Annotated in this window: 58 protein-coding genes and 1 tRNA gene (2 of these 59 only partly in view); 28 read left to right on the forward strand and 31 right to left on the reverse strand. The window is 68.5% G+C overall.

Annotated elements, in window-relative coordinates; all coding sequences use genetic code 11:
* Window positions 1–28, forward strand: the final stretch of a protein-coding gene (gene coaA, locus EP26_RS00245) for a type I pantothenate kinase (protein ID WP_043334677.1). It extends 926 nt beyond the left edge of the window; the window shows 28 of its 954 coding nt (coding positions 927–954); the start codon falls outside the window, past its left edge; its stop codon occupies window positions 26–28.
* Here the strand turns inward: coaA and EP26_RS37215 are convergent.
* Together EP26_RS37215 and EP26_RS37220 are read right to left on the reverse strand one after the other, a co-directional pair.
* Window positions 14–484, reverse strand: a complete 471-nt coding sequence (locus EP26_RS37215) for an ABC transporter permease (RefSeq protein WP_245624247.1) — start codon at window positions 482–484, stop codon at window positions 14–16. The genes coaA and EP26_RS37215 overlap by 15 nt on opposite strands.
* Window positions 485–486: 2 nt before the next feature.
* The gene (locus tag EP26_RS37220) at window positions 487–654 is read right to left on the reverse strand and encodes a hypothetical protein (protein WP_245624248.1); all 168 of its coding nucleotides are present in this window, start codon (window positions 652–654) and stop codon (window positions 487–489) included.
* Between the two features lie 242 nt (window positions 655–896).
* On the opposite strand from EP26_RS37220, the gene EP26_RS00255 reads away from it, so the two are divergent.
* Genes EP26_RS00255 through EP26_RS34565 form a run of 3 tightly spaced genes read left to right on the forward strand, consistent with a single transcriptional unit; the run spans window position 897 to window position 3,199 of the window.
* Complete coding sequence (locus EP26_RS00255; protein WP_169747346.1) at window positions 897–1,613, forward strand: family 16 glycosylhydrolase; 717 nt, start codon at window positions 897–899, stop codon at window positions 1,611–1,613.
* A gap of 7 nt (window positions 1,614–1,620) precedes the next feature.
* A complete protein-coding gene (locus tag EP26_RS00260; protein WP_211259336.1) occupies window positions 1,621–2,718 on the forward strand; it encodes a DUF4336 domain-containing protein in 1,098 nt (365 codons plus the stop codon).
* Complete coding sequence (locus EP26_RS34565) at window positions 2,651–3,199, forward strand: DUF6640 family protein (protein ID WP_342669072.1); 549 nt, start codon at window positions 2,651–2,653, stop codon at window positions 3,197–3,199. The genes EP26_RS00260 and EP26_RS34565 overlap by 68 nt, the downstream gene beginning before the upstream one ends.
* On the opposite strand, the gene panC is transcribed toward EP26_RS34565, so the two are convergent.
* Entirely contained in the window at window positions 3,085–3,909 is an 825-nt protein-coding gene (gene panC, locus EP26_RS00265) for a pantoate--beta-alanine ligase (protein ID WP_043334395.1), read from the reverse strand. The genes EP26_RS34565 and panC overlap by 115 nt on opposite strands.
* 78 nt (window positions 3,910–3,987) lie before the next feature.
* Window positions 3,988–4,869, reverse strand: coding sequence for a hypothetical protein (locus EP26_RS00270; protein ID WP_043334397.1), 882 nt, complete (start codon window positions 4,867–4,869; stop codon window positions 3,988–3,990).
* Between the two features lie 207 nt (window positions 4,870–5,076).
* On the opposite strand from EP26_RS00270, the gene EP26_RS00275 reads away from it, so the two are divergent.
* Window positions 5,077–6,273: a class I SAM-dependent rRNA methyltransferase gene (locus tag EP26_RS00275; RefSeq protein ID WP_043334398.1), complete on the forward strand. Its 1,197-nt coding sequence runs from the start codon at window positions 5,077–5,079 to the stop codon at window positions 6,271–6,273.
* On the forward strand, window positions 6,270–6,662 hold the full coding sequence (locus EP26_RS00280; RefSeq protein WP_052388614.1) for a DUF3293 domain-containing protein: 393 nt from the start codon (window positions 6,270–6,272) through the stop codon (window positions 6,660–6,662). Before EP26_RS00275 ends, EP26_RS00280 begins: the two co-directional genes overlap by 4 nt.
* On the opposite strand, the gene EP26_RS00285 is transcribed toward EP26_RS00280, so the two are convergent.
* The 3 genes from EP26_RS00285 to EP26_RS00295 are packed head-to-tail and all read right to left on the reverse strand — an operon-like array spanning window position 6,653 to window position 10,010.
* Entirely contained in the window at window positions 6,653–7,723 is a 1,071-nt protein-coding gene (locus tag EP26_RS00285; protein ID WP_043334400.1) for a patatin-like phospholipase family protein, read from the reverse strand. The genes EP26_RS00280 and EP26_RS00285 overlap by 10 nt on opposite strands.
* Entirely contained in the window at window positions 7,723–8,517 is a 795-nt protein-coding gene (locus EP26_RS00290) for a 3-hydroxybutyrate dehydrogenase (RefSeq protein WP_043334402.1), read from the reverse strand. The genes EP26_RS00285 and EP26_RS00290 overlap by 1 nt, the downstream gene beginning before the upstream one ends.
* Window positions 8,518–8,555: 38 nt before the next feature.
* Complete coding sequence (locus EP26_RS00295) at window positions 8,556–10,010, reverse strand: dihydrolipoyl dehydrogenase family protein (protein WP_043334404.1); 1,455 nt, start codon at window positions 10,008–10,010, stop codon at window positions 8,556–8,558.
* Window positions 10,011–10,206: 196 nt separating this feature from the next.
* Here EP26_RS00295 and rpmH point away from each other — a divergent pair, with 196 nt between their 5' ends.
* The 6 genes from rpmH to argB are packed head-to-tail and all read left to right on the forward strand — an operon-like array spanning window position 10,207 to window position 14,380.
* Window positions 10,207–10,341 (forward strand): 50S ribosomal protein L34, encoded by a 135-nt coding sequence (gene rpmH, locus EP26_RS00300; RefSeq protein WP_043334407.1) that lies wholly within the window; start codon window positions 10,207–10,209, stop codon window positions 10,339–10,341.
* Between the two features lie 22 nt (window positions 10,342–10,363).
* Window positions 10,364–10,708 carry a ribonuclease P protein component gene (rnpA, locus tag EP26_RS00305; RefSeq protein WP_043334410.1) on the forward strand — a complete coding sequence of 115 codons (345 nt, stop codon included), beginning with the start codon at window positions 10,364–10,366 and terminating at the stop codon, window positions 10,706–10,708.
* A complete protein-coding gene (yidD, locus tag EP26_RS00310) occupies window positions 10,705–10,944 on the forward strand; it encodes a membrane protein insertion efficiency factor YidD (RefSeq protein WP_043334412.1) in 240 nt (79 codons plus the stop codon). The genes rnpA and yidD overlap by 4 nt, the downstream gene beginning before the upstream one ends.
* Window positions 10,945–10,953: 9 nt before the next feature.
* Complete coding sequence (gene yidC / locus EP26_RS00315) at window positions 10,954–12,741, forward strand: membrane protein insertase YidC (protein ID WP_052388615.1); 1,788 nt, start codon at window positions 10,954–10,956, stop codon at window positions 12,739–12,741.
* Window positions 12,741–13,442 carry a ribosome biogenesis GTP-binding protein YihA/YsxC gene (gene yihA / locus EP26_RS00320; protein WP_084112218.1) on the forward strand — a complete coding sequence of 234 codons (702 nt, stop codon included), beginning with the start codon at window positions 12,741–12,743 and terminating at the stop codon, window positions 13,440–13,442. Before yidC ends, yihA begins: the two co-directional genes overlap by 1 nt.
* 53 nt (window positions 13,443–13,495) lie before the next feature.
* Window positions 13,496–14,380 (forward strand): acetylglutamate kinase, encoded by an 885-nt coding sequence (argB, locus tag EP26_RS00325; RefSeq protein WP_043334415.1) that lies wholly within the window; start codon window positions 13,496–13,498, stop codon window positions 14,378–14,380.
* Here the strand turns inward: argB and EP26_RS00330 are convergent.
* Entirely contained in the window at window positions 14,367–15,479 is a 1,113-nt protein-coding gene (locus tag EP26_RS00330) for a DUF2336 domain-containing protein (protein ID WP_043334417.1), read from the reverse strand. The two genes, argB and EP26_RS00330, sit on opposite strands and share 14 nt — an antisense overlap.
* Before the next feature lie 65 nt (window positions 15,480–15,544).
* The gene (locus EP26_RS00335; protein ID WP_043334419.1) at window positions 15,545–16,918 is read right to left on the reverse strand and encodes a sensor domain-containing diguanylate cyclase; all 1,374 of its coding nucleotides are present in this window, start codon (window positions 16,916–16,918) and stop codon (window positions 15,545–15,547) included.
* A 112-nt stretch (window positions 16,919–17,030) separates the two neighbouring features.
* Between EP26_RS00335 and dapD the strand changes: the two genes are divergently transcribed.
* Genes dapD through EP26_RS31530 form a run of 3 tightly spaced genes read left to right on the forward strand, consistent with a single transcriptional unit; the run spans window position 17,031 to window position 19,595 of the window.
* Entirely contained in the window at window positions 17,031–17,867 is an 837-nt protein-coding gene (gene dapD / locus EP26_RS00340) for a 2,3,4,5-tetrahydropyridine-2,6-dicarboxylate N-succinyltransferase (protein WP_043334422.1), read from the forward strand.
* A gap of 4 nt (window positions 17,868–17,871) precedes the next feature.
* Window positions 17,872–19,005, forward strand: coding sequence for a succinyl-diaminopimelate desuccinylase (gene dapE / locus EP26_RS00345; RefSeq protein WP_043334424.1), 1,134 nt, complete (start codon window positions 17,872–17,874; stop codon window positions 19,003–19,005).
* A gap of 29 nt (window positions 19,006–19,034) precedes the next feature.
* Window positions 19,035–19,595 (forward strand): hypothetical protein, encoded by a 561-nt coding sequence (locus tag EP26_RS31530; RefSeq protein WP_052388616.1) that lies wholly within the window; start codon window positions 19,035–19,037, stop codon window positions 19,593–19,595.
* Here EP26_RS31530 and truA read toward each other — a convergent pair.
* Genes truA through def form a run of 3 tightly spaced genes read right to left on the reverse strand, consistent with a single transcriptional unit; the run spans window position 19,592 to window position 21,785 of the window.
* Window positions 19,592–20,353: a tRNA pseudouridine(38-40) synthase TruA gene (gene truA, locus EP26_RS00355; protein ID WP_043334426.1), complete on the reverse strand. Its 762-nt coding sequence runs from the start codon at window positions 20,351–20,353 to the stop codon at window positions 19,592–19,594. The two genes, EP26_RS31530 and truA, sit on opposite strands and share 4 nt — an antisense overlap.
* A complete protein-coding gene (fmt, locus tag EP26_RS00360) occupies window positions 20,353–21,258 on the reverse strand; it encodes a methionyl-tRNA formyltransferase (RefSeq protein WP_043334428.1) in 906 nt (301 codons plus the stop codon). Before fmt ends, truA begins: the two co-directional genes overlap by 1 nt.
* Entirely contained in the window at window positions 21,255–21,785 is a 531-nt protein-coding gene (gene def, locus EP26_RS00365) for a peptide deformylase (RefSeq protein WP_043334430.1), read from the reverse strand. Before def ends, fmt begins: the two co-directional genes overlap by 4 nt.
* A gap of 187 nt (window positions 21,786–21,972) precedes the next feature.
* Here def and EP26_RS00370 point away from each other — a divergent pair, with 187 nt between their 5' ends.
* Together EP26_RS00370 and EP26_RS00375 are read left to right on the forward strand one after the other, a co-directional pair.
* Window positions 21,973–22,443, forward strand: a complete 471-nt coding sequence (locus EP26_RS00370) for an Hsp20 family protein (protein WP_052388649.1) — start codon at window positions 21,973–21,975, stop codon at window positions 22,441–22,443.
* A 65-nt stretch (window positions 22,444–22,508) separates the two neighbouring features.
* Window positions 22,509–22,763 (forward strand): DUF1150 family protein, encoded by a 255-nt coding sequence (locus tag EP26_RS00375; protein WP_052388617.1) that lies wholly within the window; start codon window positions 22,509–22,511, stop codon window positions 22,761–22,763.
* A gap of 42 nt (window positions 22,764–22,805) precedes the next feature.
* Here EP26_RS00375 and hpf read toward each other — a convergent pair whose 3' ends face one another.
* From hpf to EP26_RS00410, 7 genes are all read right to left on the reverse strand, one after another.
* Entirely contained in the window at window positions 22,806–23,399 is a 594-nt protein-coding gene (gene hpf, locus EP26_RS00380) for a ribosome hibernation-promoting factor, HPF/YfiA family (protein WP_043334434.1), read from the reverse strand.
* 79 nt (window positions 23,400–23,478) lie between these two features.
* Complete coding sequence (gene rpoN / locus EP26_RS00385) at window positions 23,479–24,963, reverse strand: RNA polymerase factor sigma-54 (RefSeq protein ID WP_043334436.1); 1,485 nt, start codon at window positions 24,961–24,963, stop codon at window positions 23,479–23,481.
* A 53-nt stretch (window positions 24,964–25,016) separates the two neighbouring features.
* A complete protein-coding gene (lptB, locus tag EP26_RS00390; protein ID WP_043334439.1) occupies window positions 25,017–25,799 on the reverse strand; it encodes an LPS export ABC transporter ATP-binding protein in 783 nt (260 codons plus the stop codon).
* Entirely contained in the window at window positions 25,796–26,794 is a 999-nt protein-coding gene (locus EP26_RS00395; protein ID WP_084112222.1) for an LptA/OstA family protein, read from the reverse strand. Before EP26_RS00395 ends, lptB begins: the two co-directional genes overlap by 4 nt.
* On the reverse strand, window positions 26,791–27,420 hold the full coding sequence (gene lptC, locus EP26_RS00400) for an LPS export ABC transporter periplasmic protein LptC (RefSeq protein WP_043334441.1): 630 nt from the start codon (window positions 27,418–27,420) through the stop codon (window positions 26,791–26,793). The genes EP26_RS00395 and lptC overlap by 4 nt, the downstream gene beginning before the upstream one ends.
* Window positions 27,421–27,668: 248 nt before the next feature.
* Window positions 27,669–28,241 (reverse strand): ribonuclease D, encoded by a 573-nt coding sequence (locus tag EP26_RS00405; RefSeq protein ID WP_084112246.1) that lies wholly within the window; start codon window positions 28,239–28,241, stop codon window positions 27,669–27,671.
* Between the two features lie 141 nt (window positions 28,242–28,382).
* Window positions 28,383–28,469 (reverse strand) — tRNA-Leu (locus tag EP26_RS00410).
* A 146-nt stretch (window positions 28,470–28,615) separates the two neighbouring features.
* On the opposite strand from EP26_RS00410, the gene EP26_RS00415 reads away from it, so the two are divergent.
* The 3 genes from EP26_RS00415 (at window position 28,616) to gltB (ending at window position 35,768) form a co-directional block, all read left to right on the forward strand.
* Entirely contained in the window at window positions 28,616–29,575 is a 960-nt protein-coding gene (locus EP26_RS00415) for a complex I NDUFA9 subunit family protein (protein ID WP_043334445.1), read from the forward strand.
* A 215-nt stretch (window positions 29,576–29,790) separates the two neighbouring features.
* Window positions 29,791–31,230, forward strand: coding sequence for an NAD(P)-dependent oxidoreductase (locus EP26_RS00420; RefSeq protein ID WP_043334447.1), 1,440 nt, complete (start codon window positions 29,791–29,793; stop codon window positions 31,228–31,230).
* Between the two features lie 5 nt (window positions 31,231–31,235).
* A complete protein-coding gene (gltB, locus tag EP26_RS00425; RefSeq protein WP_043334448.1) occupies window positions 31,236–35,768 on the forward strand; it encodes a glutamate synthase large subunit in 4,533 nt (1,510 codons plus the stop codon).
* Window positions 35,769–35,782: 14 nt separating this feature from the next.
* On the opposite strand, the gene EP26_RS00430 is transcribed toward gltB, so the two are convergent.
* Window positions 35,783–36,466, reverse strand: a complete 684-nt coding sequence (locus EP26_RS00430; RefSeq protein WP_043334449.1) for a hypothetical protein — start codon at window positions 36,464–36,466, stop codon at window positions 35,783–35,785.
* Between the two features lie 108 nt (window positions 36,467–36,574).
* Between EP26_RS00430 and fzlA the strand changes: the two genes are divergently transcribed.
* Both fzlA and EP26_RS34570 read left to right on the forward strand, forming a co-directional pair.
* On the forward strand, window positions 36,575–37,243 hold the full coding sequence (gene fzlA / locus EP26_RS00435; protein WP_043334452.1) for an FtsZ-binding protein FzlA: 669 nt from the start codon (window positions 36,575–36,577) through the stop codon (window positions 37,241–37,243).
* A gap of 435 nt (window positions 37,244–37,678) precedes the next feature.
* Window positions 37,679–37,834 (forward strand): hypothetical protein, encoded by a 156-nt coding sequence (locus EP26_RS34570; RefSeq protein ID WP_157033355.1) that lies wholly within the window; start codon window positions 37,679–37,681, stop codon window positions 37,832–37,834.
* Here the strand turns inward: EP26_RS34570 and EP26_RS00440 are convergent, their stop codons facing one another.
* A complete protein-coding gene (locus EP26_RS00440) occupies window positions 37,835–38,413 on the reverse strand; it encodes a tyrosine phosphatase family protein (RefSeq protein ID WP_043334455.1) in 579 nt (192 codons plus the stop codon).
* A gap of 99 nt (window positions 38,414–38,512) precedes the next feature.
* Here EP26_RS00440 and radA point away from each other — a divergent pair, with 99 nt between their 5' ends.
* The 6 genes from radA to EP26_RS00470 are packed head-to-tail and all read left to right on the forward strand — an operon-like array spanning window position 38,513 to window position 44,585.
* On the forward strand, window positions 38,513–39,925 hold the full coding sequence (gene radA, locus EP26_RS00445; protein ID WP_043334457.1) for a DNA repair protein RadA: 1,413 nt from the start codon (window positions 38,513–38,515) through the stop codon (window positions 39,923–39,925).
* A 48-nt stretch (window positions 39,926–39,973) separates the two neighbouring features.
* On the forward strand, window positions 39,974–40,573 hold the full coding sequence (locus tag EP26_RS00450; RefSeq protein WP_245624249.1) for a CvpA family protein: 600 nt from the start codon (window positions 39,974–39,976) through the stop codon (window positions 40,571–40,573).
* 10 nt (window positions 40,574–40,583) lie between these two features.
* Window positions 40,584–42,065 carry an amidophosphoribosyltransferase gene (purF, locus tag EP26_RS00455; protein ID WP_043334461.1) on the forward strand — a complete coding sequence of 494 codons (1,482 nt, stop codon included), beginning with the start codon at window positions 40,584–40,586 and terminating at the stop codon, window positions 42,063–42,065.
* Window positions 42,065–42,778, forward strand: coding sequence for an SDR family NAD(P)-dependent oxidoreductase (locus EP26_RS00460; protein WP_043334463.1), 714 nt, complete (start codon window positions 42,065–42,067; stop codon window positions 42,776–42,778). Before purF ends, EP26_RS00460 begins: the two co-directional genes overlap by 1 nt.
* Window positions 42,775–43,602 (forward strand): 23S rRNA (adenine(2030)-N(6))-methyltransferase RlmJ, encoded by an 828-nt coding sequence (locus EP26_RS00465; protein WP_043334466.1) that lies wholly within the window; start codon window positions 42,775–42,777, stop codon window positions 43,600–43,602. The genes EP26_RS00460 and EP26_RS00465 overlap by 4 nt, the downstream gene beginning before the upstream one ends.
* 5 nt (window positions 43,603–43,607) lie before the next feature.
* On the forward strand, window positions 43,608–44,585 hold the full coding sequence (locus EP26_RS00470; RefSeq protein ID WP_043334468.1) for an NAD(P)H-dependent glycerol-3-phosphate dehydrogenase: 978 nt from the start codon (window positions 43,608–43,610) through the stop codon (window positions 44,583–44,585).
* Here the strand turns inward: EP26_RS00470 and EP26_RS00475 are convergent.
* The 10 genes from EP26_RS00475 to EP26_RS00520 form a co-directional block, all read right to left on the reverse strand.
* Window positions 44,506–45,246: an endonuclease III domain-containing protein gene (locus EP26_RS00475; RefSeq protein ID WP_084112223.1), complete on the reverse strand. Its 741-nt coding sequence runs from the start codon at window positions 45,244–45,246 to the stop codon at window positions 44,506–44,508. The genes EP26_RS00470 and EP26_RS00475 overlap by 80 nt on opposite strands.
* 29 nt (window positions 45,247–45,275) lie before the next feature.
* Complete coding sequence (locus EP26_RS00480) at window positions 45,276–46,859, reverse strand: ATP-binding protein (protein WP_211259337.1); 1,584 nt, start codon at window positions 46,857–46,859, stop codon at window positions 45,276–45,278.
* 88 nt (window positions 46,860–46,947) lie between these two features.
* Window positions 46,948–48,459 carry an ATPase domain-containing protein gene (locus tag EP26_RS00485; RefSeq protein ID WP_043334473.1) on the reverse strand — a complete coding sequence of 504 codons (1,512 nt, stop codon included), beginning with the start codon at window positions 48,457–48,459 and terminating at the stop codon, window positions 46,948–46,950.
* Window positions 48,460–48,584: 125 nt separating this feature from the next.
* Window positions 48,585–49,025: a hypothetical protein gene (locus EP26_RS00490; RefSeq protein WP_157033356.1), complete on the reverse strand. Its 441-nt coding sequence runs from the start codon at window positions 49,023–49,025 to the stop codon at window positions 48,585–48,587.
* A gap of 18 nt (window positions 49,026–49,043) precedes the next feature.
* The gene (locus tag EP26_RS00495) at window positions 49,044–49,955 is read right to left on the reverse strand and encodes a hemolysin family protein (protein ID WP_043334478.1); all 912 of its coding nucleotides are present in this window, start codon (window positions 49,953–49,955) and stop codon (window positions 49,044–49,046) included.
* Window positions 49,952–50,467, reverse strand: coding sequence for an rRNA maturation RNase YbeY (ybeY, locus tag EP26_RS00500; RefSeq protein ID WP_084112224.1), 516 nt, complete (start codon window positions 50,465–50,467; stop codon window positions 49,952–49,954). The genes EP26_RS00495 and ybeY overlap by 4 nt, the downstream gene beginning before the upstream one ends.
* Window positions 50,442–51,536, reverse strand: coding sequence for a PhoH family protein (locus tag EP26_RS00505; protein WP_408735085.1), 1,095 nt, complete (start codon window positions 51,534–51,536; stop codon window positions 50,442–50,444). Before EP26_RS00505 ends, ybeY begins: the two co-directional genes overlap by 26 nt.
* Window positions 51,533–52,936, reverse strand: a complete 1,404-nt coding sequence (gene miaB / locus EP26_RS00510; RefSeq protein WP_052388619.1) for a tRNA (N6-isopentenyl adenosine(37)-C2)-methylthiotransferase MiaB — start codon at window positions 52,934–52,936, stop codon at window positions 51,533–51,535. The genes EP26_RS00505 and miaB overlap by 4 nt, the downstream gene beginning before the upstream one ends.
* Window positions 52,937–53,113: 177 nt before the next feature.
* A complete protein-coding gene (locus EP26_RS00515; RefSeq protein ID WP_043334704.1) occupies window positions 53,114–54,025 on the reverse strand; it encodes a lysophospholipid acyltransferase family protein in 912 nt (303 codons plus the stop codon).
* A 157-nt stretch (window positions 54,026–54,182) separates the two neighbouring features.
* Window positions 54,183–54,566, reverse strand: partial view of an MBL fold metallo-hydrolase gene (locus EP26_RS00520; protein WP_043334481.1) — the final stretch only. 609 nt of this gene lie beyond the right edge of the window; the window shows 384 of its 993 coding nt (coding positions 610–993); the start codon falls outside the window, past its right edge; it ends in the stop codon at window positions 54,183–54,185.

A 54,566-nucleotide genomic window follows, 5' to 3' on the forward strand; every position in this document is an offset into this window, starting at 1 on the left:
CGAGCAGGTCTGGCTACGGCGCATGTAGCCGCTCGCCCCGCCGCTTCAGCCAGTGCGCGACACCCATCAGCAGGGCGGTCAGCACGACGGTGAGGGTGGAGACGGCGGCGATGGTCGGGTCGATGGCGTAGCGCAGGTCGTCCCACATCCGCCGCGGCAAGGTGACGGCGCCAGAGCCGGAGAGGAAGAGCGGGACGATCAGCTCATCGAAGGAGGTGATGAAGGCGAAGAGCGCGCCGACCAGCACCCCGGGGCGGATCAGCGGCAGGGTCACTTGGCGCAAGGTGCCGAGCGGCGTCGCGCCGAGGCTCGCCGCGGCCTGCGCCAGCCGTGGGTCGAGCCCGGCGAGGCTGGCGCTGACGCTGGTGACGACGAAGGGCACGGCCAGGCAGCTATGCGCGAGCACCAGACCGAGGGGCGAGCCGACCCGCCCATAGCGTGAATAGGCATAGTAGACGCCGATGGCGACGACGATGCCCGGCACGATCAGACTACGGAAGGATCCTGCCGCGGCACCGAAAGCCCATGCTTCAGATAGACCTCGGCGGAGCCATTGAAGCTCTCCCCGACATAGGAGCTGTCCTCCAACAGGATGTAGTCGAAGCAGGCCCGCTCGAGACTGCGCGCCATGTCGAGGAAGAGAGTTGGCTGCATCCAAGTGGTGCCGATATGGCCGGTTCAGCTCTCGCCCCAGGCCTGGACGCTCGATCCTTACAGGAGCCAGGCAAGGTGGTACGGCTTCGGCATTGCGGTGCTCCGCCAAGTGTCACGTCAAAGCTCTGCAATCCGCATTCCAGATGTCGTTCCGCGTGCTGTGCCGGCACCCTTCCGGTTGCCGTGCGTTGGAGGCGAAAGCCGCCAGCCAGGACGGCAGCGGCCAGACCGGGACAATGATGATGGCAACGACTGATATCGAAACCGATGTGCCCTTCCATGAGAGCTTCGACAACCGCAACGGGGCACTGACGGACAACTGGGGCGCCGATTACTCCGTCCCCGGCCAGGTGACGCTCACCGGCAATGCCGGGATGATGGAGCCGGCGGAAGCGATCACCTCGGGCCATGGCTACGGCACCTATACGGTGACTGCGAAATTCGATGGCACCATGCCTGGGTCCGCCATCATCCTCTGGCCCGGCGACAACAACTGGCCTGGGCAGGAGATCAACCTCGCCGAGGTCGCCAATGATGGAAGCGGGCGGCAATACGCCACGCTGCACTGGAACAACAATGGCGAGGACGCCATCCGCGTGCATTTCCACGAGGGCGTCAAAGGCGGCGTGTTCCACACCTACCAGCTCGTCTGGGAACCGGGGCAACTGACTTGGCTGGTCGATGGCCAGGTGACCGCGATCGACCGCGAATATGTGCCGCGCGACTACGACCATGGCGGAATGAACAATGTCATCGGCGTGCTCAACAACAGCCCGGACACGACGCTGACGGTGACGGATGTGGATTACGTGCCGCTCGGCGGCACGCCGCCCGTTGCCTCTCCGCCGCCCGCGGCCGAGCCTGTCCCGGCGCCCGTCGCCGAGGAACCGATCGATTGGTACGCGCTCGCGGCCCAGGTGCAGGCCAATTACGAGGCAACCGGCGAGTGGTTCTTATGACCGCGCCATGCTGATCCCGAGCCGGCTGCACGGCCTGATTGACTACGGCGTGGCGGCGATGCTGGGCGGGCTCGCCGCCTCGCGCAGCCTGCCGCCGCCGGTGCGGGGTCTGCTCGGCGCGGCCGGCGCCTATCACACCGCCTATTCGGCGGTGACGGATTACGAGATGGGGCTGCAACCGCGCCTCAGCCTGCGGCAGCATTTGGGGCTGGACGCCTTAGGCGGTGCGGCGCTTGTCGGCGCCGGGCTCGCCATGCGGCAACAGCCGGGCGCGGCGCGGGCGCTGCTTATCGGCCTCGGCCTCACCGAGCTGGCCGTGGTCGCGCTGAGCGAGGATCGGGCGGCGAGCGGCCCTCGCTTGCTCGGCACCGAGGCGCCGCCCGGCTACCCGCCGCTCGACGTGCCGAAGCCGGTGGCGGAAGGCGTTTATATCGTCGACAGCCTGATGGACGGCCCGCTCGGCATGCAGCTGCCGGTGCGGATGACGGTGCTGCGCCTACCCGATGGCAGCTTGCTGCTGCATTCGCCAACGCGTTTCTCGCCCGCGCTCGGTGAGGCGATCGCCGCCCTTGGCCCGGTGCGGCACTTGGTCGCGCCAAATATTGCGCATTGGACTTTCCTCGAAGCCTGGCAGGGCGCCTGTCCGCAGGCGGTGACCTGGGCCGCGCCCGGCCTCCGCGAGCGCGGCCAGGTACGGCGCAGCCGGGTGCGGCTCGACTACGATCTGCGCCCGAGCCCTCCGGCCGCCTGGGGCGGCGCCATCACCCTGGTCACCGTGCCCGGAGGGATGGGCTTCCAGGAGGTCGCCCTGTTCCATGAGCCGAGCCGGACGTTGGTGCTGACCGACTTGGTGCTGAACCTCGAGGCGCCGCGCCTGCCCGCGCTGCTGCGGCCCGTCGCCCGCCTCTTCGGCAGCTTGGCGCCGGATGGGATGCCGCCGCCCTATCTCCGCGCCGTCATCCGCTGGCGACGCCAGGCCGCAAGCCGGGCCGCCGAGCGGCTGCTGGCCCTGGAGCCGGACCGGGTGATCTTCGCCCATGGCCGCTGGTTCGAGCAGTACGGCACCACGGCGCTGCGCCGCTCGCTGCGCTGGCTTCTCGGTTGATGCGCGGCGGCCGCCTGCTCGCCATGCTCAACTTGGCGACGGCGGTGAACGGGCTGCTAATGACTGGAACCGCACACATCTCTTCAATCCGCGCTGGCCGCCCGCGCGCTTCCATGATGCGATGACGATCAGCTTCGGCCTCCTGCTCGGCGGGCTTGGCCTGCATGCGCTGCGGCAGGGCGATGCGCACGGTGCGGCGCTTGGCCCGGCGCTGTTCTTTGGCGCACAGCTCTCGGCCTTCGCCTATCCGGGAGCACGGGGCATCGAGTCGGAGTTTTCCTGGCTGGCGCCGCGGCTTGGCCCGATCCGGCTGAACGAGGCACCTATCGCCCTTGCCATGCTTGGCCTCACCGCCGTCGGCTATGCTCAGGCCGCCATGTTGTCGAGCAGCCGCACGCCGCCGAGCCGGGCGGCGGCGATCAGCCGGCCGGGCGGCGCCTCGACCTCGCGCAGGCTCTCCGGCTCCACCAGGGCGAGGTAGTCGAGGGCGAAGCCGGCGGCCGCCAGCCCCGCCCGCGCCGTCGCCAGCGCCGCGGCGGGCGAGGTGCCCCGGGCCATCGCCTCGATCGCCGCCCGCATCGCGCCCGGCAGCGCCGCCGCGCGGGCGCGAGCCTCCGGGTCGAGGTAGCGGTTGCGGGAGGACATGGCGAGGCCATCCGCTTCACGCAGTGTCGGGCAAGGAAGGATACGGACGGGTAGGTCGAGATCCCGCACCATGCGGCGGATCACCTGAAGCTGCTGCCAGTCCTTTTCGCCGAAGGCGGCGACCCGTGCGCCGGTCTGCAGAAAGAGTTTGGCGCAGACCGTGGCGACACCGCGAAAATGGCCGGGCCTTGCGGCGCCTTCCCAGCCTTCGGCCGGGCCTTCCACCTGAATCGTCGTTGCTCGGGCGGGCGGATACATGGCCTCGACACTTGGCAGCCAGGCGAGGTCGCAGCCGGCCTCGCGCAGCATGGCCAAGTCGGCCTCCTCCTGCCGTGGATACCGGGCGAGATCCTCGCCCGGGCCGAATTGCAGCGGGTTGACGAAGATCGAGGCGACGAGGGTCCCGGCCTCGCCTACCTCGCGCCGGGCGGCTGCCAGCAGCGAGAGGTGGCCGGGATGCAGTGCCCCCATGGTCGGCACCAAGGCGACGGGGCCCATGCCGTCGAGGGCATGGCGGAGGCTCGGTAGGTCTCGGGCGATGCGCATGCCCAAGGCTATTCCGTCGGTCGGTCGCATGGAAGCGGGCCTGGGCAGCCGAAGCTCGGCAGCCTGGGCGAGAGCAGGCTACCGCGCCTGCCCGGACTTCCGGCGCCGTTCGACCGTATGCGGGATGTCGAGCGCCGCAAGCGCCCGGTTGAATTCCGGCAGGTCGGCATCCTCGGGCAATCTGGCCAGCAGCATGGCCAGGAGGTCGGCCTGGATCTCCAGCGGTATGTTCTGGAGATACTCGGCGGCGAGCACGGTCCTATCCTCGCCACCGAGGCTTGTCGCCAGGGGCAGGAAGGTAAACGTTTCCGGCACGATCTCGTTGAGCGCCTTGCCGCTGGCCAGGGGCAAGCTAGTCTGCGTCTGGTCCGAGATGGCGCCAGCGGCGGTCAGGAAGGTGGCGCGGTTCTGCGGGGTCAGCAATGTCCTGGCGGGGCGGTCGAGCTGCCGGCCGAAGAATGGGAAAGGTCTGCGGAAGATCGGCGGCAGCCGAATGCGGACGAAGCCGCGCACCTCGAAATTCGGCATGACGAGCGGCGTCGGCTCGATCGGGTCGATCACGCCGAAGGCACTCGGCAGCACCGCGACGAGGGCTGTGCCGCCGGCTGGAACCGTGATCAACCGATCGCCGGCAGCCGGGAAGGGGGACGGGCTGACCGTCGGAAAGCGGGGCGTGAATACGCTGGATGCGAGCGACCCGTTCAGCACGCCGAAGCGGTTGTCCGTGCCGCCGGTATCGACGATGCAGAGCGTATTGCCGGCCAGGCTGCGGAAGGCCTGGTTCGGTGTGCCGGCTGGCGGCGGAAAGATGACGAACTCCAGCGCATATCGCAGCGGCACGGGCTCGAGATTGGTGATCTCGAGGAAATATCCTTGGAGGACGCGGTCCACCGCCATCGAGCCGCTTGGGGCCGCAGGGGATTGGGGCTTCAGGAGCAATTCGAAATTTGAGACTTCCATGGCTGCCTCCCTGTTCGGCGGGAAGGGCCCGGCCTTTTGGTGTGTCGGCCTTGTATTTCCTCCCTGCCATCTGCGAAGGGCAGTAAGCGCTGCCGGTAATGCAATGCCGATGGCGGATTGTGCCGGTGATGTGCGAAGCATTGGCCGAACGCACCTTCCGGTGAAGTCCTGCGACAAACCGCATGGACTTGCGGGCAGGGCGGCGGCATGGTCCGCCGCCTCATGCTGCACCCACTCATCCGCCTGCTGCCCGGCCGCGACCGCCGGGTGAAAGCCGGCCACCCCTGGGCCTTCTCCAACGAGATCACCATGACGCCTGCGGCCAAGGCGCTGCCGCCCGGCGCCGTGGTGCGGCTGGAGGGGGATGACGGCCAGCGCCATGGCACCTGGCTGTTCAACCCGCACAGCCTCATCGCCGCCCGGCGACTCGATCGGGACCCGGAGGCAGCGATCGATGTCGCCTGGCTGCGCGGCCGCCTGGGTACCGCCCTGGCGCTGCGGGAACGGCTGTTCGATGCGCCGCATTACCGGCTGGCGCATGCCGAGGCGGATGGGCTGCCGGGCCTCGTCATCGACCGCTACGGCGATGCGCTGGCACTCCAGGCCAATACCGCCGGGATGGAGGCGCTGACGCCGGCCCTGGTGGAAGCCTTGCAGGGGCTGGCCGGCCCTCGCCTCATCGTCGCCCGCAACGATGCTGCGGTGCGCGGGCTCGAGGGCCTGCCGCAGGAAACGCGGCTGCTGCTCGGCGAGCCTGGGCCGGTGCATGCCGAGGAGGGCGGGCTGCGCTTCACTGTCGATTTGCTCGGCGGGCAGAAGACTGGCTGGTTCTTCGACCAGCGCGAGCACCGGGCTCGCGTCGCCCGGCTCGCCGCCGGCGGCACGATGCTGGATGCCTTCTGCCATACCGGCGGCTTCGGCCTCAGCGCTGCCGCAGCGGGTGCGACGCGGGTGACGCTGCTCGACCGCAGCGCCCATGCGCTCGACCTCGCCATGGCGAGCGCGGCGGAGAATGGGCTGGCGGAGCGCGTCTCGGCGGAGCGCGGCGAGGCGATGGAAGCGCTGGAGCGGATGGGCCAGTCCGGCACCCGCTACGACATGGTGGTCGCCGATCCGCCGGCCTTCGCCAAGAGCCGTAAGGACCAGCCGGCCGCGCTGCGGGCTTATGGCAAGCTGGCCCGGCTGGCGGCGGGGCTGGTGGCGCCGGGCGGGTTCCTGTTCATCGCCAGTTGCAGCCATCATGTGGCACCGGGCGAATTTGCCGATGCTGTTATCTGGGGCATCGGCCGTGCGCGGCGGGAGGGGCGGCTGCTGTTTCAGGGCGGGGCGGGACCGGACCATCCGGTGCATCCCTTGCTGCCCGAGAGCGCTTACCTGAAAGCCATGCTCTTCCAACTCACATGAACACCGGCCTGATCGCCGCCTATTGCCGCACCATCTACGAGGCCGATGGCGCCCGCGCCCGCATTGGTCGGCGCAGCGCCGCGGTCGATGCGCTCCTGCGGCGCCTGGGCACGCGGGAGGGGGCCTTCGTCACCGCCTGGAACCCTTTCAGCCGGCGGATGCCGCGTGGCTGGAACGACCGCATGCTCGGTCGGCTGCGCGAGGCAGCGCATCGCCTGCCGCGGGCCGAGGGTGATGGCGGCGCCGGGGGCTGGGAGGAGCGGCATCTGCTGATCGGCGGCGATCCGCGCCGCGTCGCGGTGCTTGGCCGGCGCTTCCGGCAGGTGGCGATCGTCGCGGTGCGGCGCGGCCAGCCGGTGCGGCTGGTGATGCTCCAGCCTCAGAGGTAGCGCTGGATGTCGAGCGTGCTCTCCTTGCCGAGCGTGTCGAAATGCTGCGCGAGGAAACGGTCCGCTGCCTCCCGCCCGTAGCGGCGGAGGATCTGCAGGAATTCCCAGTCGCCATTAAGCTTGGTCGAGAGCTTGAACTCCCGCATCCGTTCTTCATCTTCGATGACGTGGAGGAAGATGCGGCGGTAGCGAGGCTGCTCCAGCCGTCCCGCATCCAGCAGACGCTGCACGAAGTCGATCGCCCGCATCTCAGCCATCAGGGAGGCGTTGAAGTTGATCTCGTTCAGCCGGTTCATGATGTCGGTGGCGCTGGTCGGCAGCTCGGCCCGCATGATGGCGTTGATCTGCACCAGCACGATGTCGGGCGCGCCCCGCTCGTAGTAGAGCGGCCAGAGCGCCGGGTTGCCGACATAGCCGCCGTCCCAGAAGGCTTCGCCGTCGATCTCGACCGCGCGGAAGACATTCGGCAGGCAGGCCGAGGCCAGCACCACATCCGTGCTGATCTCGGCCCGGGTGAAGACGCGGGGCTTGCCCGTCCGCACATTGGTTGCCGAGATGAAGAGGCGCACCGCCTTCGGGTCGGTGCGCAGCCGCCGCCAATCCAAGTTGTCGTCCAGCACCTGCCGCAGCGGGTTGAACTCCATCGGGAATGGGTTGAACTGGTAGGGTGAGAAGACGCGGGTCAGCGTCTCGAAGGTCTGGTAGGCAAACGAATAGGTCAGGTCGAAGCCCCAGAGCGCCTTCTCGAAGGGGGTGTTGCGCAGCGGGCTGACGGCGAGCCGCGCCGCCACGTCGCGCCACATGCGGTCGAGGGCAGCGATCGCCCCCCGCCGCCCGCCATCCGCCAGGCCCTGGACCAGCACCGCGGCATTGATCGCCCCGGCCGAGGCGCCGGAGACGCCGTCGATCGCCAGCCTCTCGTCTTCCAGCAGCCGCTCCAGCACGCCCCAGGTAAAGGCGCCATGGGTGCCGCCGCCCTGGAGTGCGAGGTTGATCCGCTTGGGAGCCGGCGGCTTCGCCACCGCCGGCGTCGGTACTGCTCCTGGTGCCTCTCCCTCCATCAGGCCGCCAGCCAGCCCCCGTCGATGGACAGCGCCGCGCCGTTCACCCCGCCGCTGCCGGGGCCGACCAGGTAGAGCGCCATCTGCGCCACCTCATCCACCTCGATCCAGCGCTTGGAGGGTTGCTTGTCGAGCAGGTAGTCCTCGAGTGCCTGCTGCTCCGAGACGCCATGCTCCTTGGCGAGCGGGCCGACCTGCGCTTCCGCCAGTGGCGTGCGGACGAAGCCGGGGCAAATGGCGTTGCAGGTGATTGGCAGCTTCGCCACTTCCAGCGCCACGGTTTTGGTCATGCCGACGACCGCATGCTTGGCCGAGACGTAGGCGACCTTGTGCGGCGAGGCGACGAGGCCGTGCGCCGAGGCGACATTGACGATCCGTCCCCAGTTGCGCGCCTTCATTCCCGGCAGTGCCGCCTTAATGGCATGGAAGTTCGAGGCGAAGTTGATGGCGATGATGGCGTCGAACTTGTCGTCCGGGAATTCGTCGACCGGGGCGACGAACTGGATGCCGGCATTGTTGACGAGGATGTCGATCTTGCCGAGCGCCGCCTCGGCCTCATGGACCATCTGCCGCACCGCCTCGGGCTTGGAAAGGTCGGCCGCCGAATAGGGGGCGTCGCCGCCGCCCTGGAGGGCACCGATCTCGGCCCGGGCCTTTGCGATCTCCTCCGGCTTGCCGAAGCCGTTCAACATTACCCTCGCTCCGGCCTCAGCGTAGATCTTGGCTATGCCGAGGCCGATGCCGCTGGTGCTGCCGGTGACAAGCGCTGTGCGTCCCGCGAGAACCTGATTCATACGTCTGAACTCCTTTAACCCCGGTTGCGGCAGAATGCCTAAGGCAGATGTTTCAGCAAGCTGACGAGACGTTTCGTGAAGGGTGAGAGAAGCTTCGGCGCGTAATAATCCCCGGCGGCGCGCTTCGCCGCCTCGGCCAGAGTGGGGTAGGGGAGGACCATGCCGGCCAGCGCGGAGAGCGGTAGCTTGCGGCCGATCATCAGCCCGAACATCCCGGCCATCTCGCCGGCATGCGGCGCCAGCACCCCGGCACCGAGCAGCCGCCCGCCCTTGCCGACCACCAGCTTGACGAGGCCATCGGTCAGCCCCTCGGCGGCCGCGCGATCATTCTCGGCGACTGTCCAGCGCAGGATGGAAAGCCCGGCATGGCCGGCCTCGCGGGCCTCCGCCTCGGTCAGGCCGATCTGGGCCAGCTCCGGGTCGGCATAGGTGACGCGGGGCAGGGCGGCGTAGCTCACTTTGGTGAAGGGCAGGCGTAACAGCATGGAGCGGACCAGGATGCCGGCATGCTGGCTCGCCACATGGGTGAAGGCACGCGGGCCGATCCCCTGCGGGTCGGCGATGTCGCCCACCGCCCAGACCCGCTTGTTGGAAACGGAGCGCAGGTCCGGCCCGGTCACGATCCCGCGCGGCCCGGCTTCGACGCCTGCCGTCACCAGGTCGAGCCCGGCGAGCCGCGGCGTCCGGCCGACGGCGAGCAGCAGATGCGTCCCCGCGATGCGGCTGCCATCCTCCAGCACGGCGACGACGCCGGCTTGGGCGGCGAGGCTGTCCGGCTCCAGCTGCTCGACCCGGGCGACCTTCGCCCCCTCGCGAAACTCGACGCCGTCGCGCAGCAATGCGGCCTTGAGGCCCTCGGCCAGCTCCGGGTCCTCGCGTCCGGCAATGCGCGGCCCCGCCTCAATGACGGTGACGAGGCAGCCGAGCCGGGCGTGGGCCTGCGCCATCTCAAGGCCGATCGGCCCGCCGCCCAGGATGATGAGGTGCCCCGGCGGCTCCTCCAGGTCGAACAGCGTCTCGTTGGTCAGCCATGGCACGCCATCGAGTCCCGGCAGGTCCGGCACCACTGCACTGCTGCCGGCGGCGATGACGGCGCGGCGGAAGGTCAGGCGCCGCCCGCCGGCCTCGATCTCGTCGGGGGCGATGAAATGCGCCGAGGCCTCGATCACCTCGACGCCCATGCCACGGAAACGGGCGGCGCTGTCATTCGGCGCGATGCGGGCGATGGCGCCATGGACATGGGCGCGCACCCCGGCCCAATCGATCTCGGGCGGCGGCAGGCGGATGCCGAAGCGCGCCGCCTGCCGCGCCGAGGCGGCGGCATGGGCCGCGGCCAGCAGCGCCTTGGAGGGCACGCAGCCATAATTGAGGCAATCGCCGCCCATCCGCCCGCGCTCGACCAGCGCGACCCTGAGGCCGAGCCCAGCCGAGATGGACGCAACCGACAGCCCGGCCGCGCCGGCGCCGATGACCACCACGTCGAAATCCGGCATGCGTATCCCCGTGCCCAGCAGAGTAATAAGGTGTCGGCGCGGGGGTTACGCCAGCCGGCGGCGCAGCGCCAGAGCATCGCCCGCGATTGACGGCGCCCCCGTCCCCTCCCTATATCTGCCCGCCTTCGCCGGGACCCAGCCTTAGGGTCGCCGGCCGTTCGCGCAATGGCGGACACAGATTGTTCGGAGATCGACCGTGAAGCGTACCTACCAGCCCTCCAAGCTCGTCCGGAAGCGCCGGCATGGTTTCCGCGCCCGCATGGCGACGGTCGGTGGCCGCAAAGTGTTGGCCAACCGCCGCTCCAAGGGCCGCGCTAAGCTCAGCGCCTGACGGGCTGCGGGGGGAATTCCGCATGCCGGGCCGCCTTCCCCGGCTGACCAGGCGCCGCGAATTCCTCCGGGTCGCCAGCCGGGGCCGGAAGGCCGCGCGCCCTTCCCTGGTGCTGCAGGCTTTGCCGCAGCCGGAGGACGCGCTGCGTGTCGGCTTCACCGCCACCAAGAAGATCGGCAATGCCGTCATCCGCAACCGCGCCAAGCGACGGTTGCGGGAGGCGGCACGATTGACCCTGGCCGAGGCTCCCCCGCAGGGCTGGGACCTGGTGCTTATCGCCCGCGACGGCACCGGCACGCGCCCATGGGACAAGCTGCTGGCTGATCTGCGCGGTGCCCTTCGGCAAGCCGGCGTGACGCCCGAATGAGCGCCGCCGGCACTGCATTGAGGGGCGCTGTCCTCGCCTATCAATGGACGCTGCGGCCAATGCTCGGCTGCAACTGCCGCTTTAACCCCTCCTGCAGCGACTATGCGCTGGAGGCGCTAGGCACCCATGGCGCGTTGCGCGGTGCCTGGCTGGCCACGGGCCGCATCCTCCGCTGCAACCCCTGGCATCCGGGCGGCTACGACCCGGTGCCGCCCCAGACCCTGCCGAAAGGCTGAAGCTTTTCCATGGACCAGAAGCGCCTCTTCGTGGCGATCGCCATCTCGATCGGCATCCTGCTGGCATTCGATGCCCTGAACCGCCCGGCGCGGGAGGCGCAGCGGGTCCAGCAGCAGCAGGCGGCCGAGGCGCAGCAGCCGGCCCCGGCGCCCGGCCCCGCCGGGCCGCTTCGTGCCCCGACCGATGCCTCGCCCGCTGCCGGCGTGCCGACCACGCCCGCCGCGCGCTTGCCGGTTGAAGGGCCGCGCGTGCAGGGTACGCTCTCGCTCCGCGGCGCTCGGCTGGATGACCTAGTGTTGCGCGGATACCGCGAGACGGTCGACCAGAACTCGCCGCTCGTCCGGCTGCTGGCGCCGCGTGAGGGTGGCGCGCCCTACTACGCGCAATGGGGCTGGACAGCCGCCGATGGTCGCACCCGCGTGCCGGTCAACGACACGGACTGGACCGCGGAAGGCAACTCGCTGACGCCCGGCTCGCCTGTGACGCTGCGCTGGGACAACGGGCAGGGCCAAGTCTTCGAAATCGGGCTCTCGCTCGACGAGAACTACATGCTCACCGCCGAGCAGCGCGTGCGCAACAACGGCGCCGAGCCGGTGCAGATGCTGCCCTGGTCGCGCATCCGCCGCGAGAGCACGCCGCCAACCCAGGGCTTCTACATCCTGCATGAGGGTTTCGTCGGCGTGCTCGACGGCCGCCTGCGGGAAGAAACCTACAGCGACGCCAAGAGCGAGGCGGCCAAGCGCAACGGTGCCTCCCTCGAACAGGAGACCGGCGCCGGCTGGGCCGGCATCACCGACAAGTACTGGCTGACGGCACTCTCGCCGGTCGACCCGGCGCAGCGCCACCGCGCCGCCTATCGTCACACGACGGAGGCCGGCCCACGCGGACCGGAGGATCGCTGGCAGGTCGATTTCGCCCCCGCCGCGCCGCAGAGCGTCGCCGCTGGCGCCACCGCCACCAACGGGATCCGCCTCTTCGCCGGCGCCAAGGAAGTGCGGTTGCTCGACAGCTATGGCGAGCGGCTCGGCATCCCGGATTTCGACAAGGCAGTGGATTTCGGCTGGTTCTACTTCCTGACCAAGCCGTTCTTCTACGCGCTGGATTGGCTCTTCACCATCTTCGGGAATTTCGGCGTCGCCATCCTGGTTTTCACCCTGGCGCTGAAGGCGGCCTTCTTCCCGCTGGCCAACAAAGCCTACAAGTCGATGAGCCGGATGAAGATCCTCGGCCCGAAGATGCAGGAGATCCGCGAGCGGCATAAGGAAGACCCGGCCAAGGCCCAGGCCGAGATGATGGCGCTTTACCGGACGGAGAAGATCAACCCGGCCTCCGGCTGCCTGCCCATCCTGATCCAGATCCCGGTCTTCTTCGCCCTCTACAAGGTGCTCTTCGTCACCATCGAGATGCGGCATGCGCCATTCTTCGGCTGGATCAAGGACCTCTCGGCACCCGACCCGACCAACCTGTTCAACCTGTTCGGGCTCATTCCTTACGACCCGATGCAGCTGACGCACTACCTGCACATGCCGGCCTGGGCGCTGATCATGGGCGCCACCATGTACTTCCAGCAGAAGCTGAACCCGCAGCCGCCGGATCCGATTCAGGCTAAGATCTTCCAGTGGATGCCGGTGATCTTCACCTTCATGCTGGCGAGTTTCCCGGCTGGCTTGGTCATCTACTGGTCCTGGAACAACCTGCTTTCCATTCTGCAGCAGCGCTACATCATGGCGCTGGAGGCGAAGCGAACGGGCGGCAAGCCGGGCCTTGCGGTGCCGGCCGTGGCGAAGAAGGGCTGATGGTCGAGCACAGGCTGCCCGCTAATGCCGCCATCCTGGCTGGCGGACTGAGCGAGGCGCAGACCGAGGCGGAGCGGGCCACGCTGATCGAGGCCGGGCGGGTGCTTTTCGCCAAGCCCTGCACCTTCTTCTACGCCTCGCAGAAGATCGACCAACTCCCCCCCGCCGCGGGGGCGGAGATTGCCTTCTGCGGAAGGTCCAATGTCGGAAAGTCCTCTCTGGTGAATGCGCTGACCGGCCAGAATGCCCTGGCTCGCGTCTCGCACACGCCGGGGCGGACCAAGCAGCTGAATTTCTTCAATCTCGGTGACCAGTTGACCCTCGTCGACATGCCCGGCTATGGATATGCTCAAGCGGCCAAAAGCGTGAAGGCTGATTGGCAAGGGCTGATGTTCGACTTCCTCAGAGGTCGGCCGACGCTGCGTCGCGTCCTGCTCCTGCTCGATGCCCGGATCGAGACCAAGGCCGGCGACCGGGCGGCGATGAGCCTGCTGACCGAGGCCGCCGTGCCCTTCCAGATCATCCTCACCAAGGCCGACGATGCCAAGCCCTGGTGGCTGAAGCAGCGCATCGCCGAGGCCGAAGCCCTGGCCCGTGCCGAGACGGCCGGCCACCCGCTGGTGCTCGTCACCAGCAGCCGGACAGGGCAGGGAATTCCTGAATTGCGCGCCGAAATGGCCTCGCTCGCCCGCACGGCTTGACCGGTTGCGGCCTGCCGCCTACAGCCCGCGCGCCAGTTCCGGAGCCCCGGCCGATGACCGATGACGCCTTCGACCCGATGAAGACCCTGGCCGGGGCCCTGCCCTTCCTCAAGCGCTACGACGACCAGATCATCGTCGTGAAATATGGCGGTCACGCCATGGGCGAGGAGGAAACGGCACTCCGCTTCGGCCGTGACATCGCCTTATTGGAGCAGGTGGGTGTCAACCCGGTCGTGGTGCATGGCGGCGGGCCGCAGATCAACGCCATGCTGAAGCGGCTTAACGTGCAGTCGACCTTCGTCCAGGGCCTTCGGGTAACCGATGAGGCGATGCTGGACGTGGTCGAGATGGTTCTCGCCGGTCCGGTCAATAAGCAGGTGGCGGAGGCAATCACCCGCGCCGGAGCACTTGCGGTCGGCATTTCCGGCAAGGATGGTGGGCTGGTCACCGCGCGGAAACTGCTGCGGACGGTGAAGGACCCCGGCTCCCATATCGAGCAGGTGCTCGATCTCGGCTTCGTCGGCGAGCCCGCCTCGGTGGATACGCGGGTGTTGCGCCTGCTGATCGGCGCCGATATCGTCCCTGTCGTCGCCCCGGTCGGCGTCGGCGAGGACGGGCAGACCTACAACATCAACGCGGATACCGTAGCGGGCGCCATCGCCGGGGCGCTTGGCGCCGAACGCCTGCTGATGCTGACCGATGTGCGAGGCGTCCTCGGCCCGGATGGCCAGCTGATACCCGAGATGACAGTGTCCGAGGTGCAGGCCGGCATCACCGCCGGCTGGATCTCGGGCGGCATGATCCCGAAGGTCGAGACCTGCATCTATGCCATCGAGCGCGGGGTGAAGGGCGCCGTCATCCTCGATGGCCGGGTGCCGCATGCGGTGCTGCGCGAGCTCTTCACCGATGGCGGGGCAGGGACGCTCATAAAGCCCTGACCGCAGGCTCGGCCAGGAGTTCGATCTGCCAGAGCATCTCGGCGCTGGAGAGTGGCCAGGTATCGTCTGGTCCCGGCAGCAGGACCACGCCCGGCGCAAGCTGGCCGAGGACGCTCTGCGCCAGCAGGGCGCAGCGCATGCTGAAGCCCGCCTGCCAGCAAAGGCTGATCAAGGCCCGGGCACTGCGCAGCCGCACCGCTTCCTCCACTGCCTGAACGGCGACCGAGGCCTCCTGCGCGAGCAGCCGGGCCATCACCGCATGATCGCCGCGCAAGGCCGCCGCCTCGAAGAGTGCGCTGGCCGGCGCTTCCGCTGCGCCTTCCACAAGCCGCGCCTCCACCCGCTCCTGCAGCTGCTGGACGAGATCGGGCGCGAGGTCCGGCCGGCCGGCCAGTCGCTCCAGCAGATGGCCGGCGATGCAAAGGGCGAGCGCCCGCTGTGCCCGGGGCGGCAGGACGGGGCGGCGCACCAATCTCTCCTGCCAGCCAATGCGCGTCGCCGCCTGGACGATCAACCCATCGAGCGTCTGCTCGCGGATGGCAGCCGAAGGATTGGCAAGCAGGGCGCCGATTGCCTCCTCGTCCGCCGATGCCGTAATGGCATCCGACAGACGTTCAGTCAGCCCTGGGCGACGAGCGACGGCGGCCAAGGTATTCGGCACGGGCGGTGCGGCGACCAGCGCCAGCAAATCCTCTTCGCTCAGCATGGGGGAGAGACGGATAACGGGCTCCGCCACCTCCATCGCCGCATCCGCTGCGAGGCGAAGGATGAGATCATGTGGTGCATCAGGCATCGCCTTTAGCTCCTCGGCGATGACGGCGCGGACATGGATCGCAGCATCTTCCGCGAGGCTGCACAACGCCTGCCAGGCGATCGCTCCCAGCCTGTCCTCGGCGATGGAGAGAGACGCTGCACGAAATGCCAGCTTCCGCCCAAGCGCGGCCCGAACCGCCGGGTCGGCGTCCTTGGCCAGTAACCGATCCGTCTGGGCGGGTGCCGCGGCATTGCCAGCGACAGCGCCGCGCACCGCAGGACTGCCATCGCCGGCGAGGTAGTACAGTAGCTCCGGCTGCGTGCCGGGCAGGGCGGCGAGAGCCATCCGCTCCGCCTCAGCTCCATCACGTGCGAGACGTTTGGAAGCCTCGAAGCATGACTCGCTGGCCATTACTTCCCCGTCGTCCTGGGCGCCATGCGCCAGCCGTTCCTGCCATGCCGCTTGGCTGCATACATGGCAGTATCCGCGCGGGCGATCAGGCTGTCCGGCGTGTCGCAACCATCGGTGGCCCGCATGGCGATGCCGATACTGAAGGTCAGCGGCAGGGTGAAGCCGGGGATCAGCCCAGGCAGCACGGTGAGGGCCGTGCGACAGATCGCCTCCGCCCGCATCGTGGCGGCGGCGCTGTCGGCGCCCTCCAACCACGCGGCGAATTCGTCGCCGCCGAGGCGGGCGACCAGATCGGTCGGGCGGACGATGTCGCGCAGCAGCCGGCCGGCTGCGACAAGAGCGGCATCGCCCGCTTCATGGCCCATCCGATCATTCAACGGTTTGAAGTTGTCGAGGTCAAGAAAGAGTAGGGCGCCGCATTCGGCCGCCTCCGGCGTCATGGCCTGCCGGTCCAGCCGGCGGTTGAGATCATCGAGGAAAGCACGACGGTTCAGCAGCCCGGTCAACCCGTCGGTTCGCGCCTGAAACTCCAGTTCCTGTTGCAGCACCTGGTTGCCGAGGGCGACGAAGAGCAGGTCCGCGGCCGCCGCCAGAAGGTGCTCGTCATCCTTGTCGAAAGACCGGGCCCCGGCCTGACGCCAGGCGAGCAGCGCGTAGCGCGGCATCATCCGATTCGGGTGTGGCAGAAGGGCCAATGGTTCGCCTGCGGGACCGGTGCCGAAGGCCGGCGCTACGGTCTCCAGCAGCGGGGCGAGGGCAGCGAAAAGGGGCGTGGGTTCGGCGCCATGCCGGTGGATGGCCCGGACATGCCCGTTCACGCCGATCTCCAACATAGCGGCGCTGGAGCAGCCAAGGGCAGGACCCAGGGTTTCCAGCGTGGATGTCAGCATGCGCGGAGCCAGAACCTGACGCCGCACCCGGCGCACCAGCGTCTCCAGCGCCTTCCCGCGGCGGAGGGCGGCAGCCTGGGCCTCCATCTCCTGCAAGTCCGCGGTGATGTTGCGGCCGATGCCGCGCAGGCCGGCAAATTGCCCGGCGGCATCCGCGAGCGGCACCAGGGAAAGGCTGAAGCAGGCGGATTCCGCCTCCATGCGGCCGAACCAGGCTTGCTGGCCGCGCGTCGCCTGACGGCCGAGGAAGGGGTCCGGTTCCGGATGCAGCAGGAGGCGGCGGGCCGGCTGGCCAAGCAGGGCAGCCGCATCCATCCCCAAAAGCCGATCCGGCCAGAGGAAGGAGAGCCGCCCCAACGCATCCGTCTCGAAGGCGAGATCGGCGGCGAGACCGGTGAAATCCTGCCAGCGCTGCCGGGATTCCAGCAGGGCGCCCGACAAGCCGGTGAGCGCGGACGAAGGAGCGGGATCGGCCAATTCCATGCTACGCAGGATGCCATGCTGCGGCTGAATGCGGGGTTAAGGACGGCCCGCGTTGACATTCACGCGCCCGCATCGGCATGGTCCGCCCGCCTTCCTGCCAGGGACCCCGCCAATGACCCTCTCCGCCCTCCAGGCCCCGATCGAATCCCTTTGGGAGCGCCGCGATACCGTCTCCTCGGCGACGCGCGGCGAGGACCGCGACGTGGTCATGGCCGCGCTCGAGGCGCTCGATGGCGGCGAGGCGCGCGTGGCCGAGCCGGATGGCCAGGGTGGCTGGCAGGTGAACCAATGGCTGAAGCAGGCCGTTCTGCTCTCCTTCCGTCTTGCCGACTCGGCGCCGATGGACACCGCCTCCGGCGCCTACGACAAGGTGCCGCTTAAATTCGCCGACTGGGGCCCAAATCGCTTCAAAGAGGCCGGCTTCCGCGCCGTGCCGGGCGCCGTGGTCCGCAAGTCGGCCTATATCGCGCCGGGCGTCGTGCTGATGCCGAGCTTCGTCAATGTCGGCGCCTATGTGGACCGCAACACCATGGTCGATACCTGGGCGACCGTCGGCTCCTGCGCGCAGATCGGCAAGAATTGCCATCTCTCGGGCGGCGTCGGCATCGGCGGCGTGCTGGAGCCGTTGCAGGCCAACCCCGTCATCATCGAGGATGACTGCTTCATCGGCGCTCGTTCCGAGGTGGCCGAGGGCGTCATCGTCGAGCGCGGCGCGGTGCTTTCCATGGGCGTCTTCCTTGGCGCCTCGACCAAGATCATCGACCGTGCGACGGGCGAAGTGCATATCGGCCGCGTCCCCGCCTATTCCGTCGTGGTGCCCGGCAGCCTGCCCGGCAGGCCGCTGCCGGACGGCTCGCCCGGCCCTTCCCTCTATTGCGCCGTCATCGTGAAGCGCGTCGATGCGCAGACGCGCGCCAAGACCAGCATCAACGAGCTGCTGCGCGACTGATCCCGTGCGCAACGCTCCGACCGACCCGCTGCCGCTCGCCCAGGCACTGATCCGCTGCCCGAGCGTGACGCCCGCCGATGCCGGCGCGCTCGGCGTATTGGAGGCGGCGCTGCGTCCGCTCGGCTTCACCTGCCACCGGATGCGCTTCGGCGAGACGGAGAACCTCTTCGCCCGCCGCGGCACGGCAGGACCGCATTTCTGCTATGCCGGGCATACCGATGTGGTGCCGCCCGGCGCAGGGGGATGGACCGACGGCCCCTTCGCCGCGACCGTCCGTGACGGTGTGCTCTATGGTCGCGGCGCCTGCGACATGAAGGGCGGCATCGCCGCCTTCGTCGCCGGTCTCACCGACTACCTCGCCGCCAACCCCGAGCCGCCAGGCAGCATCAGCCTGCTCATCACCGGCGACGAGGAGGGTCCGGCCAAGGACGGTACCGTCCGCGTCCTCGACTGGCTCGCGGCACGCGGCGAGATCCCTGACATGGCGCTGGTCGGCGAGCCGACCTCGCGGGCACGGCTCGGCGACATCGTCAAGGTCGGACGGCGCGGCAGCATGACAGCCTGGATCACGCTCTTCGGCACGCAGGGCCACAGCGCATATCCGCAGCGAGCCGACAACCCGATCCACCGTCTGGTCCGCGTGCTGCACCGGCTGACCGCCGAGCCGCTCGACCACGGCAGCGAGTTTTTCGAGCCGACGACCTTGCAGGTCACTGGCTTCGATGTCGGTAATACGGCGAACAACGTCATCCCCGGCGAGGCACGGGCGATGCTCAACATCCGCTTCAACGACCGACACACCAGCGCCAGCCTTACCGAGCACTTGCATGCGGCGCTGCGGGTGGAGGAGGCGCGCTACGAGATGCGCATCGACTGCTCCGGCGAGAGCTTTCTGACGCAGCCCGGCCCCTTCGTCGATGCGCTGAAGCGAGCCGTCGAGCGCAGCACCGGCGAGACGCCCGCGCTGGATACCGGAGGCGGCACCTCCGATGCGCGTTTCCTCGCCCGCTTCTGCCCTGTCGCCGAATTGGGCGGCATCGGCAGCACCATGCACAAAGCCGATGAGTGCGTGCCGGTCGAAGAGCTGCGCGGCCTAGCCGCGCTCTATCGTGCCGTGCTCGAGGAGAGCCTCGGCTGACTGACCCGCCTCGCCCCGTCCCACTCCGCTTGGTGATCGAGGCCGGGCTGCGCAGCGCGCTGCTGCTCGCCCGCGGCCGCACTGACGGACTGCTGCTGATAGAAGGCTCCTCCGCTGGCGTCGGGCGCAGCTTCTGGGCGGCGGCGATCTGCCTGCCGGCCTTCCTCGCGCTGCGCTTTCTCGCCTGGTCCGAGAATGGCGGGCCGGATCTCGGCCTGTTACGCGGGCTGGTAACTGAGCTGATCGGCTATGCCTGCGCCTGGGTCGGCTTTGCCCTGCTCTCACTGCCGCTGGCCGAAGTGGCGGGGCGAAGGATGGAATGGCCGCGGTTTATCGCCGCATGGAATTGGACGAATGTCGTCCAGTACCTGGTGATTCTGGCGCTGACGGTGCCGGCGGAGCTCGGCTTGCCGCCGCTGCTGGCGCATGGGCTGGGGCTGGCGGGGATCGGTTATGCGCTCTGGCTCGAGTGGTTCGTGGCACGAAGCGCGCTGCGCATCCTGGGCGGCATGGCGACGGCGTTCGTCGTGCTCGATCTGGCGCTGGGGCTTACTATCGGCGGGGTCGTCGGGCGGCTGAGTGGGGGTTAGGCCCAAGCGATCTCTTCGGCATAGCGGACGAAGCGGAAGGATAGCCCCTCCGGCGGCGCCGTTTGTCCAGCCTTGGTGCGGTCCCGGCTTTCCAGCACGCGCCTCGGCCACTCCACCCCGCGCTTGCCGAGGCCAACCTCCAGCAGCGTCCCCGCCAGGTTGCGGATCTGATGATGCAGGAAGCTGCGAGCCTCGGCGAGGATCACCACCTCCTCGCCCTGGCGGATGACCTCCAACCGCTCCAGCGTCCGCATCGGCGTCTTCGCCTGGCAGGCGGCGGCGCGATAAGCGGAGAAGTCATGCCGTCCGAGCAGCCCTTGCGCCGCCGCATGCATCGCGGCCGCATCGAGCGGCACCGGCACGTGCCATACCCGGCCGGCCTCCAGCGCCGGCCGGGCACGGCGGTTGAGGATGCGGTAGCGGTAGCCCCGCTGTACGGCAGAGAAGCGGGCATTCCAGCCTTCCGGCGCTAAGGCGGCCCGCACCACCACCAGCGGATGCGGCTTCATATGAAAATTGAGCGCTTCCCGCAGCCGCTCCGGCGCCATCTCCCGGATCAAGGCAAGCTGTGCCACCTGGCCCTCGGCGTGGACGCCGGCATCGGTGCGCCCGGCGGCAATGGCGAGCGGCATGGCGCCAGCATCGAGCACGGCGCCTGCTTCCTCCAACACCTGCTGGATGGACAGGCCGCTGCCCTGGCGCTGCCAGCCGACGAAGGGGCCGCCATCATATTCAAGCGTCAGGGCGTAAAGCGGCACTACCCGAGGACCGTGCCGGGCGACAGCGGGAAGCCGCGAAGGAAGTCGTGCGCTGCGAGCGGCCCACGTCCGGGCCGTTGCAGACGTGTGAGGCGTAGCGCTCCTTCGCCGCAGGCGATGAGCGCCGCCTCGTCCAGCACCGTGCCGGGCGGTCCAGCGCCCTCGGCAGGTTCCGCTGCCAGCACGCGGATCGTCTCGCCACCCAGGGCGAAGACCGTCCCCGGCCAGGGGTTCAGTGCCCGAACCCGGCGGTCCAGCGCTGCGGCCGGGAGAGTCCAATCGAGCGGCGCATCCCCCTTGCTGAGCTTCGGCGCATAGGTCGCGCCCGCCTCCGGCTGCGGGATGGCGGCCGGAGAATGATCGAGCGCCTCCAGCACCAGCCGCGCCCCCATCGGCGCCAAGGCATCGTGCAACTCCGGCGTCGTCATGCGCGGTCCGATCGACACCGTGCCCTTCAGTAGCATGGGACCGGTATCGAGGCCTTCCTCCATCTGCATGATGGTGACGCCGCTCTCGGCATCGCCGGCCAGGATGGCCGCATGGATCGGCGCCGCCCCGCGCCAGCGCGGCAGCAGCGAGGCGTGGATATTGAGGCAACCGCGCCGCGGTGCCTCCAGCATCGGCTTCGGCAGGATCAGCCCATAAGCGGCGACCACAGCCGCCTCCAGCCCGAGCGCGTCGAACGCGGCATGCTCCGCAGCGTCCTTCCTGAGCCGCGCCGGCGTCCGCACCGGAAGGCCAAGCTCCAGCGCCACGCGGTGAACCGGGCAGGGTTGCTCTTTTTGCCCGCGCCCGGCCGGACGAGGCGGCTGGCAATAGACGGCGGCGATCTCGTGGCCGCTTCCATGCAGCGCCCGGAGCGTCGGCACGGCAAAATCCGGGCTGCCCATGAAGGCGAGCCTCACTCCCACCCCCGCGCCTTCAGTTCCTTTGCTAATTTGCGCAGCAGCATGTTCCGCTTCAAGGCAGAAATATGGTCAACGAAGAGGACGCCGTTCAGATGGTCGACCTCATGCTGGAGGCAGGTCGCCAGCAGCCCCTCCGCCTCGATCTCGCGCTTCGCCCCTTCTAGGTCGAGGTAGCGCAGCTTCACCCGCGCCGGCCGCGTGACATCGGCGTACTGGCCGGGGAGGGAGAGGCAACCCTCCTCCCGCGTCGCCAGTTCGGTGCTGGCGGCGACGATCTCCGGGTTGACCAGCACGAGCGGCGCCGGCTTGTCCTCCGGCTGGAGGTCGACGACGACCAGCCGCAGCAGCTCTCCCACCTGCGGGGCGGCGAGGCCGATGCCGGGCGCCTTGTACATGGAGGCGAGCATTCGCGGGGCGAGGGCGCGGACCGCATCGGCATCGCCTTGGCCGACCGGGCGGGCCTTGGCGCGCAGCCGGAGGTCGGGGACGAGCAGGATCGGCAGGAGGGTTGGATCGGTGGGCATGAGAGAGGGGCGATGTAGCCTCCGCGATCCCCCCTTGCAACCGGCCGGACCATTGACAAGATTCATGTTGCGGCCGGGTGCTTCGGGTCCGGCCGCTTGCCCCGCTCCGGATGAGGAGGCTCTGCTTTTGTCGCGTCCATCGGTTTTCGGCTCGCCGCTTTTTCTCGGCTTCGACCACCTCGAGCAGATGCTCGACCGTGTCGCCAAGAATGCCGACGGCTATCCCCCCTACAATATCGAGCAGACCGCCGAGAACCGGCTGCGGATCACACTGGCCGTCGCAGGCTTCGCGATGGAGGACCTGCAGATCACGCAGGAGGACAACCAGCTCGTGATCCGTGGCCGGCAACGCGACGATTCCGAGGGCCGAATTTTCCTCCACCGCGGCATCGCCGCCCGGCAGTTCCAGCGTGCCTTCGTCCTGGCCGAGGGAATCGAGGTGGAGGGGGCTTGGCTGGACAACGGGTTACTGCATGTCGACCTGCAGCGGCCGCAGCCGGAAGTGCGGGTTAGGACTATACAGATCAACGGCAACGGGGCCCGGGCCGGTGCTTCCCAGGGAAGTGCGCCGAACGCACCGGCCTCCCGCAGCGTTGAGACACGAACGGTCAACGGGGCGTCGCTGCCCGTTGTCGAGGGGCGTGCCAGCCGGGGCTGAGCCCCGGCACGGGCGCCGTAGTGCATGGATGCCCGGAAGGGGCCATGCCGAAAGGAGAGAGTGCAATGAAGAACGACCAGTTTTCCAACGGTTCGGGCGATGTGCCTCAGGCTGCCCTCGCTCTCCGCCAGCTCTCCAGCCAGGATTGGGCGCGCTTTGGAGTGCAGGAGATCGCCTACATCCGCCCGGTGGTGGTGAATGGCGTGCCGGCGATGTCGATCCATGCTGCCGACGGCACCCCGATCGGTGCCGCGCCGACCGCCGAACTTGCCATCGCGGCGATCGAGCAGCACGAGCTGGCCGCCGTCCGCGTTCACTGAGCGCGGCAGCCCCGGACCAGCCGGCCCGGGGCGCCGGCCTGTTCATCCAGCCTGGGTGTCGATCCAGCCGACGCAGCCATCCGGGCGGCGATAGACCACGGCCAGGGCGCCGGAGCCGCTGTTGCGGAACATCAGCACCGGCGCCTGGGTTAGGTCGAGCCGCATCACTGCCTCGCTCACCGTCAGCCGCGCGATATCTGCTGGTTGCTCGGCAATGATCGGGCTGTGGTCACCGACCGGCTCGACTGGCTCCTCGGCTTCTTCTGGTTCGGCCTGCAATACGTATTGGGTCGCTGCCTCCCCTGGCCGGTCCTCGGCCAGGCTGCGGGCGTGGTCGTTCACCCGCCGCCGGTAGCGGCGAAGGCGCTTGGCTACATGCTCGGCCGCCACCTCGAAGGCCTTGTGCGCATCGACTCCTTCGCCTTCGCCGCGCATGAAGAGGTTGCGTCCGGCCTTCAGGTTGATGTCGCAGGCGAAGAAGGCCCCCATCCGGCCTTTTGCGTCGCGGCGGAAGGTGACATTCGCCTCCAGCGCATGGTCGAAATACTTGCGGGCAATGGCCGACAGCCCCTCCCGGACATGCGCCTTGAGCGCCTCTCCAGTCTCGACCTGCTTGCCTGCGACGGTGATATGCATGTGGACAAACCTCCTTCCGTTGGATGGAAGGGCGGCCCGGCCGCAGCGCCGGGGGCACGGGATGCGCCCCGCGGCAGGATCAGGCCGGGACGGCCTTCTCCCGCTTGCGTTGCACGGATGATGGGATACGCAACGCCTCACGGTATTTGGCCACCGTTCGTCGGGCGATGTCTACGCCTTCCTGCCTAAGCCGTTCGACGACCGCATCATCGGAGAGCACCGCCTCCGGGTCCTCCGCCTCGATCATGGCGCGGATGCGGTGGCGTACCGCCTCGGCGCTGTGGCTCTCGCCGCCCATCGTGCCGGCGATGGCGGTGGTGAAGAAGTATTTCAGCTCGAAGGTGCCACGGGGCGTGGCGATGTACTTGTTCGCGGTGACGCGGGAGACGGTGCTCTCGTGCATCTGCACCTCCTCCGCCACGTCGCGCAGAATCAGCGGCCGCAGATACTCGACGCCATGGCGGAAGAAGCCGTCCTGCCGACGGACGATCTCGCTGGCGACCTTGAGGATGGTATTGGCCCGCTGCTCCAGGCTCTTCAGCAGCCAGTTGGCGCTTTGCAGCCGTTCGGCGAGGAACGCCTTCTCCTCCTTGTTGCGGGCGCCGACCTGGCAACGGGCATGGAAACCGCGATTGACCAGCACCCGCGGCAGTGTGTCAGGGTTCAGCTCCAGCAGCCAGCCGCCATCGGGGGCGCGGCGCATCAGCACATCGGGGACGAGGGCAGGGGCGGGGGTAGCGTCGAAGCTGGCGCCCGGCTTGGGGTCGAGGCGGCGGAGCTCGGCCAGCATCTCGGCCAGGTCTTCGGCATCGACGCCGCAGATGGACATCAGCGCCGCCCGGTCGCGCCGCGCCACCAAGTCAAGGTTGTCGAGCAGCGCCTGCATGGCCGGGTCCAGCCGGTTGCGCTCGGCGAGCTGCACGGCGAGGCATTCGGCGAGGTTGCGGCAGAACATCCCGACCGGGTCGAAGCGCTGCATCCGGCTGCGCACGGCGGCGACCGCCGCCTCCTCGCACCCCAGTGCCGCGGCGATCTGCGCATCCTCGACCGCTAGCCGGCCCGCCGGATCGACGAGCGCCAAAAGTTGGGCGGCGATCAGCCGCTCGCGCGGCCCGTGGAAGGCGATGCGGACCTGCTCGCCCAGATGGTCGCGGAGACTGCGCGCCCCGGCGGCCAGATCGTCGACTCCAGCGAGGTCCTCGCCGAAATCCGTCCGGCCCCCGCGGCCGTAGGGCGACTCGTAGCCGCCACCGGCGTCATAGACATTGTCCCATTCGGCATCGAGCGGCCCGGCAGCCTCGCTCGGCAAGGTGTCGGAGACCGCGGCGGCGTGGCTGTCGGCACCTTCGGCCACGACGGGCGATGTATCGACCCGATGTCCGGAATCCGGCCCGGGCGGCGCCCGCTCGTCCCGTTCCAGCAGCGGGTTGCGCTCCAGCTCCTCCTCCACGAAGGCGGTGACCTCGAGGTTGGAGGACTGCAGCAGCTTGATAGCCTGCCGCAGTTGCGGCGTCATCACCAGCGACTGCGATTGCCGCAGATCGAGGCGTGGCGCCATCGACATGCTCAGGCGCTCCGTCCGGCAGAGCGAGGCGAGGCGAAAGGGTTCAGCATGCCCTACAGACTGAACTTCTCGCCGAGATAGACTCGCCGGACGCCCTCATGCGCGACGATGTCGTGCGGCAGCCCCTCCATCAGCACTTGGCCGTCGTGCAGGATGTAGGCGCGGTCGATGATCTCCAGTGTCTCGCGTACGTTGTGGTCGGTGATGAGCACGCCGATGCCGCGGTTCTTCAGGTGCTTCACCAGATCGCGGATTTCACCGACCGCGATCGGGTCGATGCCGGCCAACGGCTCGTCCAGCAGGATATAGGCAGGGTGGGTGGCCAGGGCGCGGGCGATCTCGCAGCGCCGACGCTCACCGCCGGAGAGTGCCAGGGCCGGGGCACGGCGGAGATGGGCGATGCCGAATTCGGCCAGCAGCGCGTCCAGCATCTGCTCCCGCCGGTCGCGCACCGGCTCGACCACTTCGAGCGCGGCGCGAATGTTGTCCTCGACCGAGAGGCCACGGAAGATCGAGGCCTCCTGCGGCAGGTAGCCGAGGCCGAGCCGGGCGCGGCGATACATCGGCAGGGTCGTCACATCATGCCCGTCCATGACGACCTTGCCCTCGTCGGGCTGGACGAGGCCAGTGATCATGTAGAAGGTCGTCGTCTTGCCGGCGCCATTCGGGCCGAGCAGCCCGACCGCCTCGCCGCGCTTCAGGTTGACCGAGACATTCCGCACCACTGGCCGCTTGCGGTAACGCTTGCCAAGGCCGGTTGCCACCAGCCCACCTTCGCCATCGATGGCGCGGAGTTTCGGGCCGCCGGCTTCGATGGGCAGCGTCGTCTGGTTCATCGGCTGCGACGCTCCGGCGTGGCGGGTTGGGGCGAAGCGCCGCGGCTGGGCGTCCGGTCGCTGCCGGGCTGGTCGGCGTCCTGGTTCGGCATGATGAGCCCTTGCACGCGGGCGCCCGGCGCGGAGACGAGCCGCGCCACATTCGTGCGGAGGTTCACGATCGCCTCCTGCCCGTTGATCTGGTTGTCGGTGCGGGTAATCCGCACGTTGCCGAGCAGCCGCGCCATGCCGGTCTGGGCGCTGTAGACGCCACGGTCGCCGCGCACGACATCGGTCGCGGTGCGAATCTCGACATTGCCGAAGGCCTCGACCCGGTCGACCTTGCCCTGGCCGGGCACCGGCTTCTCACCCGGCTTCGCCGCCACGGGCGGAGGCGCGGGCGTGGCATTGGCCTGGCCCGGGCCATCCAACATGTAGGAGACAAGCGTGTCGGCAGCGATCCGCCGACCGCCTTCGGCATTGTCCACCACCACGGCGTTGCCGCGAGCGACGGCCATCTTCCGCGCCGACCAGTATTCCAGACTGTCCTTGGCCGTGATGACTTGGCTCGGCGTGGTGAGCGAGACCTCGCCTCGCCCGGTCAACACCAGTACCGCCTGATCGATGTCATAAACGGCGCGGTCGCCGCGGGCGGTGTCGGTCTCGGTGACGATGCGAACATTGCCCTCCGCCTCGAGCCGCCAGATTTCGTTGCTGCCGCCGCCGAGCGCCTGGTCCGGGCTGCCGGCCGCTGCGGCCGGGCGCACTGCACCGGCCTGCGTCTCGCTCGGACGCGCCTGGGAGCGGTATCGGGCCAGCAGCCGATCGGCATAAACGGTGACGTTGCCGCGGATGGCGCGGGCATTGCCGCGGGCGATAACCACCTGCTCCGCCTGGCGCCACTCAATGCCATCGGAGGCAGTGACATCCACTGGCCCGCCCTGGGACATGTCGATGCCCTGCGCCATGGCATGCAGGGGCAGCGCCAGCAGGGCAGCGAGGAGCCAACGCCTCATCGCCTGCCGCCTTCCAGCACCGCATGGGCATTCCCGGTGAAGACGACGACCGCACCACGCTCGAGGATGCGGAAGCCGTCAGAGGTGATGGTGCCGAAGCTGCCCTGGGCGGCCACCGGAGAGTCGCCGCTGGCGGTGCCCGCCTCGGTTTCCACCGCTGCCGTCTCAGTTAGCATCATCACGCCGCTGTCGTGGTAGATCGTCACGTCGCCCTTGAGGTCGAGATGGTTCGCGGCGCGGTCAAACCGGCCGGTATGGGCCTGCAGATAAACCCAGGCGCCGTCCGAAAGCAGGATATCCGCCCGTGGCTCCTCAAGGTCGAGCACCCGCTCCGCCCCTGGCTGCTGGCCGGTACGGGCGGTGACGGTAAAGGGCCGGTTCAGATCGTCGACTCCCTGGTAACGCGGGTTGACGACTCGCAGCCCTTCCGCCCGCGGCATCACCATGCGGCGGAAGCTGACGCGGGATCGGTCTTCATTGCCTTCGATCTCGGGCCAGAACACGACCAGGCTCAACAGAGCAAGTGCGAGGGCCGGCAGCAGCCGCTTGCTCCAGCGGACGAAGAAGCGCCGGCGCGCCATCTGGCGCTGGCTGAAGCCGCGGCGCTCGCGGGAGAGTGGCATCATAGCGCGATCCGATGCCAACGGCGCACGCGCCATCGTTGCCTGGGCCATGGATGGCTGGTCCAAGGGCCGGTCCCGCTTCACAGGCCCGCCTGCTGCCTGGGAAGGCACGGCCGAAGGGTGTCTGTTCGCATCTGCACACCCTCTCTATGGGCTCGGCGGACCCCAGGGTCAACGGATGGCGTATCGAACGGACAAGAAGCGTGCCAAAAGCGATAGACGTACTTGACAATCGCTATGTCATTGCGGTGTCAGTGTGCGAAGATGTCCGGCTCTGCATAGCCGAGCAGGTCGAGCGCACCGCGCGTCGGCAAGAAGCGGAAGCAGGCTTCGGCCAGATCCATTCGCCCCTCGCGGCGCAGCAGCCCTTCGAGCTTGGCCCAGAGTGCATGCAGATGCAGTACGTCGGAGGCTGCATAGGCCAGCTGCTCCGACGACAGTTCCGGCGCGCCCCAGTCCGAGCTCTGCTGCTGCTTCGAAATCTCGACCCCGAGCAACTCTTTGCACAGGTCCTTCAGCCCGTGTCGGTCGGTGAAGGTGCGGACCAGCTTGGCGGCGACCTTGGTGCAGATCACTGGCGTCACCGTGACGCCCAGATGCTGGTGCAACGCCGCGCAATCGAAGCGGGCGAAATGGAACAGCTTGGCGACCGCCGGGTCCTCCAGGAGCCGCTTCAGGTTCGGGCAATCCGCGCCGCGGCCGCCAAGGCTCTCGGGGATGATCTGCACCAGTTCCGCATTGCCGTCGCCGGCCGAGAGCTGCACCAGGCAAAGCCGGTCGCGGTGCGGGTTGAGTCCCATCGTCTCGGTGTCGATGGCAACCATGCTGCCGAAGTCGAGCCCATCGGGCAGGTCATGGCGGTGCAGGCGGATCACGGCGGGCCTCCTTGCGGCAGCGTTGCCGCGGCCGGCCGGATAAGGGGAAAAGAGGGTCGTGCCCAATGCGCGGTCCCCAGAAGCGGGGAGTGGTGCCCAGGAAAGGACTCGAACCTTCACGACCTTGCGGTCACTGGCACCTGAAGCCAGCGCGTCTACCAATTCCACCACCTGGGCACAGGCTGCGGAGCCGGCGGTTGATCGCCGCCGGGAGCGCGCAAATATAAGGCCCTGCGTCCGCCGTCAAGCGGCTTTGCGGCCCCGCTTGGCGTTGCATCGCGGCGGACCTATGGTCCGCTCGCTTTCAGTCGGAGCGCTCCCGCATGCGTCAGCCCACAATTCGTCAGGTTGCCACCGTTTTCGGCGGGGCCGGCTTCATCGGCCGCTATGTGGTGCAACGACTGGCGGCGCGCGGCTGGGTGGTGCGGGTGGCCGGGCGGGACCCGGCGCGGGCGCGCTTCCTGCAAACCCAGGGCATGGTAGGGCAGATCGTGCCGCTTGCCGCCGATCTCGCGGATGAGGGCCAACTCGCCCGTGCCATCGGCGGGGCGGACCTGGTCGTCAACCTCGTCGGCATCCTCGCCGAGCGGGCCTCCGGCGATTTCCAGCGCGTGCAGGCCGAAGGCGCTGGGCGGATCGCCCGTCTGGCCGCGGCGGGCGGCGTGGAGCGGCTGGTCCATGTCTCGGCGATCGGCGCCGACCCGGAGAGCCCGAGCCGCTACGGTCGCAGCAAGGCCGAGGGCGAAGCGGCCGTCCGCGCCGCCTTCCCGAATGCCACTATCCTGCGCCCTTCCATCGTCTTCGGGCCGGAGGACCAGTTTTTCAATCGCTTCGCGGGCATGGCCCGGCTGTTGCCGGTGATGCCGGTGGTCGCCGGCAAGGCGCGGTTCCAACCGGTCTATGTCGGCGACGTGGCCGATGCAGTGATCGCCGCCGCCAGCCGCGAGGATGCCTTGGGCAGGACCTACGAGTTGGCGGGGCCACGCATTCTCTCCTTCCGCGAGCTGCTGCGTTTCATCCTGGACACCACCGGCCATCGCCGGCCGCTGATCGACATGCCGGACGGGCTGGTGAAGCTCCAGGTGGCGCTCGGGCGTTTGCTGCCCAACCCGCCGCTTACTGAAGACCAGTTGCTCATGCTCCAGCGGGACAATGTCGCCACGGCCGGTGTGCCTGGCTTGGCCGAGCTCGGCATCACGCCGAAATCGGTGGAGGCGGTCGTGCCGGGCTATTTGCGGCGCTTTCGCCCCGGCGGTGGGCGGCGCCCGCTCCCGGCTAACTGAAAGGACCGATTCGGAACTATTGCGGCAGGAAGGCTTGCACATTGCTTTCCTCGCGCCACTGAGTCCTGAATATTAGGTCAGATATTATGACCTAACGGCGAAAAAGGACTCGCGTCACCGCGCGTGGGGTCGTAAAGCTGCGCCTGTCATCAGCCGAGGCGGCTGGGGTGCCGCGTGCCCGTACCGCCTCTGATCGAGAAAGCGGAGGCGCCGCCATGGCCGAACGGATGCTGCAATTCGTGCGTCTTTCTCAGGCGCAGCCGGAGAAGCGCGACATCGCCGCCCGCCGTTCCGACTTCGGTGAAATTTACCGCGAATTCGCCGCTGAAGCGGCTTCCGCCCAGGCCAGCCGGTGCAGCCAGTGCGGCGTTCCTTTCTGCTCTATCCACTGCCCGCTGAATCAGAACATCCCCGATTGGCTGAAGCTGACGGCGGAAGGGCGGCTGGAAGAGGCGCACGAGGTCAATTCCGCAACCAATACCTTCCCCGAGATCTGCGGCCGCATCTGCCCGCAGGACCGGCTGTGCGAGGGCAACTGCGTCATCGAGAAGGGCTTCGAAAGCGTCACCATCGGCGCCGTCGAGAAATACATCAACGACACCGCCTGGGCGAATGGCTGGGTCAAGCCGCCGAGCCCGCGCCAGGAGAAGTCACACAGCATCGGCATCATCGGCGCCGGCCCGGCCGGCCTCGCCGCGGCCGAGCGGCTGCGCAGCCGCGGCTGGCAGGTGCATGTCTACGACCGCTACGACCGCGTCGGCGGGCTGATGATCTACGGCATCCCCAACTTCAAGCTGGAGAAGGAGGTGGTGCTGCGGCGTTGGAAGCAGTTTGAGGCGGGTGGCATTCACTTCCACCTGAACGTCGCGGTCGGCGCCGACATCACCATGGACGAGCTGCGGGCGAAGCACGATGCCGTCTTCATCGCGACCGGCGTCTACAAGGCGCGCGACATCGAGGTGCCGGGCAGCGACCTTGCCGGTATCGTCCCCGCGCTCGACTACCTGACCGCCTCCAACCGCGACAACCTGGGCGATGCCGTCCCCGATTTCGCTTCCGGTGCGTTGAACGCCAAGGGCAAGCGCGTGGTCGTGCTCGGCGGCGGCGATACGGCAATGGATTGCGTCCGCACCGCCATACGCCAGGGCGCTTCGGCCGTCACCTGCCTCTATCGCCGTGACAAGGCGAACATGCCGGGCTCCATGCGCGAGGTGAAGAATGCGGAGGAGGAGGGTGTCGAGTTCACCTGGCTCGCCGCGCCCGATGCATTTCTCGGTACCGGCAAGGTGGAGGCGGTGCAGGCGATGCGCATGCATCTCGGCCTGCCGGATGCGACCGGCCGCCAGCAGGTGGCAGCGATCCCCGGCGGCGGGTTCATTATACCCTGCGACCTCGCCATCAAGGCGCTCGGCTTCGATGCCGAAGACCTGCCGGCGATGTTCAACGAGCCGGCGCTGGCCGTCACCCGCTGGGGTACGGTCAAGGTCGACCATCGCACGATGATGACGGCGCTGCCCGGCGTCTTCGCCGGCGGAGACATCGTGCGCGGCGCCTCCCTCGTCGTCTGGGCGATCCGCGACGGGCGCGACGCGGCGGACCAGATAGAGGCCTATGTCACCCAGAAGGCGAGCACGCTCGCCACCGCGGCGGAGTGAGAGCAATGAGCGAGACCGGAACCGAATTCGCCCTTGCCTTCCAGGCCAATGCTGCCCGCCTGCGCGATGCGGCACATATCAACACCACCGAGCATGATGCCTGTGGCGTAGGGCTCGTCGCCGCGCTCGATGGCAAGCCCTCGCGCAAGGTCGTGCAGGCCGGCATCGATGCGCTGAAGGCGGTCTGGCACCGCGGCGCTGTCGATGCCGACGGCAAAACCGGTGACGGCGCGGGCATTCATATCGAGATTCCGCAGGACTTCTTCGCCGAGGTCGTGCAGCGCGGCGGCGACAGGCTGCGCCCGGGCCGCATCGGCGTCGGCATGGTTTTCCTGCCGAAGTCCGATCTCGGCGCGCAGGAGCGCTGCCGACAGATCGTCGAGACCGAGATCCTCTCGGCTGGCTATGCCATATATTCCTGGCGCCAGGTGCCGATCAGCATCGGCTGCATCGGCGAGAAGGCCAATGCGACGCGCCCCGAGATCGAGCAGATCCTCATCTACGATCCGGAGCTGCGCGACGAGGCGATTTTCGAGCGCGACCTCTACGTCATCCGCCGGCGGATTGAGAAGCAGGCCATCGCGGCACAGATCGCGGAGCTCTATCTCTGCTCGCTCTCCTGCCGCTCGCTCATCTACAAGGGCATGTTTCTCGCCGAGCACCTGACGGAATTCTACCCCGATCTGACGGATGCGCGCTTCGTATCGCGCTTCGCCATCTACCACCAGCGCTACAGCACCAATACCTTCCCCACCTGGAAGCTGGCGCAGCCCTTCCGCATGCTCGCCCATAACGGCGAGATCAACACGCTGAACGGCAACATCAACTGGATGAAGAGCCACGAGACGCGGCTCTCCCATCCGCTGCTGGACGCGCATCTCGAGGACATCAAGCCGGTCGTCCAGGCCGGTGGCTCCGACACTGCGACGCTCGACAACGTCTTCGAGCTATTGGTGCGCGGCGGTCGCGACGCGCCGATGGCGAAGTCCATGCTGATTCCGGAGAGCATCAGCAACAACGCCACCATGCCGGAGGCGCACCGCGACCTCTTCCTTTACTGCAACGCCGTGATGGAGCCCTGGGATGGCCCGGCCGCCATCGCCGCGACGGACGGCCGCTGGGTCATTGCTGGACTCGACCGCAACGGCCTTCGCCCGTTGCGCTACACCCAGACCGTGGACGGGCTGCTGATCGTCGGTTCCGAGACGGGCATGGTGAAGGTTTCCGAGGACGCGATCGTAGCCAAGGGCCGCGTAGGGCCCGGGCAGTGCATCGGTGTCGATCTCGCCGAGGGCCGCTTCTACCGCGATGCCGAGCTGAAGGACCTGCTCTCGGCCCGGCATCCCTTCGGCAAGTGGACCGAACGCACCACCCGCATCGACGGCATCGTTCGCGCCGGCGCCGGCGAGCCGGTGGAGCTCCAGGGCGAGGAGCTGCGCCGCCGCCAGCTCGCCGTCGGCTACACCCTTGAGGAGCTGGAAACCATCCTCCACCCGATGGTCGAGGACAGCGCCGAAGCCGTGGGTTCGATGGGCGACGACACCCCCATCGCCGTGCTGTCCGGCCAGTACCGCGGCCTGCACCATTATTTCCGCCAGACTTTCAGCCAGGTGACGAACCCGCCCATCGACAGCCTGCGCGAGACGCGGGTGATGACGCTGAAGACGCGGCTGGGCAATCTCGGGAATATCCTCGACGAGGACCCCACGCAGTGCGACATGTTGATGCTCGACAGTCCGGTGCTGTCGAACGCCGAATTCGCCGCAATGCGTCAATACATGGGCGCCACGGCCTGCGAGGTCGATTGTACTTTCGCCGCCGATGAGGGCGAGGCCGGCCTCCGCCGCGCCATCGACCGCATCAGGCGGGAGGCGGAGGAGGGCGTCCGCTCCGGCTGCGCCCATGTAATTCTGACGGATGAGCGGCAATCGGCGGCGCGCGCGCCGATCCCGATGATCCTCGCGGTGGGTGGCGTGCACACCCATCTCATCAAGCATTCGCTCCGGACCTTCACAAGCCTCAACATCCGCTCGGCGGAATGCCTCGACGTGCATTACGTCGCCGTGCTGATCGGCGCCGGCGCGACGACGGTGAACGCCTATTTGGCGCAGGAAAGCATTGCCGACCGGCACCGCCGCGGCCTCTTCGGCAACGTCTCGCTTGAAGATTGCGTCGCCCACTACAAGAAGGCGGTCGATAAGGGGCTGCTGAAGGTGATGTCCAAGATGGGCATTTCCGTCATCAGCAGCTATCGCGGCGGCATGAATTTCGAGGCCATCGGCCTCTCTCGCGCGCTCGTCGCGGAGTTCTTCCCGGGCGTGCCGAGCCGCATCTCCGGCATCGGCCTGCAGGGTATCGCCCGCCGTGTGCTGGCGCTCCACCGCCGCGCCTGGGATGCCGATGTCATCACCTTGCCGGTCGGCGGCCTCTACAAGAGGCGGCTACGTGGCGAGAGCCATGCCTTCGACGGCGGGCTGATCCACACCTTGCAGGAGGCGGTGGAGACCGACAGCTACACCAAGTTCAAGCGCTATTCAGAAGCGGTGCGCCGCCAGCCCCCCGTGGCGCTGCGTGACCTGCTCGATTTCCGCAGCGAGGGCCGCTGTGCGATCCCGATCGAGGAGGTGGAGAGCATCACCGAGATCCGGAAGCGCCTCGTGGCACCCGGCATCTCGCTCGGCGCCTTGAGCCCCGAGGCGCATGAGACGCTGTCCATCGCCATGAACCGCATCGGCGCGAAGTCCGATAGCGGTGAGGGCGGCGAGGACCCGGAGCGGGCCCGGCCGCGTGCCAATGGCGACAATGCCAACAGCGCCATCAAGCAGATCGCCTCGGGCCGCTTCGGCGTCACCGCCGAGTACCTGAACGCCTGCAAGGAGATCGAGATCAAGGTGGCGCAGGGCGCCAAGCCCGGCGAGGGTGGCCAGTTGCCCGGCTTCAAGGTCAGCGGCATCATCGCCAAGCTCCGGCATGCGACGCCTGGCGTCACGCTGATCTCGCCGCCGCCGCATCACGACATCTATTCGATCGAGGATCTGGCTCAGCTCATCTACGACCTGAAGCAGATCAACCCGGATGCGACCGTGACGGTGAAGCTGGTGTCGCGCAGCGGCATCGGCACCATCGCGGCCGGCGTCGCCAAGGCGAAGGCTGATGCGATCCTGGTCTCCGGCCATTCCGGCGGCACCGGCGCCTCGCCCGTCTCCTCGATCAAATATGCCGGCCTGCCCTGGGAAATGGGCTTGTCTGAGACGCATCAGGTGCTGCAGCTCAACCGGCTGCGGCATAGGGTGAAGCTTCGGACCGATGGCGGCATCAAGACCGGGCGTGACGTTGTCATCGCCGCCATGCTCGGTGCAGAAGAATTCGGCATCGGCACGGCAAGCCTCGTCGCCATGGGCTGCATCATGGTCCGCCAGTGCCACAGCAACACTTGCCCGGTCGGCGTCTGCACTCAGGATGAGACGCTGCGCAAGAAGTTCACGGGCACGCCGGAGAAGGTCATCAATCTCTTCTCCTTCGTGGCGGAAGAGGTGCGGGAGATCCTGGCCTCGCTCGGCATTCGCAAGCTGACCGACATTATCGGCCACACCGATCTGCTGAAGCAGGTCAGCCGCGGCTCGGAGGATCTCGATGATCTCGACCTGAACCCGTTGCTGGTTCAGGCCGATGCCGGCGGACATGCCAGCTATTGTACGCTTGAGGGCCGGAACGAGGTGCCGGAGACGCTGGATGCAGACATGATCCGCGATGCCGCTGCGCTGTTCGAGCATGGCGAGAAGATGCAGCTTCAGTATAATATCCGGAACACCCACCGCGCGATCGGCACCAAGATCAGCAGCAGGATCGTGCGGAAATTCGGCATGTCCGGCCTACAGTCGGGCCATCTGACGGTGCGGCTGCGCGGCACCGCCGGGCAGTCGCTCGGTGCCTTCGCCGTGCGTGGCCTCAAGCTCGAGGTGCTAGGCGATGCCAATGACTATGTCGGCAAGGGTCTTTCCGGCGCCAGCATCGTCGTGCGCCCGGCGCCTTCCTCTGCCCTCGTCTGGAACGAGAACACCATCATCGGCAATACTTGCCTGTATGGCGCAACGGCGGGCGAGCTTTTCGCTGCGGGCCAGGCGGGAGAGCGTTTCGCCGTACGCAACAGCGGAGCGACGACGGTGGTCGAAGGCTGCGGCGCCAATGGCTGTGAATACATGACCGGTGGGACGGTCGTGATCCTCGGTGCGGTGGGCGACAATTTTGGCGCCGGCTTCACCGGCGGCATGGCCTTCCTCTACGACCCGGATGGCAGCTTCGAGCGGCGCGTCAATCCGGATACGCTGCTCTGGTCCCGCCTCGCCTCCAACCATTGGGAGGCGCAACTCCAGGTGCTGATCGGCCGGCATGTGGCGGAGACCGGCTCCCGCCTCGCTGCCCGCCTGCTAAATGCCTGGGAGCAGGAGAGGGGCCATTTCTGGCATGTGGTGCCGAAGGAATACGCCAAGTACTTGCCGGTGCCGATGCAGGATCAGGCGGCAGTGGCGGCTGAGTAGGCCGCCCCGCCGGCTCAGCCTCCCGGGCGCATCGCCTTGGTGAAGCACCCCTCGTTGTTGTACGGCCAGTAGAGACCCCACTGGCCGTAATAGGCTTTGCAGGCCGCCATATCGGGTAGGTAGCTCGCTTCGCCCTCGCGGAAGGCGGCGAAGCGGGTATCCACCTTCACCCCAGGGTGTCGGTGCCCATGCGGTGGGGTGAAATCGTCCTGCGCTCCGTGCTGCAGCTTGCTTTGCAGCCCAGCATTCAGCAGCCGCACCGCCTCCATCGCATCCCTGTCCCATTTGCCGCCCTCGGCGCCGGAGATTAGGGCAGAAGCGAACAGCTTGCGGTATCCGCCCTGCGGCTTCCGCGCCCAAAGGCTCATCATGTCATAGTCTGAGACGAAGATGTTGCCGCGTTCGGGATGCACGCCGAGGCCGCTCTCGCCCGACTTCACCGTATGGCCCGCACTGTCATGCCCATCCGCCCAGCGCTTCGGCGGCACGACGCCCTGGAAGGCGACGGCGCCCCGCTTCGGGCAACGCATGACGATCAGCAGCCCGAGCCGCCGCGTCGCCTGACGGAAACATGCCACATCCTCCGGGCCGATATCGCTCTGCCCGGCGAAGCGGGCATCCTCCGGCCCGACCTCGCCGCTGGCCCGGCTCAAGCGCTGGAAGGCGGCTATTTCGGCGATCGACACAGTCAGCGTCATCTGGGCTGTCCTCCTGACCGAGAACATTGTAGCATCGAATCAACTTGGCTTCCCAGCCGATGCGGAACGCCTTTCGCTGCCGCGGCGCGGGTGCCATAAGGCGCTGCCGTGCGAACCTTGTATCACATCCCGCTCTCGCCCTTTTCCCGCAAGGTCCGCCTGGCCCTGGCGGAGAAAAGGATTCCTTTCGAACTCCGTATCGAGCGCGTCTGGGAGAGGCGGCCGGATTTCCTGGCGATGAACCCTGCCTGTACCGTTCCCGTGCTGCAGGAGGAAAACGGCTTCACCATCGCCGACAGCTACGCCATCTGCGAGTATCTGGACGAAGCCTATCCGGACATGCCGCTGTTCGGCCGTACGCTGGGCGAGCGGGCCGAGGTGCGCCGTCTGATCGCCTGGTTCGATCATAAATTCCACACTGAAGTCACCCGCAACCTGCTTTACGAAAAGCAGCTGAAGCGCCTCCTGGGGCGCGGGAACCCGGATGCCGCCGCCATGCGGGCCGGCTACCAAAACATGAAAATACATATGGAATACATTGGCGATTTGGCTGAGAACCGCGCCTGGCTGGCCGGCTCGCAAATCAGCCTGGCCGATTTCGCGGCTGCCGCGCAGCTCTCGTCGCTCGATTACATTGGCGATGTGAAGTGGGAACTGAGCGAGCCGGCACGGGACTGGTATGCCCGGATGAAGTCCCGGCCCTGCTTCCGTGGCATCCTTGCGGATCGCATCAGCGGCCTCGCCCCACCTGATCACTACTCGGATCCGGATTTCTGATAGCCGGGCCAAACGGCGCAGGCGCGGTTGTGGGCTGTCTGGATCTAGGACCTTAATCAGGTCCGGCTGGAACAAATTGGTTGCCGGCATCCTTCGGACTCTGAGCATCCGCTTCGAAGCAAGGCACAGGTTGAGGCCATGGACCTCCGCCTTATTCATCCATCCAGGTAAAGCCCGACGAGCGATGGGCGGCGCTCTGCGCCGTGCATCCATGGCGAGCCGCACCTCGCCGCACTGCCACCCGACACTTACTGCGTCATCGCCGATGTCGGCATGCTTGGCGGGATGGGCGGTGCGGCGCTGGTCCAGGCTCTGCGCCGGCGTAGCCTCCCGCTGCCAGTCATCCTGGTAAGCGGCCATTGATTTGTCCCGCTCGCGGTGCAGGGAATGAAAGCCAGTTCGGCAGATTGTATCGGGAGGCCCAATAAGGAGGCGATGATCCTCGGGGCTGTGAAGGCGGTTCTGACGGGCCATGTCCTACTGGCCGATGCCAAGACCGCCTATGATTTCGGCATCAGCCCGCGCATGGTTCATGGAGAAGCTTGGCGTTTGCAGCCTCTGGCAGCGGTACGGATCGCATTGTTGGCATGATCAGGCCAACGCCTCTGCAGCATCGACCTCTCGCCCGCGCCCGGCCTTTCGCATGACCTCCGCCAGATGCGGCCGGATGGCGAGTTGGTGCCGGTAAATGGCCGCCGCCGCCCGCGGCAGCGTCCCGCCGCGGCCGAGCATCGCATCGCCTATTTCCAGCATTCTGAGATTGGGCCAGGTTTTCTCGCGAATGGCTAGGACGCCGCGCAGCACCTCATCCGCGCTTGCCTCCGGCCGGGCCTGGGCGAGGATCAGGCCCATCGCCGCTGTCGAGCGGGAGATGCCGACATGGCAATGCACCAGCAGCCGCGCCGCCGGCTCGGCGAGTAAGCCGCGGCCGAAGTCGAGAATAGCCGCCACCTGCTCCGGCTCGGGCGCCACCGAGCCTGGCTGTGCTTCGATGATGTCATGGAAGCGCAACTCCAGCCGGGCATGCTCGCCATACTGGCCGAAGGCCTTCGGCTCCGCTCGGTCAGGATCGAGAATCGAGAGCACATGGCTGACGCCCGTGGCGCAATGGCCTCCCAGCTCTTCGATGCCGCAGACATGGATTGGGAAGGGGACAAGGCTGCTGCTCATGCCACCTAGCCTGCGCCCTGCGCGCCATGCGGTCCAGGCTTGCATGCGACCCCGCGCCGCGCCATGTTCCTGTTTCGTGCCGAAAGAGGGGAAGGCCGCTTGGCCAAGGACCGCGCCCGTTACGTCTGCCAGGCTTGTGGCGCCGTCCACCCAAAATGGCAGGGCCGCTGCGATGCCTGCGGCGAATGGAACACCTTGCAGGAGGAAGCGCCGGCCGCCGCCCGCGGCCCTGGCCCGGCGGCCAAGGTGGCGGGCGGGCGGCGCGTAGAGTTTGTAGGCCTCCAAGGCAGTTCCGCCCCGCCGCCGCGCATCCCGACCGGCCTGCCAGAGCTCGATCGCGTGCTCGGCGGCGGCATCGTTCCCGCTTCCGCCGTGCTGGTCGGCGGCGATCCTGGCATCGGCAAGTCGACCATACTGCTCCAGGCGGCGGCCCGTATTGCTGCGTCCGGCCACCGCGCCCTCTATGTCAGCGGAGAGGAGGCGGTGGAGCAGGTCCGGCTACGCGCGCTCCGCCTCGGGCTCGAGACGGCTCCGTTGGCGCTCGCCGCCGCTACCGCGCTCCGCGACATCGTCGCCAGCCTCGAACAGGAGCAGGAAGCTGCCCTGGTGGTGATCGACTCGATCCAGACGCTCTGGCTCGATGCTCTCGATTCCGCTCCCGGCACTGTCGCTCAGGTCCGCGCCTGCGCTGCCGAATTGATCCGCCTCGCCAAGACCCGCGGCTTCGCCCTCATTCTCGTTGGGCATGTAACCAAGGAAGGCACGCTCGCCGGCCCGCGCGTGCTGGAGCACATGGTCGATGCAACGCTGTACTTCGAGGGCGATCGCGGCCACCAGTTCCGCATTCTCCGTGCGGTGAAAAACCGCTTTGGTGCGACCGACGAGATCGGTGTTTTCGAGATGACGGAGCGCGGCCTGGTCGAGGTGCCGAACCCCTCGGCCCTTTTCCTCGCCGAGCGGCGCGGCAATGTCTCCGGCTCGGCCGTTTTTGCCGGCATCGAAGGCACGCGGCCGGTCCTGGTCGAGGTGCAGGCTCTGCTCGCCCCTTCGGCGGGCGGCAGCCCGCGAAGGCAGGTGGTGGGCTGGGATTCCGGGCGGCTCGCCATGCTGATGGCGGTGCTCGAGGCGCGCTGCGGCCTCACTCTCGGCATGAACGACGTTTATCTGAACATAGCTGGCGGCCTCCGCATCGCCGAACCGGCTGCCGACCTCGCCGTCGCCGCCGCCCTGGTTTCCGCCGCGACGGACCGGCCGACCGACCCCGAGACCGTTTATTTCGGCGAGGTCGGCCTCTCCGGCGAGGTCCGCCAGGTCGCCCAGGCCGAGGCGCGGCTCCGTGAGGCGCAGAAACTCGGCTTCGCCGCCTCCGTTCTGCCCCGCCGGGTTGCGCGGGGCGGGCGGACGCCGAGCGCACCGGATGGCCTCCGGCTCACCGAGATCGGCCACCTCGCCGACCTCGTTGCCCCCTTCGCCGGGCGGACGGTGCGGAAGGAGCCGGCGAAGGCTGGGTAATTCCGCCACACCTGTGCCCTGCGCTGCCCAGCCCTACTGTTGGTGCGCGTGGACACCCCCACCCCCCATCGCTATATCCCGCGGACGATGACCTGGGTCGATGCTGTGGTCCTGGCGGTGCTGGCCGTCTCGGCGGTGCTCGCTTTCCTGCGCGGACTGGTGCAGGAGGTGCTGGGGGTGGGGGCCTGGATTGGCGCCGCCGCCCTCGCCCTTGTCTTGCGCCCCTCCGTCGCGCCCCTGCTCCAGGGCACGGTCGATCCGCCCTGGCTCGCCGATGCGCTGGCCGCCGGCGGCGTCTTTCTCGTGGTGCTGATCGTGCTGAAGGTAATCATCGCCTCCATCGCCCGGCTCGTGCAGAACTCCGTGCTTGGCGGCACCGACCGTGCGCTGGGCATGCTTTTCGGCGTCGCACGGGGTGCGTTCCTGGTCGTCCTCGCCTATATCCTGGGCGGCATGGTGCTGCCGGCGACCGAGCGCTGGCCAGAACCCGTGCGGGAGGCCCGTTCGCTGCCGCTGGTGATCGAAGGCGCGCAATGGCTCGTCGCGCAGCTCCCAGCCGATTACCGCCCTCGCGTGGCCTCTCCCCCGGCCCGCCCCATCCCGACGCAGGAAGACTTCGAGCGGCCGCCTGCCCGCAACCGGACGTGAGGACCATCCCATGACCGAAGAGGCCCTGCGGCTCGCCGCCCCCGACGACGACAAATTCCATGAGGAATGCGGCGTCTTCGGCATCTGGAACACCAACGACGCGGCGGCGCTCACGGCGCTTGGCCTGCACGCGCTGCAGCATCGCGGACAGGAGGCGGCCGGCATCGTCAGCCTCGACGAGGGCGGCATCTTCCACGCCCATCGCGGCCGTGGCCTGGTCGGCGACACCTTTTCCGATGCGAAGATCATGGCATCGCTCCGTGGCCGCGCCGCTCTCGGCCACAACCGCTACGCCACCACCGGCGAGACGGCGCTACGCAACGTCCAGCCGCTTTATGCGGACTTCGCCTTCGGCGGCTTCGCCGTCGCGCATAACGGCAACCTTACCAATGCGCTGGCGCTCCGGCGCAGCTTGGTGAACCGCGGCTGCCTGTTCCAGAGCACGACGGACAGCGAAGTCTTCATTCACCTCATCGCCATCAGCCTCTATTCGACGGTGGTGGACCGGCTGATCGACGCGCTGCGCCAGGTTCAAGGCGCCTACAGCCTCGTTGCCCTACATGACGGCGCGCTGATCGGCGCGCGGGACCCGCTTGGCGTCCGCCCGCTTGTGCTCGGCCGAATGGGCGGCAGCGACGGTGTGCCGACGTCTTGGGTGCTGTGCAGCGAGACTTGCGCGCTCGACATCGTCGGTGCGGAATTCGTCCGCGACATCGATGCTGGCGAGATCATCATCATCGACGACCAGGGCGTCCACAGCATCAAGCCCTTCGGCAAGCAACCGGACCGCTTCTGCATCTTCGAGTACATCTATTTCGCCCGACCGGATTCGGTGGTCGAGGGCACACCGGTCTACGAGACCCGCAAGCGTATCGGCGCCGAGCTGGCCCGCGAGAGCGGCGTCTCCGCCGATGTCGTCGTCCCGGTACCCGACAGCGGTGTGCCGGCCGCGATGGGCTATGCGCTGGAAAGCGGCATTCCCTTCGAGCTCGGCATCATCCGCAACCACTATGTCGGCCGCACCTTCATCGAGCCGACCGACCAGATCCGCAATCTCGGCGTGAAGCTGAAGCACAGCGCCAACCGGCCGATGCTGGAGGGCAAGCGCGTCATCCTCGTCGACGACAGCATCGTCCGCGGCACGACCAGCAAGAAGATCGTGGAGATGGTCCGTGCCGCCGGCGCGAGCGAGGTGCATATGCGCATCTCCTCCCCGCCCACGACCCATAGCTGCTACTACGGCATCGACACGCCGGAGCGCGGCAAGCTGCTCGCCGCGACGCATGACCTGGAGCAGATGGCGAAGATCATCGGCGTCGATAGCCTCGCCTATATCTCCCTCGACGGCCTCTACCGCGCCCTCGGCAAGCCTGGCCGCGACACCGCGAAGCCGGCCTATTGCGATGCCTGCTTCACCGGCGACTATGCCATCCCGCTGAGCGATGCGCAGGCGAACAGCGACGCACAGCTCTCCCTGCTGCAGGTCGGCTGATGGCGAAGCCGTTGGAGGGTTCGGTCGCCCTGGTCACCGGCGCCTCGCGCGGCATCGGCGCCGCGGTGGCGCTGGAGCTGGCGCGGATGGGCGCACATTGCGTGCTCACTGCTCGCACCCAGGGCGCGCTGGAGGAGCTGGACGACGCCATCCGCGGCGAGGGCGGGCAGGCGACGCTCTTTCCGCTCGACCTCGCCAAGGATGCCGAGAAGATCGACATGCTCGGCCCCTCGATCGTGCATCGCTTCGGCCGGCTCGACATCCTCGTCCATGCCGCCGGGCTGCTGGCGAAGCTGACGCCCGTCGCCCACATCATGCCGCCCGATTGGCAGCAGAGCGTAGCCCTCAACCTCACCGCCACCTGGCGGCTGATCCGCACCTGTGACCCGCCGCTCCGCGCGGCGCCGGCCGGCCGGGCCGTCTTCCTTACCGATTCGGTGGCCGAGGCGCCGCGTGCCTATTGGGGCCTCTATGGCTTCGGCAAGGCGGGGCAGGCGCATCTGGCGCGGTCCTGGGCGGCCGAGGTGGAGAGCACGCCGCTCCGCGTCAACCTGGTCGATCCCGGACCCGTCGCTACCCGCCTCCGCGCCGTCGCCATGCCGGGCGAGAACCCGGCCAGCCTGCGCCAGCCGGCTGATGTGGCACCTGCCATCGCGGCGCTCTGCCTGCCGGGGGAGACCCGGCACGGGGCGAGCGTCGCACTCGCAGCGTGAATTACCGCCACGCCTTCCATGCCGGCAATTTCGCCGACTGCATGAAGCACGCCCTGCTGGTCGCGCTGCTGCGGGCGATTGCCGCCAAGCCGGCACCCTTCCGCGTGCTCGACACCCATGCGGGCCTCGGGGCCTACGACCTTGCCGCGCCGGAGGCCGGCCGCACCGGCGAGGCGGAGCACGGTATCCTCCGCCTGCTCGATATCGAGGACGGCCCGCTTGCGGACTATCTCGACCTTGTTCGCGCCGTCGGTGCCCCCGCGCAATATCCCGGTTCCCCCGCCCTGATCCGTGCCCTGTTGCGGCCGCAGGATCACCTCCTCGCCTGCGAGTTGCATCCCGAGGACCACGCGGTGCTGCGCGCCCGCTTCCGGCGCGACCCGCAGGTTGCCGTGCATCTGCGCGATGGGTGGGAAGCCCTCCGTGCCCTGACGCCCTTCCCGGAGCGGCGCGGCCTCGTGTTGGTCGACCCGCCTTTCGAGCAGGAGGGCGAGTTCGAGCGCATGGCGGCCGGCATTGCCCTCGTCGCCCACCGCTTCCGCGCCGCCATCCAGGCCTGCTGGTACCCGATCAAGCACCGCGCCCCGGTCCGCGCCTTCCACACCGCTTTGCAGGAGAGTGGCGTCCGCGACCTCGTTGCCGTCGAACTCTGGCTACGCGAGCCGACCGACCCACAGCGGCTGAACGGCTGTGGCCTGCTCGTCGCCAACCCGCCATGGCGGTTCGAGGAAACGGCAGGCGACATCCTCGCCGCCCTGCTGGACCGCCTCGGCATGCGGGAGCAGGGCGAAGGCTGGGCCGTCACCCGCATCGCCAAGGAATAGGGACGATGGCACGCCTCGCCGTCATCGGTGCCGGCGCCTGGGGCACGGCGCTCGCGGTGCAGGGGGTGCGGGCCGGTTGCGAGGTGACGCTCTGGGCCCGCGACCCGGAGCGTGCCGCCGCCATCGATGGCGCGCGGGAGAACGCCCGCCATCTCCCCGGTATCACGCTCGATTCAGGCATCGACGTCACCGCCGACCCGACCGCGCTAGCAGCGGCGGACGCCGCCATCCTCGCCGTCCCCACCCAGCATCTGCGGGCCCTGCTGGCGCGGCTGCCAGCGGCGCTGCCGCCCCTCATTCTCGCAGCCAAGGGGGTAGAGCAGGGGAGTCTTCTCTTGCCATTCGAATTGGCAGAGCAGCTCCGCCCCGACCTGCCTGCCGGCATCCTCTCCGGTCCGAATTTCGCCCATGAAGTCGCTGTCGGCCTTCCCACGGCCGCCGTCCTCGCCTGCCGGGACCCGGCGCTGCGCGAGGCCGCTACGGCCCTGCTCGCCACCCCTGGCTTCCGTCTCTATGGCAGTGACGATCCGCTTGGCGTGCAGATCGGCGGGGCGGCGAAGAATGTCATCGCCATTGCCGCCGGGGCGGTGATCGGCGCCGGGCTCGGCGAGAATGCCCGCGCGGCCCTCATTACCCGCGGCCTCGCCGAACTCTCGCGCCTGGTCGTCGCCCTTGGCGGCAAGGCCGAGACAGCCTCCGGTCTGTCCGGCCTCGGCGACCTGCTACTGACCGCGACCGGACCCTCCAGCCGCAATACCGCGCTCGGCCTTGCCCTCGGCCGTGGCCTTACCCTGGCCGAAGCCCTGGCAGGCAAGGCGAGCGTGGCGGAAGGCGCCAGCACCGCCCCCGCCTTGCTCACTCGCGCCACGACCGCTGGAGTCGAACTGCCGATCTGCGCCGCCGTCACGGCGCTGCTGGCGGGCGAGGTGACCGTCGCCGAGGCGATGGCGCAGCTCCTGGCCCGCCCACGCCGGGACGAGTAGGCACCACTCCGACCTGCCGGCATTGCCGGATCAGCAAACACCCCTCGCAACGCGGCCGTTCTCCCGTGCAGATGGCCTTGCCGAAGGGCACCAGCCGCTCGTTGATCTCGATCCAATAGCGCTCCGGCAGCACCATCTCCAGCGCGCGCATCGTCCGCTCCGGTGTCGTCGCTGCCACGTAGCCCCAGCGATTGACGATTCGGTGCACATGGATGTCGACCGAGATGGCGGGCTTGCCGAAGGCGACCCCGAGGGTCAGCGCAGCGATCTTCGGCCCGACGCCACGCAGCGCCATCAGCCCCTCGAGCGTGTCCGGCACTGCCCCCGCCGCCGCGATCTGTCGTGATAAGGCCAGGATGTCCCGCGCCTTGGGTTCCGGGAAGGTCGCGCCATGCAACAGGTCGATCAGTCGCGCCTCGTCGAGCGCCGCCATCGCCGCCGGCGTATTGGCGATGGCGAAGAGGCGCTCGGAGACCGGCAGGCTCACCTCGTCCCGCGTCCTGGCCGAGATCAATGCCGCGACCAGCTGCTCGAAAGGCGAGGCATGACCACGATCGCGCAGCTCGAACATCGCCGCCTTGGGCAGCTTCGCGACCGCTTCCCGCAGCAGCCGGAAGACGAGATCGATATCAAAGGGATCCTTGCCTGCCGCGTCCGCCATTCCACCTCAACGCGGCAGGAGCGCGATGGTCACGGCCGGCCGAGCGCGGTCCGCGTCGCCATCGCCAACTCCTCCAGGCGATAGGGCTTGGGCAGCAGCGCGATTCCTTCCGCCTCGGCATCGCGCTTTGCCGCCTCGGCGTAGGCGGTGGTCAGCACCACGGGCAGGCCTGGCCGCCGCCGCTTGACCTCGCGTGCCAAGTCGACGCCGTTCATCCCGCCCGGCATCATCACATCGGAGAAGACGAGGTCGATGTCCCGCCCATCCGCCAGCGCGCCGAGCGCCGCCGTGGCGCTCGCCGCCCGTGTCGCCTCGAATCCGAGCGTCGTCAGCATCTCGCCGACCAGCGCCGCCACCTCGTCATCGTCCTCGACCAGCAGCACATGGCCGATCGGCACCTCCGACGGCCGCTCCAGACGCAGGTCGATCAGGTGCCGCTCCGGCACGACCGGGGCACGGACGGAACGCGGCAGCAGCAGCAGGATCGTCGTGCCCTGCCCGAGTGCGGTGTCGATCCGCACCGTGCCGCCCGACTGCTGCGCGAAGCCATAAACCTGCGCCAAGCCGAGGCCGGAGCCCTTGCCGATATCCTTGGTGGTGAAGAACGGTTCGAAGACCCGTGCCAGCACTTCGGGCGGCATGCCGGTTCCGGTATCGACGACGGACAGCGCGACGAAATCGCCGCGCAGTCCATCCGAATCGAGCCCCGGCCGGTTCTCGCCGCGAATGACGATGGTGCCACCGTCCGGCATCGCGTCCCGGGCATTCACCGCGAGGTTCAGCACCACAAGCTCCAACTCGCCGGGATCGACCTCCACCGGCCAGAGCCCCTCAGCGAAGTCTAGCGCCACATGCACATCACCGCGGAGGCTGCGGTCCAGCAATTCCCGCATGCCGCCGATCTGCCTGGCGAGATCTACAGCCTGCGAACTCAGCGCCTGCCGGCGCGAGAAGGCGAGGAGCTGCCGCGTCAGCGCCGCACCGCGCCCGGCCGCTTGGCGCATGCCGTCCATCAGCAGCTTCTGCCGTGCCTGATCCCGCTGCCGGCCGAGCATGTCGAGTCCGCCCGAGATCACCATCAGTAGGTTGTTGAAATCATGCGCCACACCGCCGGTGAGCTGGCCGATCGCCTCCATCTTCTGGGCGTGGCGAAGGGTCTCCTCCACCCGCTCGCGCTCGGCGATCTGGGCACGAAGCGCCTGGTTGGCCGCCTCGAGCTCCTGCGTCCGTGCCGCGACCAGTGCCTCCAGCCCGCGCGCCGCCCGTTCCCGCTCGGCGAGGTGCGCACGCACCTCATATTGCCGCCGCCGTGCCCGGACCGCCGCCTGCAGGCTGCTGGTCAGGGTGATCGCCTGCACTGGCCGCTCCAGCAGGGAGACGTTGCGTAGCGCCGCCACCAGCCGTGCCCGTCCCGCCACTGCCTGCGGCGTCTGCCGGTGACTGGTGAGGACGACGAAGGGCATGTCCGACCAGGGCGGCTGCCGATCCACCCAACCGAGCAGCGCCTCGATCGGACGGCCGATCAGCGCCTCCTCGGCGATGAAGACGGCATCCGCTCCAAGCTCCAGCCCTTCAAGGAGACCGGCGATATCGATGCAGACCTCGGCCGACATCCCCCCCCGCCGCAGCAATTCGGCAGAGGCCGTACCATCCCGCCCGGTCGGGGCGAGGACTAGAACGCGCGGACTGGCGAGATCAGCGCTAGATTGGTTCATCATCGGCCAGCAAGGGAGCGCCGGTGCCGCTGTATTGCGGGGCGCCGGTGAAGATGCCGCTGAAGTTTTGAAGCGAAGGCCCGACGGAGATGCCGCCGCGACCGATCCGGAACTCCCGGATGGAGCGCTCATGCGGCCCGCTCCGCTTTTTCACTACCGAGAGCGCCCGGCGCACCACCCCCTCGAACTCGAAGTAGCGCAGCATGAGCACGGCATCGCTGAGATAGCTGATATCGACCGGTGTCTGCATAGGCCCGACCAGCCCGTGCTGCGCCAGCACGAGGATGGTCAACACACCGGTCTGGCCCAGATAGCTCAGCAGCTCGTGCATCTGCAGGATGAGGAAGCGCTCGTCCGGCATGGCGCTGAGATAGCCGTTGAGGCTGTCGATGACGATGACCCGTGCCCCGTCCTCCTCCACGGTGCTGCGGACGAGATGGGCGAATTCGCCGGGCGAAAGCTCCGCCGGATCGATCTGCTGAATGCGGATCAGCCCGGCCTCGATCGCCGGCTCCAGCGGAATGTTGAGCGCCGCGGCCCGGGTGAGGATGGTGGAGCGGCCCTCGTCGAAGGCATAGACCACCGCATGCTCGCCCCGCTCTGCCGCAGCGAGCGCATAGGTCAGCGACAGCGCGGACTTGCCGACACCAGCCGGGCCAAGCAGCAACATGCTGGTGCCACGGTCCAGCCCGCCGCCGAGCATGGTATCGAGGCCCGTCTTGCCGCTGCCGACCAGCCCTGTCGCTGGCGGCCCACGATGTTCCGCCGCCACCAGTCGCGGATAGATCTCGAGCCCGCCACGCCGGATGGCGAAATCGTGGTAGCCGCCTCGGAAGGGCATGCCGCGCATCTTGACGACGCGGATCCGCCGCCGCTCGGAGCCGTAGTCGATGGCGATCTGCTCCAGGAAGACCACACCGTGCGCGATGGAATGGAGCTGTAGGTCGTCCGCCTTGGAAGACATGTCGTCCAGCATCAGCACCGTGCAGTCGCGGCCGGTGAAGAAGTGCTTCAGCGCCAGGATCTGCCGTCGGTAGCGCAGCGAATTCTGCGCCAGCAGCCGCAGCTCCGAGAGGCTGTCGAAGACGATGCGCGCCGGGTTCAGCGCCTGCACCCGGTCGAAGACGAGCTGCGTCGTCTCGTTCAGCTCGATCTCGGCGGGATGGAAGACGGTCAGCTCGCGGCTCGGGTCGAGGCTTGCCTCGGCGGGCACCAGCTCGAAGACAGTGATGCCCTCCAGCGACCAGCCATGCCGCTTGGCGACCAGGCTCAGCTCGCGCTCCGTCTCGGAGAGGGAGATGTAGAGCACCCGCTCGCCGCGCCGCACGCCATCCAGCAGGAACTGCAGGGCAAGGGTAGTCTTACCGGTGCCCGGCCGGCCTTCGCAGAGGTAGAGGCGGTTGGCGTCGAAGCCGCCGCCGAGGATATGGTCGAGGCCGGTGCTGCCGGTCGAGACGCGCGGCGGGTCGCCATCGGCGGTTTCAGGCTGCGCGGTCATCTTGTCTCCCATGCGGCCGGCGTGTCGCCCGAAGGGGAGGCTGCCGTAGTGATCGAGCCCGGCCCAGGCAGACCCGGCGCGAGCCTATCCATCTGAAACGTATCGTAGTGGGTAGGGTTCCCCAATTAGCCCGGCCGCTCGGGCGTCGGTGCGTCGAGGCCGGGCAGCCAGTCATCCGCTGCCGGTCCGCCGCGACGCGAGGCATTGCGTCGTGCGGTCTCCGCCCGGCGGCGAATCAACTCGTCCACCAGCCGGTCCATGGTCTGCCAGAGCGGCTCGTCGCCTTGCCGTTCGCTCATGACGAAGCGATGCGCGGCGAGCGTCACGTTCAGCGTACCCCGTGTCGTCTCCGGCCGGGGGTTGCGCATCTGCAGGAGCGCCTTCTCCACTTCCTCGAGCGGCAGGCCGAGCCGTTCGGCGATCACCGGTGGCGCCTCGCCCTGGCGACGCAGCGCCCGGGCACGCCGCGCCTCGGCTTCGCTCAGCGCGATGGAGGGGCGGAGCGCCTGGGTGGTGCGGGACATCTCGCCCGACCCGCTGCCCGGCGGCTTGCCCTTGAACGCCATGGCCATGGCCCTCCCGCCCTACTCCGCTGCCTGCTTCTGCTGCGCCCCGGGCCGGCGCACCCGCAGCCGGCGGATACGCCGCGGGTCGGCCTCCAGCACGCGGAATTCGAGGCCCGAGGAGTGCGAGACCAACTCGCCCTTGGCTGGCACCCGCCCGGCGATGTTGAAGACGAGGCCGCCCATGGTGTCGATGTCGGAGGCGCGCTCCTCATCCGTCAGCACCGGGCCGAGCATCGCCTCGAAGACCTCGACCGGTGTCCGCGCATCGAGCTCGATCGTACCGTCCGGCTTCTCGACCAGCTGCGGCGGGCCGGGTTCATCATGCTCGTCGGCGATGTCGCCGGTGATGGTCTCGACCAGGTCCTCGATCGTCACCAGCCCATCGATGCCGCCATATTCGTCGACGACGAGCGCCATGTGAATGCGCGCCTGGCGCATCTGCAGCAGCAGGTCGAGCACGGGGACGGAGGGTACGACGAAGAGCGGCTTGCGGAGGATCGCCTTCATGTCGAAGGACGCGTCGTTGCCGACGCTGGCGAAGACGTCTTTGATGTGGACCATGCCGACGATGTCGTCGAGTTGCTTGCGGAAGACCGGGTAGCGGCTGTGCCCGTCGCGTTGGATGAGGCGGATGGCCTGCTCCAGCGTATAGTCCTCCGGCATCGCCATGATGTCGGCCCGCGGCAGCATGACATCGCCCGCGGTCTTGTCACGCAGCTTCAGCACGTTGCCGAGCAGTGCCCGTTCCTGCGCATCGAGGTCGGCGCCGCGCTGGCCAGGCTCCGCCGCGCCCTGCGGCAGATGCGGCTCCTCGATCAACTCCTCCATGCGATCGCGGACGCTCTCGGCCTCGCGCCGCCGCAGCAGTCCTTGCAGCCGCCATAGCAGCCCATCCCGAGCCGGATGACCATTCCCGTTCGAGGCGCTCATGCCGCATGCCTCCAGGGGTTGGGCAACCGCATGCGATGCATCGCCCGCGCCTCGGCCCGCTCCATCCGCCGCGCCTCGCCGGCGGCCATATGGTCATGGCCGATTAGGTGCAGTGTCCCATGGGCAACGAGATGGGCGAAATGCGCGGCCAGGGCCTTGCCCCCCGCCTCCGCCTCCCGCCGCACCACGCCGAGGGCGAGGGCAATGTCGCCGAGATGGCCCGGCGCCCCTGCTGGAAAGCTCAGCACATTAGTCGGCTTGTCCTTGCCGCGATGCTCGCCGTTCAGCCGGCGCAGCATGCGGTCATCGGCCAGCAGCACGGTGACGAGGCCCGACGCCTCGCTCCCGGCCAGCGCCGCGGCCACGGCGCGGCGCGCCAGCGCTTCGGCCCGCGGCAGGAAGCGCCGCCAAGTGGGATCCTCCACCATCACGTCGACCTGCACTCCAGGGAGTGCCGGTTGGAGGGGATCCTCCAGGGTCTCGTCGTCAGGACGGCAACTGTCCGGTTCCATCACGTTCCTTCTTCGGCCCCCGGCCAGGCTGTCCCACCTGGCTGTCGGCCCGCCCATAAGCCGCGACGATGCGCGCCACCAGCGGGTGCCGCACCACATCGCGTTCGTCGAAGCGGGCGACACCAATGCCTTCCACCCCGTCGAGGATGTTCAAGGCATCGATCAGCCCGCTTCTTTGACCACTCGGCAGATCGACCTGGGTCGGATCGCCGGTGATCACCATACGCGTTCCATCGCCCATGCGGGTGAGGAACATCTTGATCTGCGCTGGCGTGGTGTTCTGCGCCTCGTCCAGGATCGCGTAGCAATGTGCCAGCGTCCGGCCGCGCATGAAGGCCAGAGGCGCGATCTCGATCTCACCCGAGGCGATCCGCCGCGCCACTTGTTCCGCTGGCAGCATATCGTGCAGCGCGTCATAGAGCGGGCGGAGATAAGGGTCCACCTTCTCCTTCAGATCGCCGGGCAGGAAGCCGAGCCGCTCCCCTGCCTCCACCGCCGGGCGGCTGAGCACGATGCGGTCCACCCGCCCGGCCTGGAGCAGGGCGACGCCCTGCGCCACGGCCAGGTAGGTCTTGCCGGTGCCGGCCGGGCCGATCCCGAAGACCATCTCCTGCCGCGCCAGCAGATCGATATAGGCCGCCTGCGCGGGCGTGCGGGGCGCGATCGCCCCCTTCCGGGTGCGGATTTCCGGCCTGTCCTGCAAGGGCAGGCGCGGATCGCCCTCGGCATCTCCTTCGGCCATGCGCAAGGCTGCTTCCACTTCTGCCGTTCCTACAGGCTGGCCCTTCTCGAGCCGCCGCCATAGCGCCTTCAGCGCCACTTCCGCCACTTCGGTTCGGGCCGTCCCGCCGGCAATGGTCAATCGGTTGCCCCGCGAGCCGAGCCTGACCCCCAAGCGCTGCTCGATGCGCGCCAGATGGCGGTCATGTTCCCCGTAGAGAAGGGGGAGCAGGGCATTATCGTCGAATTGCAGCGTGACGCTGCGCTGCTCCGGCGATGCGGGGGGAGGGGAAGCGGGCCGTGCGCCGCGGGCCTCCCCGGCACGGAAGACGATGGGGGCGGTGTTCAAGCGGGGGCAGGCTCCTCTGCGGACAGGCTTGCGGGGATGCCCTCCCCGGCCGCCAACAGGCCGGAAAGGGAATTCGGATGGGCCGCCAGGATGCGCACCGGCACCTCCTGCCCGACCAGCTCAAGCGGCGCCGCGAGATGCACCGGCTGCAACCAGGGGGAGCGGCCGGCGACCTGTCCCGGATGCCGGCCCGGTCCGGTCAGCAGCACCCGCACGACCAGCCCGACGCGGGAGCGGTTGAATTCGTCCTGTTGTTGCCGCAGCAAGGCCTGAAGGGCCTGTAGCCGCGCGTCCTTCTCGACCTCCGGCACCTGGAAGGGCGCCCCCGCCGCCGGCGTTCCGGGCCGGGGCGAATATTTAAAGCTGTAGGCCATGGCAAAGCCGACCCGCTCCACCAGCGCCATCGTCTGTGCGAAATCCTCTGACGTCTCGCCTGGATGTCCGGCGATGAAGTCCGAGGAGAGGGCGAGGTCCGGCCGCGCCTCCCGCAGGCGGTCGACGACGGCGAGGAACTCAGCCGCGGTGTGCCCCCGGTTCATCGCCGCCAGCACCCGGTCGCTGCCGGACTGCACCGGCAGGTGCAGATAGGGCATGAGCGCCGGCACCTCGCGATGGGCCGCGATCAGGTCGTCATCCATGTCGCGCGGATGGCTGGTGGTGTAGCGCAGCCTGAGCAGGCCGGGGATCTCCGCCAACTCGCGGATCAGCCGCCCGAGGCTCCAGGCCCGGCCGCCGGGCCCCTCGCCGTGATAGGCGTTGACGTTCTGGCCGAGCAGCGTGATCTCCCGCGCCCCGGCCGCGACCAGCCGCCGCGCCTCGGCCACCACCGCCGCCGTCGGGCGGGAGTACTCGGCCCCACGCGTGTAGGGGACCACACAGAACGAGCAGAATTTGTCGCAGCCCTCCTGCACGGTGAGGAAAGCGGTGATGCCTTGACTCGCCACCTGCTCCGGCAGGTGGTCGAATTTCTGCTCGACCGGCATCTCCGTCTCGATCACGGCACCGGCGGCACGGCTAGCCCGCGCCACCATCTCCGGCAGTCGATGATAGGTCTGCGGCCCGAGCACGATATCGACCCAGGGCGCGCGTCGGGTGATTTCGGCCCCCTCCGCCTGTGCCACGCAGCCGGCGACCGCCAGCACCATCCCCTGGCCTGTCGCCTCGCGCTCCCGCTTCAGGTCGCGCAGGCGACCGAGCTCGGAGAACAGCTTCTCGCTCGCCTTCTCGCGGATGTGGCAGGTGTTGAGGATGACCATGTCGGCCCCCTCCGGCGCCTCCACCGGCGCATAGCCGAGGGGCGCGAGCACATCCGCCATGCGGGCGCTGTCATAGACATTCATCTGGCAGCCCCAGGTGCGGAGGAAAAGCCGCTTCCGTGTCGCTGCGTCGGTACCCGTCATGCCCAAAGCCCACTCCACCCCATCGGCGCGGCGGCGCCGAGGCTGCTTGCGCACATGCGCAGGCAGGAGGCCGCGGTCAAGCGGCGAAGGGCCGGGGCATCGCCCCGGAGGAGGGCGAGAATCGCATGGTGAGGGAAGCGTCGGGCTTCGCGGCAGTCCGGGTCAAGCCTGCTCTGGTCACACCGTCGCCAGGGGCGCGGCCGGCCGGTTCTGCCGCAGCAGCGCTGCGCCGGTGGAGACGGTGGTCCAGCTCGCCGCCGCCATCGCCTTGCGGTCGGGCATGGCCGAAGGGCTGAAGGGCTCGTGCAGCACCACCGTCGCCCGCGCCCCGCTACGCCGTGCCAGCCGCCAGAAATGGCTGGCGATCGACATGTCGCCATACCAGGCGAAGAGCGGCCGGTCGCGCCGGCAGGCCGGTAGCCCGCCCAGCCGGTCATAGACCAGCGAGACCGGCTGCACCTGCCGTGCCGAGCCTGCCGTCGCCAGGAAGGCGCTGCGGAAGGGCAGCACCCGCGTGCCGTCGCTGCTGGTGCCCTCGGGGAAGAGGATCAGGCTGTCGCCGGCGGTGAGCCGCCCCTTCATCGCCTCCGCTTCCGAGCCCGTACGGCCACGGCTGCGGCTGACGAAGACGGTGCGGCCGAGCCGCGCCACGGTGCGGATCAGCGGCCAGGTGCCCACCTCTGCCTTGGAGACGAAGCAGCCCTCCAGCGTGCCGCCCAGCACCAGGATATCGAGCCAGGAGCTGTGATTGGCGAGGAAGAGGACCGGCTTGCCCTGCGCCGCCTTGCCAATCACCTGCACCCGCAGCCCGATCAGCCGGCAGAGCACCGCGTGATAGACCCTGGCGAAGACCACCTTCGGCCGTCCCGGGAGCAGCAGCAGCACCGCCTGGATGGGGATGGAGATCACCGTCCAGAGCAGCACCGAGGCGATGCGCCGCACTGCCCGGACGCGGCCGCCGAGCGGCCGGTCCTCGAAGACGTCGAACAACCGGCCGCCGGGCAGGCTGCTCTTGAACCGCAGGGGCTTCTTCCGCCGCAGGCGGCGGGGGCGAAGGGCTTCGATCGGGTCGCGGGCCACGGCTTCCATAAGGGTCAGCGGATAGCCCGCGTTCCGTGACGCTGCAATGTCGCCGATGCGACGGCTGGGTGATATCCGCGCAGCCCATTCCACGCGGCCGGTCCCGATCGCCGGCGGCATCCGGGCGGCCATGGCGCGGCCGGCGCCGCATCATGGCCGCCGCGCCTCAGACGCTGCTCGACCACTCCGCCGGGACGAAGCGGTAGCCGTTGCCGTCCTTGGCGAGATAGCCATTCGCCGGGAAGGGGAAGTGGTAGCCGGTGATGCGGATCCGGTCGGCCGCCACCTGGTCGTAGATCTTGCGCCGTGCTGCCTCGGCCATCTGCGCGTCGAAATCGAAGATGGCGTGGAATTCCGGCCGCCGCGCCAGCAACTCCGGCCGGTTGCTGGTATCGGCGACGAACATCGCCTGGGCGCTGCCGTCGGCGATGAGGTAGCAGGTATGGCCCGGCGTATGGCCGTGGGCGGCGACCGCCTGGATGCCCGGGATCACCTCCGCCCCCGCCGCCACTTGGCGGATCTTGCTCTGGTAGGGTGCGAAGCGGCGGGC

It is taken from the genome of Belnapia moabensis DSM 16746 (assembly GCF_000745835.1).
Taxonomy (GTDB): Bacteria; Pseudomonadota; Alphaproteobacteria; order Acetobacterales; family Acetobacteraceae; genus Belnapia; species Belnapia moabensis.

What these genes read in the sequence shown, in the direction of transcription:
- EP26_RS37220 (WP_245624248.1), bottom strand. Translation starts at nt 654, where the DNA reads ATGCAGCCAACTCTCTTCCTCGACATGGCGCGCAGTCTCGAGCGGGCC.
- EP26_RS00255 (WP_169747346.1), top strand. Translation starts at nt 897, where the DNA reads ATGGCAACGACTGATATCGAAACCGATGTGCCCTTCCATGAGAGCTTC.
- EP26_RS00260 (WP_211259336.1), top strand. Translation starts at nt 1,621, where the DNA reads ATGCTGATCCCGAGCCGGCTGCACGGCCTGATTGACTACGGCGTGGCG.
- EP26_RS34565 (WP_342669072.1), top strand. Translation starts at nt 2,651, where the DNA reads ATGGCCGCTGGTTCGAGCAGTACGGCACCACGGCGCTGCGCCGCTCGC.
- panC (WP_043334395.1), bottom strand. Translation starts at nt 3,909, where the DNA reads ATGCGCATCGCCCGAGACCTACCGAGCCTCCGCCATGCCCTCGACGGC.
- EP26_RS00270 (WP_043334397.1), bottom strand. Translation starts at nt 4,869, where the DNA reads ATGGAAGTCTCAAATTTCGAATTGCTCCTGAAGCCCCAATCCCCTGCG.
- EP26_RS00275 (WP_043334398.1), top strand. Translation starts at nt 5,077, where the DNA reads ATGGTCCGCCGCCTCATGCTGCACCCACTCATCCGCCTGCTGCCCGGC.
- EP26_RS00280 (WP_052388614.1), top strand. Translation starts at nt 6,270, where the DNA reads ATGAACACCGGCCTGATCGCCGCCTATTGCCGCACCATCTACGAGGCC.
- EP26_RS00285 (WP_043334400.1), bottom strand. Translation starts at nt 7,723, where the DNA reads ATGGAGGGAGAGGCACCAGGAGCAGTACCGACGCCGGCGGTGGCGAAG.
- EP26_RS00290 (WP_043334402.1), bottom strand. Translation starts at nt 8,517, where the DNA reads ATGAATCAGGTTCTCGCGGGACGCACAGCGCTTGTCACCGGCAGCACC.
- EP26_RS00295 (WP_043334404.1), bottom strand. Translation starts at nt 10,010, where the DNA reads ATGCCGGATTTCGACGTGGTGGTCATCGGCGCCGGCGCGGCCGGGCTG.
- rnpA (WP_043334410.1), top strand. Translation starts at nt 10,364, where the DNA reads ATGCCGGGCCGCCTTCCCCGGCTGACCAGGCGCCGCGAATTCCTCCGG.
- yidD (WP_043334412.1), top strand. Translation starts at nt 10,705, where the DNA reads ATGAGCGCCGCCGGCACTGCATTGAGGGGCGCTGTCCTCGCCTATCAA.
- yidC (WP_052388615.1), top strand. Translation starts at nt 10,954, where the DNA reads ATGGACCAGAAGCGCCTCTTCGTGGCGATCGCCATCTCGATCGGCATC.
- yihA (WP_084112218.1), top strand. Translation starts at nt 12,741, where the DNA reads ATGGTCGAGCACAGGCTGCCCGCTAATGCCGCCATCCTGGCTGGCGGA.
- argB (WP_043334415.1), top strand. Translation starts at nt 13,496, where the DNA reads ATGACCGATGACGCCTTCGACCCGATGAAGACCCTGGCCGGGGCCCTG.
- EP26_RS00330 (WP_043334417.1), bottom strand. Translation starts at nt 15,479, where the DNA reads ATGGCTCTCGCCGCCCTGCCCGGCACGCAGCCGGAGCTACTGTACTAC.
- EP26_RS00335 (WP_043334419.1), bottom strand. Translation starts at nt 16,918, where the DNA reads ATGGAATTGGCCGATCCCGCTCCTTCGTCCGCGCTCACCGGCTTGTCG.
- dapD (WP_043334422.1), top strand. Translation starts at nt 17,031, where the DNA reads ATGACCCTCTCCGCCCTCCAGGCCCCGATCGAATCCCTTTGGGAGCGC.
- def (WP_043334430.1), bottom strand. Translation starts at nt 21,785, where the DNA reads ATGCCCACCGATCCAACCCTCCTGCCGATCCTGCTCGTCCCCGACCTC.
- EP26_RS00370 (WP_052388649.1), top strand. Translation starts at nt 21,973, where the DNA reads ATGCTCGACCGTGTCGCCAAGAATGCCGACGGCTATCCCCCCTACAAT.
- EP26_RS00375 (WP_052388617.1), top strand. Translation starts at nt 22,509, where the DNA reads ATGAAGAACGACCAGTTTTCCAACGGTTCGGGCGATGTGCCTCAGGCT.
- hpf (WP_043334434.1), bottom strand. Translation starts at nt 23,399, where the DNA reads ATGCATATCACCGTCGCAGGCAAGCAGGTCGAGACTGGAGAGGCGCTC.
- rpoN (WP_043334436.1), bottom strand. Translation starts at nt 24,963, where the DNA reads ATGTCGATGGCGCCACGCCTCGATCTGCGGCAATCGCAGTCGCTGGTG.
- lptB (WP_043334439.1), bottom strand. Translation starts at nt 25,799, where the DNA reads ATGAACCAGACGACGCTGCCCATCGAAGCCGGCGGCCCGAAACTCCGC.
- EP26_RS00395 (WP_084112222.1), bottom strand. Translation starts at nt 26,794, where the DNA reads ATGAGGCGTTGGCTCCTCGCTGCCCTGCTGGCGCTGCCCCTGCATGCC.
- lptC (WP_043334441.1), bottom strand. Translation starts at nt 27,420, where the DNA reads ATGATGCCACTCTCCCGCGAGCGCCGCGGCTTCAGCCAGCGCCAGATG.
- EP26_RS00405 (WP_084112246.1), bottom strand. Translation starts at nt 28,241, where the DNA reads ATGGTTGCCATCGACACCGAGACGATGGGACTCAACCCGCACCGCGAC.
- EP26_RS00415 (WP_043334445.1), top strand. Translation starts at nt 28,616, where the DNA reads ATGCGTCAGCCCACAATTCGTCAGGTTGCCACCGTTTTCGGCGGGGCC.
- EP26_RS00420 (WP_043334447.1), top strand. Translation starts at nt 29,791, where the DNA reads ATGGCCGAACGGATGCTGCAATTCGTGCGTCTTTCTCAGGCGCAGCCG.
- gltB (WP_043334448.1), top strand. Translation starts at nt 31,236, where the DNA reads ATGAGCGAGACCGGAACCGAATTCGCCCTTGCCTTCCAGGCCAATGCT.
- EP26_RS00430 (WP_043334449.1), bottom strand. Translation starts at nt 36,466, where the DNA reads ATGACGCTGACTGTGTCGATCGCCGAAATAGCCGCCTTCCAGCGCTTG.
- EP26_RS34570 (WP_157033355.1), top strand. Translation starts at nt 37,679, where the DNA reads ATGATCCTCGGGGCTGTGAAGGCGGTTCTGACGGGCCATGTCCTACTG.
- EP26_RS00440 (WP_043334455.1), bottom strand. Translation starts at nt 38,413, where the DNA reads ATGAGCAGCAGCCTTGTCCCCTTCCCAATCCATGTCTGCGGCATCGAA.
- purF (WP_043334461.1), top strand. Translation starts at nt 40,584, where the DNA reads ATGACCGAAGAGGCCCTGCGGCTCGCCGCCCCCGACGACGACAAATTC.
- EP26_RS00460 (WP_043334463.1), top strand. Translation starts at nt 42,065, where the DNA reads ATGGCGAAGCCGTTGGAGGGTTCGGTCGCCCTGGTCACCGGCGCCTCG.
- EP26_RS00470 (WP_043334468.1), top strand. Translation starts at nt 43,608, where the DNA reads ATGGCACGCCTCGCCGTCATCGGTGCCGGCGCCTGGGGCACGGCGCTC.
- EP26_RS00475 (WP_084112223.1), bottom strand. Translation starts at nt 45,246, where the DNA reads ATGGCGGACGCGGCAGGCAAGGATCCCTTTGATATCGATCTCGTCTTC.
- EP26_RS00480 (WP_211259337.1), bottom strand. Translation starts at nt 46,859, where the DNA reads ATGTCGGCCGAGGTCTGCATCGATATCGCCGGTCTCCTTGAAGGGCTG.
- EP26_RS00485 (WP_043334473.1), bottom strand. Translation starts at nt 48,459, where the DNA reads ATGACCGCGCAGCCTGAAACCGCCGATGGCGACCCGCCGCGCGTCTCG.
- EP26_RS00490 (WP_157033356.1), bottom strand. Translation starts at nt 49,025, where the DNA reads ATGGCGTTCAAGGGCAAGCCGCCGGGCAGCGGGTCGGGCGAGATGTCC.
- EP26_RS00495 (WP_043334478.1), bottom strand. Translation starts at nt 49,955, where the DNA reads ATGAGCGCCTCGAACGGGAATGGTCATCCGGCTCGGGATGGGCTGCTA.
- ybeY (WP_084112224.1), bottom strand. Translation starts at nt 50,467, where the DNA reads ATGGAACCGGACAGTTGCCGTCCTGACGACGAGACCCTGGAGGATCCC.
- miaB (WP_052388619.1), bottom strand. Translation starts at nt 52,936, where the DNA reads ATGACGGGTACCGACGCAGCGACACGGAAGCGGCTTTTCCTCCGCACC.
- EP26_RS00515 (WP_043334704.1), bottom strand. Translation starts at nt 54,025, where the DNA reads ATGGAAGCCGTGGCCCGCGACCCGATCGAAGCCCTTCGCCCCCGCCGC.